Origin of the sequence: Acetatifactor aquisgranensis, from assembly GCF_943193215.1 — a bacterium.
GTDB lineage: Bacteria > Bacillota > Clostridia > Lachnospirales > Lachnospiraceae > Acetatifactor > Acetatifactor aquisgranensis.
Window position 1 is genome coordinate 112503 of record NZ_CALPDH010000005.1, and the last position, 57671, is coordinate 170173.

The 57671-nt window shown below is 55.5% G+C and carries 50 protein-coding genes and 1 riboswitch (2 of these 51 cut by a window edge); of the genes, 43 read left to right on the forward strand and 7 right to left on the reverse strand.

All coding sequences use genetic code 11. The annotated features are described in order from the left end of the window. The 27 genes from NFS35_RS06155 to greA all read left to right on the forward strand — a co-directional run. A protein-coding gene (locus NFS35_RS06155) for a flavin reductase family protein (RefSeq protein ID WP_251206259.1) crosses the window boundary here: on the forward strand, positions 1-34 show its end. Its footprint begins 539 nt before the window's first position; 34 of the gene's 573 nt are visible here — the last part of the coding sequence; its start codon lies off the left edge, out of view; the stop codon is at positions 32-34. Between the two features lie 131 nt (positions 35-165). Continuing rightward, a complete protein-coding gene (locus NFS35_RS06160) occupies positions 166-1749 on the forward strand; it encodes an O-antigen ligase family protein (protein WP_251206260.1) in 1584 nt (527 codons plus the stop codon). Positions 1750-1816: 67 nt separating this feature from the next. Further along, positions 1817-3394, forward strand: a complete 1578-nt coding sequence (locus NFS35_RS06165) for a M23 family metallopeptidase (protein WP_251206261.1) — start codon at positions 1817-1819, stop codon at positions 3392-3394. A 127-nt stretch (positions 3395-3521) separates the two neighbouring features. Then, positions 3522-4817 carry a UDP-N-acetylglucosamine 1-carboxyvinyltransferase gene (locus tag NFS35_RS06170; RefSeq protein ID WP_251206262.1) on the forward strand — a complete coding sequence of 432 codons (1296 nt, stop codon included), beginning with the start codon at positions 3522-3524 and terminating at the stop codon, positions 4815-4817. A gap of 149 nt (positions 4818-4966) precedes the next feature. After that, the gene (locus NFS35_RS06175; RefSeq protein ID WP_251206263.1) at positions 4967-5974 is read left to right on the forward strand and encodes a transglutaminase-like domain-containing protein; all 1008 of its coding nucleotides are present in this window, start codon (positions 4967-4969) and stop codon (positions 5972-5974) included. 53 nt (positions 5975-6027) lie between these two features. After that, positions 6028-7071 (forward strand): type II secretion system F family protein, encoded by a 1044-nt coding sequence (locus tag NFS35_RS06180; RefSeq protein ID WP_251206264.1) that lies wholly within the window; start codon positions 6028-6030, stop codon positions 7069-7071. 30 nt (positions 7072-7101) lie between these two features. Next, positions 7102-7419 (forward strand): hypothetical protein, encoded by a 318-nt coding sequence (locus NFS35_RS06185; RefSeq protein ID WP_251206265.1) that lies wholly within the window; start codon positions 7102-7104, stop codon positions 7417-7419. Positions 7420-7479: 60 nt separating this feature from the next. Continuing rightward, complete coding sequence (locus NFS35_RS06190) at positions 7480-7968, forward strand: DUF4860 domain-containing protein (RefSeq protein WP_251206266.1); 489 nt, start codon at positions 7480-7482, stop codon at positions 7966-7968. Next, complete coding sequence (locus NFS35_RS06195) at positions 7943-8446, forward strand: hypothetical protein (RefSeq protein WP_251206267.1); 504 nt, start codon at positions 7943-7945, stop codon at positions 8444-8446. The genes NFS35_RS06190 and NFS35_RS06195 overlap by 26 nt, the downstream gene beginning before the upstream one ends. Before the next feature lie 3 nt (positions 8447-8449). Further along, positions 8450-8854 carry a hypothetical protein gene (locus tag NFS35_RS06200; RefSeq protein ID WP_251206268.1) on the forward strand — a complete coding sequence of 135 codons (405 nt, stop codon included), beginning with the start codon at positions 8450-8452 and terminating at the stop codon, positions 8852-8854. A gap of 37 nt (positions 8855-8891) precedes the next feature. Next, positions 8892-10004 carry a type IV pilus twitching motility protein PilT gene (locus NFS35_RS06205; RefSeq protein ID WP_251206269.1) on the forward strand — a complete coding sequence of 371 codons (1113 nt, stop codon included), beginning with the start codon at positions 8892-8894 and terminating at the stop codon, positions 10002-10004. Between the two features lie 74 nt (positions 10005-10078). After that, a riboswitch (SAM riboswitch) is annotated at positions 10079-10180 on the forward strand. Between the two features lie 207 nt (positions 10181-10387). After that, on the forward strand, positions 10388-11020 hold the full coding sequence (locus NFS35_RS06210; RefSeq protein ID WP_251206270.1) for a hypothetical protein: 633 nt from the start codon (positions 10388-10390) through the stop codon (positions 11018-11020). Positions 11021-11148: 128 nt separating this feature from the next. Further along, on the forward strand, positions 11149-12336 hold the full coding sequence (gene metK, locus NFS35_RS06215) for a methionine adenosyltransferase (protein WP_251206271.1): 1188 nt from the start codon (positions 11149-11151) through the stop codon (positions 12334-12336). Positions 12337-12405: 69 nt separating this feature from the next. After that, entirely contained in the window at positions 12406-13356 is a 951-nt protein-coding gene (locus NFS35_RS06220; protein ID WP_251206272.1) for an acyltransferase, read from the forward strand. 106 nt (positions 13357-13462) lie between these two features. Continuing rightward, positions 13463-17134, forward strand: coding sequence for a DNA polymerase III subunit alpha (locus NFS35_RS06225; RefSeq protein ID WP_251206273.1), 3672 nt, complete (start codon positions 13463-13465; stop codon positions 17132-17134). A gap of 79 nt (positions 17135-17213) precedes the next feature. Continuing rightward, complete coding sequence (gene pfkA, locus NFS35_RS06230) at positions 17214-18188, forward strand: 6-phosphofructokinase (RefSeq protein ID WP_251206274.1); 975 nt, start codon at positions 17214-17216, stop codon at positions 18186-18188. 89 nt (positions 18189-18277) lie between these two features. After that, positions 18278-19066 (forward strand): TrmH family RNA methyltransferase, encoded by a 789-nt coding sequence (locus tag NFS35_RS06235; RefSeq protein WP_251206275.1) that lies wholly within the window; start codon positions 18278-18280, stop codon positions 19064-19066. A 133-nt stretch (positions 19067-19199) separates the two neighbouring features. Beyond that, positions 19200-20303: a cell wall hydrolase gene (locus NFS35_RS06240; protein ID WP_251206276.1), complete on the forward strand. Its 1104-nt coding sequence runs from the start codon at positions 19200-19202 to the stop codon at positions 20301-20303. 174 nt (positions 20304-20477) lie between these two features. Further along, entirely contained in the window at positions 20478-21131 is a 654-nt protein-coding gene (locus tag NFS35_RS06245) for an NfeD family protein (protein WP_330640049.1), read from the forward strand. A 69-nt stretch (positions 21132-21200) separates the two neighbouring features. Then, entirely contained in the window at positions 21201-22118 is a 918-nt protein-coding gene (locus NFS35_RS06250; protein ID WP_408629630.1) for an SPFH domain-containing protein, read from the forward strand. Positions 22119-22343: 225 nt separating this feature from the next. Further along, positions 22344-23327: an ornithine carbamoyltransferase gene (gene argF / locus NFS35_RS06255; RefSeq protein WP_251206364.1), complete on the forward strand. Its 984-nt coding sequence runs from the start codon at positions 22344-22346 to the stop codon at positions 23325-23327. Positions 23328-23449: 122 nt separating this feature from the next. Then, positions 23450-24430 carry a biotin--[acetyl-CoA-carboxylase] ligase gene (locus tag NFS35_RS06260; protein ID WP_251206278.1) on the forward strand — a complete coding sequence of 327 codons (981 nt, stop codon included), beginning with the start codon at positions 23450-23452 and terminating at the stop codon, positions 24428-24430. A gap of 119 nt (positions 24431-24549) precedes the next feature. Then, positions 24550-24897 (forward strand): DUF6145 family protein, encoded by a 348-nt coding sequence (locus tag NFS35_RS06265; RefSeq protein ID WP_251206279.1) that lies wholly within the window; start codon positions 24550-24552, stop codon positions 24895-24897. A 55-nt stretch (positions 24898-24952) separates the two neighbouring features. After that, positions 24953-25732, forward strand: a complete 780-nt coding sequence (locus tag NFS35_RS06270) for a type III pantothenate kinase (RefSeq protein WP_251206280.1) — start codon at positions 24953-24955, stop codon at positions 25730-25732. A 63-nt stretch (positions 25733-25795) separates the two neighbouring features. Then, positions 25796-26761: a tRNA dihydrouridine synthase DusB gene (gene dusB, locus NFS35_RS06275; protein WP_251206281.1), complete on the forward strand. Its 966-nt coding sequence runs from the start codon at positions 25796-25798 to the stop codon at positions 26759-26761. 18 nt (positions 26762-26779) lie between these two features. Continuing rightward, complete coding sequence (locus tag NFS35_RS06280; RefSeq protein WP_251206282.1) at positions 26780-27766, forward strand: hypothetical protein; 987 nt, start codon at positions 26780-26782, stop codon at positions 27764-27766. A gap of 120 nt (positions 27767-27886) precedes the next feature. Continuing rightward, positions 27887-28369, forward strand: a complete 483-nt coding sequence (gene greA, locus NFS35_RS06285; protein ID WP_251206283.1) for a transcription elongation factor GreA — start codon at positions 27887-27889, stop codon at positions 28367-28369. A 143-nt stretch (positions 28370-28512) separates the two neighbouring features. Here greA and NFS35_RS06290 read toward each other — a convergent pair whose 3' ends face one another. After that, positions 28513-29349 (reverse strand): zf-HC2 domain-containing protein, encoded by an 837-nt coding sequence (locus NFS35_RS06290; protein ID WP_251206284.1) that lies wholly within the window; start codon positions 29347-29349, stop codon positions 28513-28515. Between the two features lie 167 nt (positions 29350-29516). After that, positions 29517-29981 carry an RNA polymerase sigma factor gene (locus NFS35_RS06295; protein ID WP_251206285.1) on the reverse strand — a complete coding sequence of 155 codons (465 nt, stop codon included), beginning with the start codon at positions 29979-29981 and terminating at the stop codon, positions 29517-29519. 373 nt (positions 29982-30354) lie between these two features. On the opposite strand from NFS35_RS06295, the gene NFS35_RS06300 reads away from it, so the two are divergent. Both NFS35_RS06300 and NFS35_RS06305 read left to right on the forward strand, forming a co-directional pair. Continuing rightward, entirely contained in the window at positions 30355-32172 is a 1818-nt protein-coding gene (locus NFS35_RS06300; RefSeq protein ID WP_251206286.1) for a M3 family oligoendopeptidase, read from the forward strand. A gap of 153 nt (positions 32173-32325) precedes the next feature. Beyond that, positions 32326-33657, forward strand: a complete 1332-nt coding sequence (locus NFS35_RS06305) for an MFS transporter (RefSeq protein WP_251206287.1) — start codon at positions 32326-32328, stop codon at positions 33655-33657. 239 nt (positions 33658-33896) lie between these two features. Here NFS35_RS06305 and NFS35_RS06310 read toward each other — a convergent pair whose 3' ends face one another. Further along, positions 33897-34865, reverse strand: a complete 969-nt coding sequence (locus tag NFS35_RS06310; protein WP_251206288.1) for a calcium/sodium antiporter — start codon at positions 34863-34865, stop codon at positions 33897-33899. A 410-nt stretch (positions 34866-35275) separates the two neighbouring features. Next, complete coding sequence (locus NFS35_RS06315; protein WP_251206289.1) at positions 35276-36028, reverse strand: AraC family transcriptional regulator; 753 nt, start codon at positions 36026-36028, stop codon at positions 35276-35278. Positions 36029-36538: 510 nt separating this feature from the next. Here NFS35_RS06315 and NFS35_RS06320 point away from each other — a divergent pair. From NFS35_RS06320 to NFS35_RS06335, 4 genes are all read left to right on the forward strand, one after another. After that, the gene (locus NFS35_RS06320) at positions 36539-37474 is read left to right on the forward strand and encodes an ABC transporter permease (protein ID WP_251206290.1); all 936 of its coding nucleotides are present in this window, start codon (positions 36539-36541) and stop codon (positions 37472-37474) included. A gap of 17 nt (positions 37475-37491) precedes the next feature. Beyond that, on the forward strand, positions 37492-38433 hold the full coding sequence (locus NFS35_RS06325; protein WP_330640056.1) for a carbohydrate ABC transporter permease: 942 nt from the start codon (positions 37492-37494) through the stop codon (positions 38431-38433). Between the two features lie 139 nt (positions 38434-38572). Then, entirely contained in the window at positions 38573-40345 is a 1773-nt protein-coding gene (locus NFS35_RS06330) for an extracellular solute-binding protein (protein ID WP_251206291.1), read from the forward strand. A gap of 223 nt (positions 40346-40568) precedes the next feature. After that, positions 40569-42893, forward strand: coding sequence for an alpha-L-rhamnosidase (locus NFS35_RS06335; RefSeq protein WP_251206292.1), 2325 nt, complete (start codon positions 40569-40571; stop codon positions 42891-42893). A 54-nt stretch (positions 42894-42947) separates the two neighbouring features. On the opposite strand, the gene NFS35_RS06340 is transcribed toward NFS35_RS06335, so the two are convergent. Genes NFS35_RS06340 through NFS35_RS06350 form a run of 3 tightly spaced genes read right to left on the reverse strand, consistent with a single transcriptional unit; the run spans position 42948 to position 48264 of the window. Further along, positions 42948-44987 (reverse strand): leucine-rich repeat domain-containing protein, encoded by a 2040-nt coding sequence (locus NFS35_RS06340; protein ID WP_251206293.1) that lies wholly within the window; start codon positions 44985-44987, stop codon positions 42948-42950. Positions 44988-45026: 39 nt separating this feature from the next. Further along, positions 45027-45500 (reverse strand): GAF domain-containing protein, encoded by a 474-nt coding sequence (locus NFS35_RS06345; protein ID WP_251206294.1) that lies wholly within the window; start codon positions 45498-45500, stop codon positions 45027-45029. 13 nt (positions 45501-45513) lie between these two features. Then, the gene (locus NFS35_RS06350; RefSeq protein WP_251206295.1) at positions 45514-48264 is read right to left on the reverse strand and encodes a glycoside hydrolase family 28 protein; all 2751 of its coding nucleotides are present in this window, start codon (positions 48262-48264) and stop codon (positions 45514-45516) included. A 284-nt stretch (positions 48265-48548) separates the two neighbouring features. On the opposite strand from NFS35_RS06350, the gene acpP reads away from it, so the two are divergent. From acpP to cls, 10 genes are all read left to right on the forward strand, one after another. Continuing rightward, positions 48549-48782, forward strand: coding sequence for an acyl carrier protein (gene acpP, locus NFS35_RS06355; RefSeq protein ID WP_251206296.1), 234 nt, complete (start codon positions 48549-48551; stop codon positions 48780-48782). Between the two features lie 24 nt (positions 48783-48806). Next, positions 48807-49739, forward strand: coding sequence for an enoyl-[acyl-carrier-protein] reductase FabK (gene fabK / locus NFS35_RS06360; RefSeq protein WP_251206297.1), 933 nt, complete (start codon positions 48807-48809; stop codon positions 49737-49739). A gap of 28 nt (positions 49740-49767) precedes the next feature. After that, positions 49768-50688, forward strand: coding sequence for an ACP S-malonyltransferase (gene fabD, locus NFS35_RS06365; protein WP_251206366.1), 921 nt, complete (start codon positions 49768-49770; stop codon positions 50686-50688). A 199-nt stretch (positions 50689-50887) separates the two neighbouring features. Next, positions 50888-51658 carry a 3-oxoacyl-[acyl-carrier-protein] reductase gene (fabG, locus tag NFS35_RS06370; RefSeq protein WP_251206367.1) on the forward strand — a complete coding sequence of 257 codons (771 nt, stop codon included), beginning with the start codon at positions 50888-50890 and terminating at the stop codon, positions 51656-51658. 25 nt (positions 51659-51683) lie between these two features. Next, positions 51684-52919 (forward strand): beta-ketoacyl-ACP synthase II, encoded by a 1236-nt coding sequence (fabF, locus tag NFS35_RS06375; RefSeq protein WP_251206298.1) that lies wholly within the window; start codon positions 51684-51686, stop codon positions 52917-52919. Positions 52920-52959: 40 nt separating this feature from the next. Continuing rightward, positions 52960-53394 (forward strand): 3-hydroxyacyl-ACP dehydratase FabZ, encoded by a 435-nt coding sequence (fabZ, locus tag NFS35_RS06380; protein ID WP_251206299.1) that lies wholly within the window; start codon positions 52960-52962, stop codon positions 53392-53394. A 41-nt stretch (positions 53395-53435) separates the two neighbouring features. Further along, positions 53436-55289 (forward strand): acetyl-CoA carboxylase carboxyl transferase subunit alpha, encoded by a 1854-nt coding sequence (gene accA, locus NFS35_RS06385; RefSeq protein ID WP_251206300.1) that lies wholly within the window; start codon positions 53436-53438, stop codon positions 55287-55289. 56 nt (positions 55290-55345) lie between these two features. Continuing rightward, positions 55346-56311, forward strand: a complete 966-nt coding sequence (locus NFS35_RS06390) for a beta-ketoacyl-ACP synthase III (RefSeq protein ID WP_251206301.1) — start codon at positions 55346-55348, stop codon at positions 56309-56311. Between the two features lie 98 nt (positions 56312-56409). After that, positions 56410-56862 (forward strand): MarR family winged helix-turn-helix transcriptional regulator, encoded by a 453-nt coding sequence (locus NFS35_RS06395; RefSeq protein ID WP_251206302.1) that lies wholly within the window; start codon positions 56410-56412, stop codon positions 56860-56862. A gap of 21 nt (positions 56863-56883) precedes the next feature. Next, positions 56884-57671: the 5' portion of a cardiolipin synthase gene (gene cls / locus NFS35_RS06400; protein ID WP_251206303.1), read on the forward strand. The gene runs 772 nt beyond the window's last position; only the first 788 of its 1560 coding nucleotides appear in the window; it begins with the start codon at positions 56884-56886; its stop codon lies beyond the right edge, outside the window.

Below are 57671 nucleotides of genomic sequence, written 5' to 3' on the forward strand. Positions count from 1 at the left end.
CGGATACAGCGTAAAACGGAAATATACTGCATAACGCTGAATACTGCCTGATGCAATCATGCCATGAAACCAGTCAGCGTTATGCAGTCTGGTTTCATGGCAAGTGAAATCGTTATGCAGTATAAATCACAGAGACGGCCGCGTGGAAGCGGAACAGGGGGACAGATGAGACAGATTGCGGGAGAGCTGTTTACGAAAAGAAGATTGTATCTGGTATGCTTTATGGCGCTTGGCCTGATAGAGTTCCTGCGGGCCACTCAGGCCGGAAACGTCTGGAAAGCCGCGGCTAACTGCACGGGGCTGGTGATGATGGCGCTGATATTCAGCGCAGTGCCCCTGAAAGAACTGACAGACCGTTTCAATGTCATCTATGTGCTGCTGTGCGCGGCGGCCATGATTACGGTGCACTTTTACTGGCTGTCCCATCGGGGGGAAATCCTGTGGGGACAGGCCCAGACAGCTGTGCTGAACATCTGCTGGATGGGGATTGCCCTGAGGTATTTTTTTCGTAAAGTAATCGCGGAAAAAAAGATATCCCTCCGGCCGGGGCTTACAGGCTGGCTGTGGATCGCCCTCTCTGTGTCGATGATTGCCTCTGTCAGTGAAAGATGGTGGCCGCTGTGGTTCTTTCTGATGTTCGGCTGCTTTTATCTCACGGAGTTTTCAGGGGAAGACAGAGAGGCTCTCTGGGATGGCATGATAGACGGGACGATTCTGGCTTTCTTCGCGGTGCAGATCTACGCCTATGGCTTCAGGCCCTATGATGAACTGCGATACAAAGGCGCTTTCAGCAATTCCAATATGATGGCGCTCTATTACTTGATTGTCTATCTGATGTGCCTTTTCCGCCTCCATCTTCTGGAGATGAAAAAGGAGGGATGGGGATGGAAATCATTTTTCCTGCTGGGCGCGGGAGGGATGCTTTCTTTTCAGCTGTTCACGATGTGCAGGACGGCGTGGATCGCGTCTTTTGTGGTGACGGTGCTGTACGGCATCTTTGTGATGCGGGGAATCTGGAGGATGAGATGGCGCGGCATTTTGTGCAGGGGATGCGCTCTTGTGCTGGCAGCGGCAGTGACGTTTCTGCCTGTGTACGGCACGATACGCTGGCTTCCCACAATCCTGCACCATCCGGTCTGGTACGAGGGGGAATACGCGGTGGACAAGGTGCATTCCTTTGACCCGCCCACCTCGGAAAAGTACGTGAAGCTGGAAGATTTTATGGATGCCCTGTTCGGCCGGATTCTCCGCACATTGGACATTGTGCAGCGCGGCGGCCCGTTTGTGCTGCGGGTCCATGCGGCTGAAGATATGGATAAGATGGAGCGGGTGGAACTTGTGGAGGCTTCCTGGACGGAAGACACTGCCCTGCGGATACGCCTGACAATCTATAAGGCGTACTGGGATAATCTGAACTGGTTCGGGCATGGGCTGTCGGAGGGCTATTTCATCATCGGGGACGAGGATTATTTTTCAAGGCATGCCCAGAACCTTTGGCTGCAGATGGCATACACCCACGGAATTCCCGCGGGAATCCTGTCGGTAGCTCTGTCGATTGTCCTGCTGTATGCTCAGGGAAGAAACATGATGCGCAGGAAAGACAATCCCTATGCCGTCATCCCCTTTTTTGTCTGTGTGGTATTTATGGTATTCGGCTTGATGGAAATCGTGTGGAATCCCGGACAGCTGATCATGTTCCTCGTTTTCTTCGTGCAGCATCCTCAAATAATGGAACAGCAGAAGAAATGAATATTTTTTCATAAACTGTACATGCTAGATAGAAATAAAAACCAAAAGTGAAAGATTCAGGAAAACTATGGAAAAGAAGAAAAGCAATCATAAAAAGTACAAATTTACATATATTAAAGCTACGGCGGGCACCTTGTTCCTGTGCCTGTTCTTTCTGAAAGGGTATACGCCCTACGAGGAGACAGGGGAGAATTTCTTCCATATTCAGGTAAACGGCCGGGATGTGGGCACCCTGGGAGATAAGGAGCGGATTGACGAACTCCTGCTCCAGGCCAGAAAGAATGTGGTCGCGGACAGCGATGAACTGGTATTCATGACGGCGGACATGGTGGTAGTGGGAGAGCAGGTCCTCTGGGGCAAGGTGGATACGGAAGAGGATGTGCTCAATCGGATGGAGGAGACCCTGCGGGCCAGCATCCGGGAGACCCTGCACCGTTCTTACACCCTGAAGATAGACGAGTACATCATCAATCTGTCCAGCATGGAGGATGTGCAGACGCTGCTTCTGGCCGCCATCGACAAGTACGGCAACGACGGGAAGTTCGCGGTGGAGATCAGGAATGACGGGGACAGGGAGTTCGGCGTGCTGACCGCGGATGTGGTGGCGACCTCGGCTTTAGAGGACGAGGGATGGCAATCCAATACGGAGGCGGGCGTCCAGAATCTGATCGCGGGCATCCAGGGGGAACAGATCCAGGAACAGCGGGAGGACTTCGAGGATTTCGAACTGGGAATCCGGACCATGAATTTCGCGGACAGCGTGGAAATCGTGGAGTCGTATCTTCCGGAGAGCCAGCTGACGGATCTGGAGCAGGCTATCGGCCTGGTGATCATGGAGCAGGAGACCCCCAGCGTATATGAAGTAGTGGCCGGGGATACCCTGTCGGAGATTGCCATCAAAGTAAACATTCCCATGGACACTATCGTGGAGATGAACGACCAGCTGGAGGATGTGACATCCACCCTGCAGATAGGCGACGAGCTGCTGATTACAGTGCCGGAGCCGGAACTGTCCGTGGCCAGGGTGGAGGAGGAATATTACGAGGAGATATATGACGCGGATATCGTCTATATCGAGAATGACAACTGGTACACGAATCAGACGGTAGTACACCAGCAGCCGTCGGCGGGATTCCGTAAAGTAGTAGCCGATGTATCGTACCTCAACGACAAGGAAATCAGCCGGGAAATCCTGAAAGAAGAGATTGTCATGGAGGCTGTGCCGAAGATTGTGGAGAGGGGGACCAAGATACCTCCTACCTATGTGAGGCCCATTTCCGGCGGCGTCCAGACCTCAGGATTCGGGAGAAGGTCCGCGCCCACTAAAGGAGCCAGCTCCTACCACAAGGGAATCGACTGGGCCACGCCCACCGGAACGCCTGTCTATGCCTCCTGCGGCGGCACCGTTGTCAAGGCCGGCTGGGGAAGCGGCTACGGATATGTAGTCTATATCAACCACGAGGACGGCAGGCAGACCAGGTACGGGCATCTGAGCAAGGTGCTGGTAAGCGAGGGACAGAGCGTGAAACAGGGAGACAGGATTGCCTTAAGCGGCAGCACCGGCATCAGCACGGGCCCTCATCTGCACTTCGAGATATTGATAAACGGTACCCAGGTGAACCCTCTGGACTACCTGAACAGATGACATGGAATATATGTTCGGTTTACAAACCGGGGAAAATGTGGTAAGATAGTCCCTATGTGAAAAGCCATGGCCGAAACCTGGCAGATGGCCGGATAAATATACTTGACCCTAAGCAGAGGAAAATCATATGGAAGAATATGTAATAAAAGGCGGGAATCCGCTGGTGGGCGACGTGGAGATAGCCGGCGCAAAGAACGCGGCGCTCCCGGTTTTCGCCGCCGCCACCATGACGGACGAGACTGTATATATAGACAATATTCCGGATGTGCGCGATATGGATGTGATGCTGGAAGCGATAGCCAGCACGGGAGCCACGGTGAAACGTGTCAGCCGCCACAAGGTTCTGATCAATGCGGGCAACATCAACAATCTGACCGTAGAACATGAGGGATGCAAGAAAATCAGAGGCTCCTATTACCTCCTGGGAGCGTTTCTGGGAAAATATAAGCAGGCGGAGGTAGTCCTGCCCGGGGGCTGCGATATCGGAAGCCGGGCTGTAGACCAGCATATCAAGGGATTTCGTGCGCTGGGCGCGGAGGTGATGATTGAGCATGGCCTGATCAAGGCCAGGGCTGAGCGGCTGCGGGGCAGCCATATCTATATGGATAAAGTCAGCGTGGGGGCCACGATCAATGTGATGATGGCCGCTACCATGGCGGAGGGGATGACTATCATCGAGAACTGCGCCAAGGAGCCCCATGTAGTGGATGTGGCCAGCTTCCTGAACAGCTGCGGAGCCAACATCAGGGGAGCGGGGACCGATGTCATCAAGATTCGGGGCGTGGAAAGGCTCCACGGCACGGATTATACCATCATACCGGATCAGATTGAGGCGGGCACTTTCATGTTCGCCGCCGCGGTCACCAAGGGGGACGTGACTGTGAAGAATGTAATCCCCAAGCATCTGGAGTCTATTACGGCCAAACTTCTGGAGATAGGCTGCGAGGTGGAGGAAGCGGATGACTGTATCCGTGTGGTGGCCTCCAAGCCTCTGGCCCATACCCAGGTAAGGACCCTGCCTTATCCGGGCTTTCCCACGGATATGCAGCCTCAGATGACGGTGGCACTGGCCCTGGCCAAAGGCACCAGCATCGTGACGGAGAGCGTATTTGAAAACCGGTTCAAATATGTGGACGAATTGATACGTATGGGAGCCGATGTGAAAGTGGAAGGCGGAGACACGGCCATCATCGACGGGGTGGATAAATATACAGGAGCCAGCATTACGGTGCCGGATCTGCGGGCGGGAGCCGCGCTGGTGATTGCCGCGCTGGCCGCGGAGGGATACAGTACCGTTGACGATATCAAGTATATCGAGAGGGGCTATGAGGATTTCCATATCAAGCTTCAGAATCTGGGGGCGCAGATTGAAATGGTGGAGACAGATAAGGATGTTCAGAAATTCAAGCTTAAAGTCGGCTGAGTACCATCTGCCCGGCGGATTTCTTGGAAAGTTATATTTATAATGAGGATAGGAAAGGGTCTTGTCATCTGGTGATAAGGCCTTTTTGGCCATAGCCAAAGTATGGAGAGGCGGTGAAATCTATGCGGCGCAGCGCGGGACGATGTCTTATGCCGATAATGCTATTGCCACTGTTTATAAGCGGATGCGGCAGCCCTGCCGCACCGGGACAAATATCCACAGAGGGTGCGCTGCAGGAGGGCACTTCCCAGGTCTCCATGGTGGTGGAGAATCCGGAATATGATGCTGCGCCCAATCCGTCCAACAAGTCGGAAAAGGATGAGAAGAATGCGGATTTCACTCCGTACCAGGCGCCGGAATTCGCGGATTCCGCTTTTCATGCCGAGCATGATACCCAGGGCAATGAGAAGGTGCAGATCGACCTGGAGCATGTAAACGAGGGCTACATAGGTGTTTCGGGCCATTCCGACACCCGGTTGAAACTCCAGGTGCTGGTGGGGGAGATGGATTACCGGTATGATGTTCCGTCGGACGGGACGCCGGTGATTTTCCCGCTTCAGGAAGGAGACGGCATCTATACCCTGAAAGCCATGGAGAATGTGGAAGATACAAAATACAGGCCTCTTTTTTCAGTGGACTGCGAAGTAAAGCTGGACGATGAGTTCCAGCCTTTCCTGCGGCCCAGCGCATACGTGGACTATGACAGGGATTCGGAATGCGTGAAGCTGGCTGCTGAACTGGCGGCGGGGGAGGAGGACGCGCTGGGAGTGGTGGGCGCTGTGTTTGAATATATCTGCGACAACATCGTGTACGACAGAGAAAAAGCGGAGATGGTGCAGAAGACCACAGGCTATATGCCGGTGCTGGACGAGACGCTGAGAACGGGAAAGGGTATCTGTTTCGACTATGCCTCCCTTGTGGCCGGGATGCTGCGCAGCCAGGGCATTCCCACCAAGATGGTCTTCGGCGATGTGTCCCCGGACGACATCTATCATGCCTGGAATATGTTCTATACCGAGGAGACCGGATGGGTGACGGTCAAGTACGAGGTGAAAGCGGGCAGCTGGAACCGGCTGGATCTGACCTTTTCGGCCAATGGGGCGGATACATCGTTTATCGGAGACGGCAGTAATTACCTGGATGAAAAATATTATTAGAAACTGACAGATTGTAATCGACAGAAAGTGATCAACATATAAGGAGGGGCGCTATGAGACGTGGGAAACTGGACAGTCTGGGGGTCAGCGCGTTCTGCGAGAGCATGGCGATGATGGTGCAGTCCGGAATCCAGATGGACGAGGCTGTGGCGTTGTTGAGATCCGGCAGCGGACAGGGAGGCCCTTTGGAAGAAGGACTTGCAATCATGCAGGCGGAGACGGAGGCCGGAAAAGGACTTTCCGCCGCCATGGAGGCTACCGGGCTTTTTCCGGAATATGCCATACGGATGGTCCTGGCGGGAGAGAAAGCGGGCAGACTGGAGGATGTACTGTTCCAGCTGGCGCGCTATTATGGGGATCTGAAGACCATGACGGCAAAGCTGAGGAATGCCGTCATTTATCCGGTGGCCATGCTGGGCATCATCATCATCGTGCTGATCGTCATGCTGACAACGGTGCTGCCGGCCTTTACGGATGTGTACGACAGTCTGACAGGAAGTCTGACGTCTTCTTCTTACGCCTATGTGAACGGAGCTTATCTGCTCTGCCGGGCGGCGCTGATCGTGATGGTGGCGCTGGCTGCGGCGCTGGCCATAGGGTATGCTTTATGGAATAGTAAAAAACGAAATATCGTAGAAAATATACTACATAAGATTCCGTTCTGTGCAGCAATACTGGAGAGCCTGGGGATGTTCCGCTTTACGGCGGCGCTGTCCACTTTCCTTGCCAGCGGCGCGATTCAGGACATGGCCGTGGCGGAGAGCAGGAAGATGGCCTCCTGCAGGCCGGTGGAAGAAAGAATAGACCGCTGTGTGGGACGCATGGGCGAGGGGCACGGCATCGCCCAGGCTGCCTACGATGAAGGCCTCTTTGAACCTGTCTATGGGAGGATGCTCCTGGCGGGGGAGCGCAGCGGCAGCCTGGAGTCAGTGCTGCGCAAGCTCACGGGGCTGCTGGCGGATCACTGTACGGAGCTGGTGGACCGGCTGGTGGGCATTGTGGATCCGGTGCTCTCAGGCGTTCTGATGGCTGCGGTGGGATTGTCTCTTTTGAGCGTCATGCTGCCTTTGATCGGCATGATGAATTCCATCGGATAAGCAGCTGGATAAGCCTGGGAGGTGCGGCGGATGTATGTGGATAAGAAAAGAAAGAAATGGCCCGGCCTGGCCCTTGCGGCGGCCGTGCTCCTCATAGCCGCGGGATTGTGGTGCCTGATTGTGCCCGCATCCGGCAGGGACATGGACGAGGAGAGCGAGAAGGCAATCAAGGCGGCAGTGGAGCGCTGCGCGATGCAGTGCTATGTGGTGGAAGGAGCCTATCCGCCCAGCCTGGCCTATCTGGAGGAGAATTATGGGCTCCAGATCAATAAAAAGGAATATTATGTCAGCTATGATATTTTTGCGTCAAACGTACCGCCCGCGGTGAAAGTAATCAGCAGGGACTAACCGCCAGCGGCATGGGGGCAGCGGCGTGTCCGGGTATCTGGGGAGAGGAGGAAAAAGCCTGTGAAACGGAATAATGGTTGGTCGGGAATCTATACAATGGCAGTGGCCGGGATTTTTCTGGCCGGATTTTTCCTGACCGTCATTTTCGGCGCGCAGACCTATCGCGATATCGTGGCCGGTCAGACCCGGAACAATGCGGAAAGAGCGCTGCTCTCCTATATCTCTACCTGCGTGCGTATGAACGACAGAGAGGGCGCGGTGTCCGTATCGGAAGCGGACGGGGAGCCGGTGCTGGTAATCGCGGACGGCAGCGGCGATTACGCCCTTCGGATTTACAGGTATGGCGGCAGTCTTGTGGAGGATTATGGGGAAAAAGACGGTGAGCTGTACCCGGATATGGCCCAGGTGATTGGGGAGACGGAAGTCTTCCAGGTGGAAGAACTGGGGAATGGTACCTATGTGGTAATTACAGACGCAGGCAGGGTGGTGTTTGGGGTAAGGAGTGAGAAAGGGGTGGCCGCGGATGATGGAAGAGAAGCATTCCACTGAGAATGGCGGCAGAGCCGAAAGCAGGAATGGGGGACGCAGGGTGACGGCGTTCTACATAGAAGCCCTGATTCTGGTGGCCTTGCTGACGATGGTGGTTCTGGTGCTGACCTGGATTTTCGCCTGGTCCGGGCAGAGGAGCAAAAAAGCGGCGCTCCTGACAGCGGCGGTGCATCTGGCGGAGAATGGCGCGGAGGCAGTGGCGTCGTCGGAGAGCATCGAGGAAGTGCGGGAGCTTCTGGAGGAAAACGGAAACGCCGAGATTTCAGGGCAGGCCACAGAGGATGGAAGTTCCCTGCGGCTGTATTATGACAATGACTTAAAACCTGCGCCGGAGGGCAGCATCTGGCTGGATATCCTGTGGATGCCGGAAGACGGAGGATTTGTGAAAAGCATTCTCACCGTGGAGCAGGCGGGAGGGTCAGAGCCGATTTATACACTGGAGACAGGGGTTTTCATCGGAAAAGAAGAGGATGAGTAAGATATGAGGCATGTACCAATTAAACTGGGGCCGCTGGCGGTGCTGCTTACAGTGATCAGCATCTGCATGACGACGCTGGGCGTCCTTGCGTTCACCACAGCGCGGGCAGACTGGAGTCTGGCGGAAGAATATGCCGACACGGTCCGGGTCAGGTATGAACTGGAGGCGGAGGGGCAGCGCTTTCTTTGGGCCGCCGCAAAATCCCGGCAGGAGGGAATAGGGCCGGGGGCGCTTGAAAATACGGAAGTGGATGAGGATGGCGTCATCTGGCGGAGCTTTGAAAAGGGCGAATTCGGACTGAAGGTAGGCGTTAGGGAAGAGAGCGGAACTCTCCGTGTGGTGAGCTGGCGGATGCGGAAAGAATGGGAGCTGGATGAAGACATGAACCTCTGGTCCGGCGAAGAGTGAGTGATTCCAGGGCAAAAACGAAAGGGTGGACGAAAATATGAAATTACAGGAAATTCTGGAACAGGCAGTGAGAGATGAGGATGTGTCGGACGTCTTCCTGGTTGCCGGATTGCCGGTTACAATGAAACGGAATGGCGTACAGACGCGGCTGGATATGCCGGCTCTGATGCCGAAAGACATCGGAGAGCTGGTAGAGCAGATATACACGGAGGGCAGGCGGACCAGAACCAGGCTGGAAACGGGGGAGGACGACGATTTCTCGCTTTCCATGTCCAGGCGGGATAATTTCCCCGGCGGGCGCTTCCGTGTCAATGTGTTCCGGCAGAGAGGGTCTCTGGCGGCTGTCATCCGTGTGATTCGTTTTGAGCTGCCGGATCCTGAGAAACTGGGGATTCCCATGGACATTCTGGCCCTGACGGAAGACTCCGGGGGCAGAAGCAACAAAAACGGCGGTCTCGTACTGGTGACAGGGGCTGCCGGCACGGGCAAGACCACTACCCTTGCCTGTATGATCGACCGCATCAACAGCAGCCGGGACTGCCATATCATCACCATGGAAGACCCCATCGAATATATCCACAGGCACAAGAGGGCAATCGTGACCCAGCGGGAGATTTCCATCGATACCCCGGGCTATTTGAGCGCCCTGCGCTCTGCCCTGCGGGAGAGCCCGGACGTGATCCTACTGGGGGAAATGCGTGACTATGATACGATTTCCGCGGCCCTGATCGCCGCCGAGACCGGCGTACTGGTGTTCAGCACCCTGCATACCAACAGCGCGGCGGACACCATCAACCGCATCGTGGACGTATTCCCGGAAAAGGAACAGGCCAGGACCCAGCTGGCCCAGGTGCTGAAAGCAGTGGTCTGCCAGCAGCTGGTGCCCTCCACAGCGGAGGATGAAGACGGCGATCTGATACGGATTCCGGTCTTCGAGGTGCTGAAATCCACTGATGCCATCCAGAACATGATTCGGGAGAACAAGGTGAACCAGCTGAACGCAGCCATGCAGTCCGGCGCAAGCGAGGGCATGTGCACCATGGACGGCAATCTCCTGCGGCTGTGCCAGGAGGGGAAGATTACCAAGTCCACGGCGCTGAAATACCGCACTCACTATGGGGACGAATATATGGAAAAGAGGCTTGGCTGAAAATTCCTGTTGACAGCCCTGTGCTTTTGTAGTAATGTAGTGAGTGAGGATATCCGAACAATTTAATATGATTTCTCTTATTCAGAGTCGGTGGAGATACATAGGATCGATGAAGCCGCGGCAACCCCATTTGAGGAAGGTGCCCACCTGAGCGAGTGCTATTCGAACAATAAGAGGATTTGATATCGACAGATTAGAGTCCGCTTATTATGGAAGAAAAGCATTCCATGGTAAGCGGACTTTTTATGCACAGACTCGTGCAAAAGTGTCATAGACACTTGAAATATGCCGTCGTGGCGGCGCACGGGCCGCGATTATTCAGATATCTTGACAGGCTTTCGCACAGACTGCAGCTGTGCTATGGAGGCAGAAAGGAGAGGATTTTGGAGCACAGGATTATTTCCGGACAGTACGAGTTGGGTACTGAAGAACAGCAGGCGGGATACCGTCAACTGTTTGGGGAAGAGGACATACAGTATAAATTCGACCTGTACTTTCACTGGTACAATATCGTCCATGAACTGGGGCACTGCCTCCTGGAGGATTGGGGGATAGAAATGCCCGATGTGCAGGAAGAAATGTATGTGAACGAGTTCGCTGTGGCATATTGGATGCAGGCGGACGGAGGAGAGCGAATGGGGGAACTGCGCAGACTTCTGGAGACCGTGACAGATGCCCTGCCGCCGATTGTGCCGGCGGATATGGGCTTTGAAGAGTATTTTGAAAAGATATGGGGCACGGATCAGCTGAACAATGCCGTGACATATGGGTATTTTCAGCTGAACAGTGTGCGGAAGGCCATGGAGAAGTGTGCGGATCTGTCCGCCGTGCTGGAGAAGTCAGGGATTGAGGCGGATCTGACGGCCTCCGTGGAGGCCTACCGGGGAGAGGTAAGCGCAGCCCATGCGCAGGATGTCCTGGAATGCGCAGTGGCCAACTTAAAACGGCTGAATCTTTCTGTGCCTCAAATCAGGGTTGAATTGGTGGAGAATCCATTGATTCAATGCTGCAGATAACTGCCCTGTTATATCTGCTTTCCTTTCCTGCGGGTAAGGGCGCCCGGCCCATTGCCTGAAGGAATCCATTGTGTACAAATTGTTTACATAATTCGCTGTTTGCGTGAAAGAAAGGAAGAGACAGAAGAATGGAAAAACATTTATTTACATCGGAATCCGTAACAGAAGGACATCCCGACAAGGTCTGCGATGCCGTATCGGATGCCATCCTGGATGCCTGCATGGAGCAGGATCCCATGAGCCGCGTGGCCTGCGAGACCGCAAGCTGCACCGGATTTGTATTAGTGACAGGTGAAATCACCACCGCTGCCAACCTCGACATTCCCGCCATCGTGAGGAAAACCGTGAATGAGATTGGATACAATGATTCCAAAGTGGGATTTGACGGCAATACCTGCGCTGTCATGGTGGCATTGGATAAGCAGTCCCCGGACATCGCCATGGGCGTTGACAAGGCCCTGGAGGCCAGGGAGGCCCAGATGACCGATGAGCAGCTGGAGGCCATCGGCGCAGGAGACCAGGGCATGATGTTCGGCTATGCCACCAATGAGACCCCGGAGCTGATGCCCTACCCTGTCTCCCTGGCCCACAAGCTGGCCAGACAGCTGACGAAGGTCCGCAAGGACGGTACCCTCTCTTACTTACGTCCCGACGGCAAGAGCCAGGTGTCCGTGGAGTACGATGAGAACGGAAAGCCCATCCGTCTGGAGGCCGTGGTGCTCTCCACCCAGCATGACGAGGAGGTATCCCAGGAACAGATTCATGCTGACATCAAAAAATATGTTTTCGATCCTATCCTGCCGGCAGAACTGGTGGATGAGGAGACCAAATTCTTCATCAATCCCACCGGGCGTTTCGTCATCGGCGGCCCTCAGGGAGACGCAGGGCTCACCGGCCGCAAGATTATCGTGGACACCTACGGCGGATACGCCCGCCACGGCGGCGGCGCTTTCTCCGGCAAGGACTGCACCAAGGTGGACAGGAGCGCCGCCTATGCCGCCCGCTATGTGGCAAAGAACATCGTGGCCGCGGGGCTGGCCGAGAAGTGCGAGATTCAGCTGTCTTACGCCATCGGCGTGGCCCGGCCCACTTCCGTCATGGTGGATACGTTCGGCACAGGACGCGTCAGCGATGAGAAATTGGTGGAGATCATCCGCGAGAACTTCGATTTGCGCCCCGCGGGCATCATCAAGATGCTGGATCTGCGCAGGCCCATCTACCGTCCCACCGCGGCTTACGGCCATTTTGGGCGGGATGACGTGTCTCTTCCCTGGGAGGCCACGGACAGGGCGGAGGTTCTGAAGAAATATTTGTAATACTGGGAGGCGGAAAATGGGCAGAAAGAGACAGCTTTACCTGGACTGGATTAAGGCGGGGGGGCAGGAATGATCGTGATGCTCCACACCATGAGCAGTACGATGAATGCAGGCGGATTTTATGTTTCGGATTTCCGCATACAGGTGTGGTATGTCCTGCACCAGTTTCTGTTTACGGCTGTCCCCCTGTTCATCATGGCTACCGGAGCCGGCTTTTTATCCACAGGGCGTTCCTGCGGCTACAGGGACATGGGGAGGCATATTGCCAGAATCATTTGCTGTATCCTGTTTTTCGGAACTCTGTTTTATGTGGTACGGATGTTGGTAGAGAGGAATCCGTTCGGGCCCGCGGATCTGGTTCTGGCAATCTTTCAGGACAATACATGGTCACATATGTGGTACCTGTACCGTTTGCTGGGTCTCTACTTTTTCATACCGTTATTGTGGGCTTTCATGAAGGTCTCGAAGCTGTGGGAACAGGCTGTTTTTGCAGGGTTGTTATTGTTTTTTGCCTCTGTCTATCCTTATGTCTGCGGGATGATCGGATTTATTCCGGCCAGGATTCTGCCTGTTTCCGGCACATGGCTTTTCTGTGCTGTGGCGGGGGGAATCCTGGGCAGGCTTCCCGTTGAAAAAAAGAGAAAATACCGGGGCCTGATTCTGGCAGGGATTCTGGCAGGCCTTGGAGGAGTCGTCTGGGAAGGGATGCGGCAGACGGTGATGTCGGAGGAACATCCTTTCTTGCTGCTTCTGGCGATGAGCCTGTTTGCCTGGATGAGGCTTTGGTGCGATGAAAAGGAAAGCTTCCCGGGGATGGGGAAACTGGCCGGAAATATGCTGGGCGTGTACATTATCCATCCCGTGTTCATTCATATATGCGTGAAAGTGCTGCGGTTTAACCCCCAGCTTTATCTGCCGGTGCTGACCGTCCCGCTTACCGCGGCGGCGATTTATGCCCTGTCAGTGGCAACGGTGTGTTTTTTGCGCAAAATTCCGATTGTCAGAAGATATCTTCTGTAAGATTCTGCCGTAATCTTTTTCTCCCAAACCTTTACAAACCTCCTGAATTTCAGTATAGTATATCATAGGTAAATTTGTTTGCAGAAGACAAAAGGAGGTTCCTCATATGGCATTCGTACATCTCCACGTCCACACGGAGTATTCCCTCCTGGACGGTTCCAATAAAATCAAAGAATACGTCGCCCGGGTGAAAGAGCTGGGGATGGACAGCGCCGCCATCACGGACCACGGTGTCATGTACGGCATCATCGACTTCTACCGGGCGGCAAAGGAGGCTGGCATCAACCCCGTTATCGGCTGTGAAGTCTACGTGGCGCCAAATTCCCGCTTCGACAAGGAACTCACCGGAGGGGAGGACAGATACTACCATCTGGTGCTGCTGGCGGAGAACAACGCAGGCTACGCCAATCTGATGAAAATCGTCAGCAAGGGCTTCACGGAAGGATACTATTACAAGCCCAGGGTGGATATGGAGGTCCTGAATCGCTATCATGAGGGTATCATCGCCCTGTCTGCCTGCCTTGCAGGCGAAGTGCAACGGAATATCGTTAAAAACTTGCCGGAGGAAGCCAGGAAGTCCGCCAGAAAATACGAGGAATGCTTCGGCAAGGGCAATTTTTTCCTGGAACTGCAGGACCATGGGATTCCCAGCCAGCGCCTGGTGAACACAGAACTGTTGAAAATGAGCAAAGAATTGGACATCCCTCTGGTGGCCACCAACGACGTCCACTACACCTACGAAAAGGACGCGGACTCCCACGACATCCTGTTGTGTCTCCAGACCAACAAGAAGCTGGCGGATGAGGACAGGATGCGCTACGAGGGAGGCCAGTATTTCGTCAAGAGCGAGGAGGAGATGAAAGGCCTGTTCCCCTATGCATGGGAGGCCCTGGAGAATACCCAGCGCATAGCGGACCGCTGCCATGTGGAAATCGAATTCGGCGTCACGAAGCTGCCCAGGTTCGAGGTGCCGGAGGGCTATGATTCCTGGAGCTATCTGAACAAGCTGTGCGATGACGGCCTGGCGGAACGCTACGGCGATGGCAGCCAGCCTGCGGGAAGCACGGGGCAGACTCTGCGGGAGCGACTTGACTACGAACTTTCTGTCATCAGGCGGATGGGATATGTGGACTATTTCCTGATTGTATGGGATTTCATCAACTATGCCAGGAGTAACGGCATTCCCGTAGGCCCGGGCAGAGGCTCCGGCGCGGGGAGCATTGTTGCCTACTGCCTGAAGATTACCAATATCGAGCCCATCCGCTATAACCTGCTCTTCGAGCGGTTTCTGAACCCGGAGCGTGTATCCATGCCCGATATCGACATTGACTTCTGCTACAACCGCAGGCAGGAGGTCATCGACTATGTGAACAGGAAGTACGGCTCCGACAAGGTGGTGCAGATCGTCACTTTCGGTACTTTGGCGGCAAAAGGCGTCATCCGGGACGTGGGCCGGGTCATGGATCTGCCCTATGCCTTTGTGGACTCCATGGCCAGGATGATACCGGGTGAACCGAATATCACCATTGAAAAAGCGCTGGAAAAGAACCCGGAGCTGCATAAGGCATATCAGGAGGATGAGCAGGCCCGCCACCTGATCGACATGTGCAAGCGCTTAGAGGGTCTGCCCAGACATACTTCCATGCATGCGGCGGGAGTGGTCATCTGCCCGGAGGCGGCGGATGAATTCGTGCCCCTGTCCAGAGGCAGCGACGGCTCCATCACCACCCAGTTCACCATGACCACGCTGGAGGAGCTGGGGCTTTTAAAGATAGATTTCCTTGGCTTACGGACGCTGACGGTGATTTCGGACGCGGTAAAATTCGTGCAAGAGACAAAGCATGAGCACATTGATATCGACAATATCGACTACGAAGACCCGCAGGTCCTTGCGGCCATCGGCACCGGGAAAACGGACGGCGTGTTCCAGCTGGAAAGCGGAGGGATGAGGGGCTTCATGAAAGAGCTGCGGCCCCAGAACCTGGAGGACATCATCGCCGGGATTTCCCTGTACCGCCCGGGCCCCATGGACTTCATCCCCAAATACATCAAGGGAAAGAATAACCATAAAGATGTAGTCTATTCCTGCCCCCAGCTGGAGCCCATCCTGGCGCCCACCTACGGCTGCATCGTCTACCAGGAGCAGGTGATGCAGATCGTCCGCGACCTTGGCGGCTACACCTTAGGGCGCAGCGACCTGGTGCGCCGTGCCATGAGCAAGAAGAAGCAGTCCGTCATGGAGAAGGAGCGGGCCAATTTCATCTATGGAAACGAAGAGGAGGGGGTGCCGGGCTGCGTGTCCAGAGGCATCAGCGAGCAGGTGGCCAGCGGCATATTTGACGACATGACTGACTTCGCTAAATATGCCTTCAACAAGTCCCACGCGGCCTGCTACGCGGTGGTGGCCTACCAGACGGCCTGGCTGAAGTTCTATTATCCCGTGGAATTCATGGCGGCCCTGATGACCTCCGTCATCGACAATTCCAAGAAGGTGTCCGAGTACATCCTGACCTGCCGGAATATGGGCATCCAGCTGCTGCCGCCCGACATCAACCAGGGACAGAGCGGGTTCTCCGTAGACGGCGGAAGCATCCGCTACGCCCTGACTGCCATCAAGGGCGTGGGACAGTCCTCCATCGATGACCTGGTGGAGGAGCGGAAAATCAGGGGGCCTTTTACCAATCTGAAAGATTTCATCACCCGCATCGCGGACAGGGACGTCAATAAGCGCGCCGTGGAGAACTTCATAAAGGCCGGGGCCCTGGACGGGCTGGGCGGGACCAGGAAACAGTTCATGAGCGTCTACATGCAGATGATGGACCACATCGCTAAGGAGAGGAAGAGCAACCTGGCGGGGCAGATTTCCCTTTTCGACATCGCGGAGGAGTCCCAGAAGGAGGAATTCGATATCCGCCTGCCGGATGTGGGAGAGTATCCCAAAGAGATGCTCCTGAGCTTTGAAAAAGAGGTGCTGGGCATTTATCTGAGCGGCCATCCCCTGGAATCCGACCAGGAACTGTGGCAGAAGCATATTACCAGCACCACCAATGATTTCGCCCTGGACGAGGAAACCGGCAGCGCGCTGGTGACGGACCAGGCCCGCGTGGTGGTAGGCGGCATGATTGCCGACAGGAGCATCAAATACACCAAAAACGACAAGGTGATGGCTTTCCTGAATCTGGAGGATCTGGTGGGGAATATGGAAGTGGTGGTATTTCCCAGGGATTATGAGAAATATGGCAGCCTGCTGGTGGAAGACGCCAGAGTCTTTATCAGGGGCCGGGCAAATGTAGAGGAAGAAAAGGACGGCAAGCTGATCTGCGAGCAGGTGGTCACCTTTGAGGAGGCGGCCCGGGCCAATGGAGCCCCGCTGTTCCGGAACCAATATGGGAATGGCGGAAACGGCAGGGGAAGCTACAGCGGCAGGCAGAACGGCTACAGTAACGGACAAGGCGGCTGGGGCCGGTCAGGCGGCTCCGCAGGCACGGGCCGGGCAGAGCCGGGAAACGCCGCTGCGGGCCAGGGCGGCAGAGCGCCCAAAAAAGTGCCGGACGGCATCTGGATCCAGTTTCCGGACGCGGACAGCTATTTCGCCAGAGAGAAAGAGCTGCTCGCCTCCATTGAGGATTCCGACGGGAATGATGATGTGGTCATCTTTTTAAAGGATACCAGGGCCATCAAACTCCTGCCGCCGAACCGCAGAGTGAAAGCGGACGTGGAACTGCAGCAGAGGCTGGGAGGTCTGTTTGGCCGGGAAAATGTAAAAATACGCCAATAGGTATTGAAAACCGTTTTTAAATGGATTAAAATAAAGCCGGAGAGTACAAGAAACAAGCTGAAACAGGAGGGCTGAATATATGGCTAAGGAAATAAAGACGATAGCGGTTCTGACCAGCGGCGGAGACGCGCCGGGCATGAACGCTGCCATCCGCGCGGTGGTCCGTACCGCTATTTACAGAGGCGTGAAGGTAAAGGGAGTCAAAAAGGGGTACAACGGACTCCTGAATGAGGATATCATCGATATGGAGCCCCGCAACGTATCGGATATCATCCAGAGAGGCGGCACGGTTCTGGGAACGGCCAGATGTCTGGAGTTCAAAAAGAAAGAGTACCAGGAAAAGGCGGCGGAAATCTGCAGAAAGCATGGCATAGACGGCATCGTGGTCATCGGCGGCGACGGTTCCTACCGCGGAGCCCAGGCGCTGAGCAGGCAGGGTATCAATGCTATCGGTATTCCGGGCACGATTGACCTGGATATCGCATGTACCGAATACACTATAGGCTTTGACACGGCTGTGAACACGGCCATGGAAGCCATCGACAAGGTAAAGGATACTTCATCCTCCCATGAGCGCTGCAGCATCATCGAGGTCATGGGGCGGCATGCGGGATATATCGCTCTGTGGTGCGGCGTTGCCAACGGCGCCGAGGACATCCTGCTGCCGGAGAACTATGATTACAATGAGCAGGAAATCATCAACCATATCATCGAGAGCCGTAAGAAGGGCAAGATTCATCACCTGATTATCAATGCGGAGGGTATCGGCCATTCCACTTCCATGGCGAAGCGTATCGAGGCGGCTACCGGCATCGAGACCAGGGCCACTATCCTGGGATACATGCAGAGGGGCGGAAGCCCTACTGCCAGAGACCGCTACTATGCCTCCATCATGGGTTCCTATGCGGTGGACATCCTGCTGGAGGGCAAGACCAACCGCGTGGTGGGTTACAGATATGGGGAATTCACGGACTTTGGCATTGAAGAGGCGCTGCAGATGCAGAAAGATATCGACAGGTACCAGTATGATGTGGCGAGGATATTGACAATCTGATTCCGTAAGGGAATTGAGACAGGACGGCGGCCGTTTTATGGAAATGGCCGCCGTCATGCGTTGAGATGCCAAAGGCAGAGGGAGGGTATATGATCAGCAGTCATTCCAATCCGAAAGTGAAGCAGGTGGCACAGTGGCAGACGAACTCTGGCAAACGGCGCGAAGAGGGCGTTTTTCTGGCAGAGGGCTTCAAGATGTGCGAGGAAGCCCCGGAAAGGGATGTGAGGGAGATTTACATCACGCAGGAGGCTTTGGAGAAAGCCGGGACACAGCCGGCCCTGCGGGAGAAGCTGGAACGAATCGGATACGAGACGGTATCTTCCGAAGTGTTCCGAAAGATGTCCGACACCCGGACGCCCCAGGGAATCTTGTGCGTGGTGAAAAGGCAGGAAACGGATCTGGAGAGGCTACTTGCGGCGGAGAATCCCCTGCTTATCGTGCTGGAGGATTTACAGGACCCCGGCAATCTGGGGACGATCGTCAGGACAGGGGAGGGCGCGGGAGTCACGGGAATCGTCATGAGCACCAGGACCGTGGATATCTATAACCCGAAAACGATACGGGCCACCATGGGCTCCATTTACAGGGTGCCCTTTGTGTGCGCCGAAAATCTGTGCGGGGCAGTGGAGCGGATGCGGGAAAAAGGAATCCGCGTCTACGCCGCCCATCTCGCGGGAGAAAATTATTACGATAATCTTAACTTCCGGCAGGGCACGGCATTCCTCATCGGAAACGAGGGGAACGGCCTGAGCAGAGAGCTGACGGAACGCGCGGACAGCCTTTTGAAGATTCCCATGGAGGGCAGTGTGGAGTCCCTGAATGCCGCTGTCAGTGCGGCTTTGATGATGTATGAGGCCCGTCGTCAAAGGAAATTATGAAAAACTTGACATTTTCCTTAACATCTGATATGATACTCCTGTAACAAATTTAATAACTTTGTAATAAAGTTATGAACAAAACGGAATAACTTAAAACAAAGTCTTAAGAATTTGTTTATGGAGGTAAAAAATCATGACAAAATACAGAAAACTGTTCACTACAGTGAGAAGGAACTGTTCCAGGTTCCTTGGGCTATTATTGTCATTGTGTCTGCTCTTTGAGGCGGGCATATCCGCACAGGCGAACGGGGACTCCCAGGTGGAGAATACATGCGGCGGTGTGGCCGCGGTGTTCAATCCGGGTTCCGGAAATTCGGTGGATGTGGTGAACGCAACGGCAAAGGAGCTGAACCTCGACCTTACAGCGGAAGAGGAAGAGCCAGAGGAAAGCAGATTGGTGATGGCCAATGTGCAGAATGCTTTAAATGTAAGAAGCGATGCCAGCGAGGAATCCGACAAGGTTGGAATGCTGTACAAGGATTGCGGAGGCACGATTCTGGAGCGCAGGGACGGATGGACGAAGCTGCAGTCAGGCAATATCATCGGCTGGGCCTCAGACGAGTATCTGCTGTTTGATGAGGAAGCCCGTGCTTTGGCCAACAGTGTGGGCAAGATGGTGGCCACGGTGAATACGGAGACCCTGCGGGTGAGAATGGAGCCCGGCACGGACTCAGGCATCTGGGGACTGTTGCCCAAGGGCGAGGTAGTGGAGGTGCTGAACCAGTACGATGACGGCTGGGTGTGCATCGATTTCGAGGGCGAGGACGGCTATGTGTCCACGGAATTCCTGGTGCTGGATTTCGTCATCGACGCCGGTGAGACCATGGAGGAAATCGACGCCCGCATAGCGGCGGAGAAAGAGGCATCCCGCCACAAGAATTACGGCGAGTATACCACGGACGCAGACACTACTCTTCTGCTGGCTGCCCTGATTTACTGCGAGGCAGGCTCCGAGAGCTATGAAGGAAAGCTGGCGGTAGGCGCAGTGGTCATGAACCGTGTCAGGAGCGGGGCATATCCCAATTCCATCCACGGCGTGATTTACGCTTCCGGTCAGTTCACCCCGGCCATGAACGGCAAGCTGAACAGTGTATATGCATCAGGCAATATCAGCTCCAGCTGTATCCAGGCGGCGCAGGAAGCGCTGGCCGGTGCATCCAATGTAGGTGACCTGACCCATTTCCGCCGGAACAACGGACGCGAGGGCCTGGTAATCGGAAACCATGTGTTCTATTGATGTACAAAGTCTGATAAAGGATGAAAATGAGGGCGGCAGACAGATATATGTCTGCCGCTTCTCTTGTACGTTAGGCACTCGTATCGTGCAAAGAAATCTATTGCTTTACGGCTGTTTTTATAGTAAACTAATTATAGATTCCGGGATAGAAGAAAGCAAGGGGAGGTATATTGTATGGATGTGATGCTGATTTTCTGGATGGTTCTGTTGATTTTATGCATCGGAATCGAAGTGCTGACCCTGGGGCTGACTACGATATGGTTCGCGGCAGGCGCTCTGGTAGCAATCTTCGCGGCTTTGCTGTATATGCCGATTTTCGTGCAGGTGATTCTGTTCCTGGTGGTTTCGCTGGTGCTGCTGTTCTTTACGAGGCCCATCGCGGTGAAATACTTCAACCGGGACCGGGTGAAGACCAATGTGGAGAGCATAGTGGGCCGTCAGGCCATCGTCACAGGCGAGATTGACAATATTCAGGCCATGGGCCAGGTGACGGTGAGCGGCCAGGCGTGGAGCGCCAGGAGCTGGGACGACAGAGTGCGGATTCCCGAGGGGACGGTGGTGATAGTGGCCGCCATCAGCGGCGTCAAGCTGATCGTGCGGATGGAGCAGAAACCCGAGAATGCCGCCCCGGTGATGCCGGAGGAGAAGAGACCTGAGAATGCCGCCCCGGTGATGCCGGAGGATAAGCCTGAGAATGCCGCGCCAGTGGCGCAGGAGGCACAGAAGCCCAAAGAGGCTGAGCCGGTCATGGAGGAAGTACAGGAGCCGGAGGTTTCCACAGGCGAAGCGCCGGAGGAAAAGGCCGATGGGGCAGAGCCGCAGGAGTAGTGATTTTTTTAAAATCATATAAAATTAGCGCTTAAGTCACAGCGCGGAAAGAGGTAAATTATGATAGTGATGGGTTGGATTATGGGGTTGCTGATTGTGGTGGTTCTCGCGATACTGGTATCCTGTCTGAAGATTGTTCCTCAGGCACAGGCCTATGTCATCGAGCGCCTGGGCGCATATCAGGGCACCTGGTCAGTGGGCTTCCATGTAAAGGTCCCTTTCTTGGATAAAGTGGCCAGAAAGGTGAACCTGAAAGAGCAGGTGGCGGATTTCCCGCCTCAGCCGGTTATCACCAAGGACAATGTCACCATGCGGATCGACACGGTAGTCTTCTATCAGATTACGGATCCCAAGCTGTTTACCTACGGCGTGGAGAATCCCATGATGGCTATCGAGAACCTGACCGCTACCACATTGCGTAACATCATCGGCGACCTGGAGCTGGATCAGACATTGACCAGCCGCGAGACCATCAACACCAAGATGCGCGCGGCGCTGGATATTGCCACGGATCCCTGGGGCATCAAGGTGAACCGGGTGGAGCTGAAGAACATCATTCCTCCCGCTGAAATCCAGAACGCCATGGAGAAGCAGATGAAAGCCGAGCGTGAGAGACGTGAGGCCGTGACTCGTGCGGAAGGCGAAAAGAAAGCGAAGATTCTGGAGGCGGAGGGCGCCAAGGAATCCGCGATTCTGCGCGCAGAGGCCGACAAGCAGTCCGCGATTCTGCGTGCGGAGGCAGAGAAAGAGAAGATGATACGCGAGGCAGAAGGTGAAGCGGAGGCGATCCTCAAGGTACAGCAGGCCAACGCGGACGGTATCCGGATGCTGAAAGAGGCCAACGCGGATGCGGCAGTGCTGAAGATCAAGAGTCTGGAAGCCTTTGAGAAAGTCGCGGACGGACAGGCCACGACAATTCTTCTTCCCTCAGAGCTGCAGGGCATCGCCAGCATCGCCGCTGCATGGAAAGAGGGCGGAAAGGCCTGATGTCCCTGACAGCAGTATAGCTTTTTCGATGTGACGGATAATGGCAGCCGGCCCTTCGGGAATTCCCGAGGGGCTGGCTGCCTGCGTTTTTATACTGCAGGCAGGATTCGCGGCAGGTTTTACGGGCGCGCAGCATAGAATCCCATTGCAAAATTGGCATTTTTGAAGTATCATAAATGATAATGAATCGGCAGAAAGGCAGGTTGCGGAACCATGGAAAATAAGATAGATTTAAAGGGACGGGATTTTTTGAAGCTGTTGGATTTCACCACGGAGGAAATTGCGTATCTGGTGGATTTGGCGGCGGTTTTAAAGGAGAAAAAGAAGAAAGGGATTCTGGTGGACACCCTGCGGGGCAAGAATGTGGCGCTGATTTTTGAGAAGACTAGCACCCGTACCAGGTGCGCTTTCGAGGTGGCGGCCCATGACCTTGGGATGGGGACCACTTACTTAGATCCCGCAGGCTCCCAAATCGGCAAGAAAGAGAGCATAGCGGACACGGCCAGGGTTCTTTCCGGCATGTTCGAGGGAATCGAATACCGGGGTTTTGGACAGGATATCGTGGAGGAGCTGGCGAAATACGCAAAGGTGCCGGTTTGGAACGGGCTCACCAATGAGTTCCACCCCACCCAGATGCTGGCTGACCTTTTGACCATCAGAGAGCGCTTCGGGCATCTGGAGGGCATCAGGCTGACCTACATGGGGGACGCCCGCTACAACATGGGCAATTCCCTGATGGTGGCCTGCGCCAAGATGGGGATGCATTTTGTGGCCTGTACCACGGCAAAGTATTTCCCGGAGGAGAAGCTGACAGAGCAGTGCAGGGAAATCGCGGCCCAAAACGGCGGCAGCATTACCCTGACGGAGGATGTGACAGCCGGGACAAAGGGCGCGGACGTAATCTATACCGATGTGTGGGTGTCCATGGGAGAGCCGGACGAGGTGTGGGAGGAGCGGATCAGAGAGCTCTCACCCTATCAGGTGAACCGCACGGCCATGGGGAACGCGGGGGAGCATGCCATTTTCATGCATTGCCTGCCTGCATTCCATGACCTGAAGACCGTCATCGGGGCCAAGATGGGAGAGCGCTTCGGCATCACAGAGATGGAGGTCACCGACGAGGTGTTCGAGTCTCCGCAGTCGCTGGTGTTCGAGGAGGCGGAGAACCGGATGCACACCATCAAGGCCGTGATGCTGGCCACTCTGTAAAGCGGAGAAAGAAAAGGGACAGTTTCAGGTTGACAGATGAGCCGGATTGCCGGGTCATGCTTTGGAAAGGAAAAGGCGCCGGAAGGTGGACTGACTTTGTGTGAGGACTGGGCATAGAATAGATGAAAGCTAAGATTTTGGCGCTTTTGCGGAAGCGAAAGGACTATGTGTCGGGGCAGGAGCTGTGCGAGAGCTTCGGCGTCTCCCGCACGGCGGTGTGGAAAGCGATAGGACAACTGAAAAAAGAGGGATACCGCATCGAGGCGGTGAAGAACCGGGGATATCTCCTGGCGCCGGAGGAGGAAGTATACGGACAGCATGAACTGGAGAGCCGCATGACCACGGAATGGGCCGGGCATCCGGTCTGTTATTATGACCAGCTGGCCTCCACCAATCTCCAGGCGAAGCTGGACGCGGAGAACGGCGCGGAGCAGGGTGCCCTGATTGTGGCGGACATGCAGACGGCAGGGCGGGGGCGCAGAGGCCGCGCCTGGAGCAGTCCGGCGGGGAGGAACGTGTACTTTACTTTGATATTGAAGCCGGCGTTTCCTGTGGAGACGGCCTCCATGGTGACGCTGGTCATGGGGCTTGCCGTGGCGGAGGGCATCCGGGAGACCTGCGGCCTGGAGGCCCGCATCAAGTGGCCCAACGATATTGTGATAAAGGGCAGGAAAGTCTGCGGCATGCTGGCGGAGATGAGCACGGAGCGGGATTTCATCCACTATATCGTCATGGGCGTGGGTATCAATGTGAAGCGGCAGGAATTCGCGCCGGAGATTGCGGACATGGCTACCTGTCTGGAGCGGGAACGTGGAAAATCTGTGTCAAGGGCGGAACTGATTGTCAATGTGCTGAAATTATTTGAACGGTATTACGATATCTTTCAAAAGGACGGAAACCTTGGGGGCTTTTTGGAGACCTATAATGGTCTGGTGGCAGGCAAGGATAAGGAAGTGCGCGTCCTTGACCCCAAGGGGGAATTTCAGGGCGTATCCAGAGGCATCAGCAGCACCGGGGAATTGCTGGTGGAGCGGGAGGACGGAACTGTGGAGACTGTGTATGCCGGAGAGGTGTCCGTGCGGGGGATTTACGGGTATGTCTGACAGAGGATGCAGGACCGGCCGCTTTGCTGAGGGCGGTTTTGGCCCGAAAGGGAAATCCGGCAGCGATACGATAGGCCGCGGAAAATAGGAATCAGGAGTTCCGGAGAAAGGAAAGGCGGATGGAGAGTAAGAATACGGTGCTATGCGGTGCCAACGCTTATGAGCAGAAATACTATTTTAACGAGCAGTTCAAAGGCATTCCGGAATCTATCAGGGATGAGCTGCATATACTGTGCGTGCTGTTCACGGAGGAGGTAGGCGGCGTGTTCGTCATAGCCTTTGAGGAGGACGGGAGCATCGTGCTCGAGACCAATGCCGATGAAGACGACATTACCTATGACGAGGTCAGCAGCGGGCTGATGGTGTCTGAAGTGCGCAGGAACAGGCAGGAGCTGTTTGAAGCCTTGCGGCTCTATTACAAGGTATTTGTCCTGAAAGAGGACGTGTCAGGATATCTGGATGAGTAAGCTTTAAAGAAGTTGCAGCAGTTGTTTTTCGGCAGTTCCTAAGAGGAAGCGATATATGATTTTAGTGATAGATGTAGGAAATACGAATATGGTGCTGGGGGTGTACGAGAAAGAGGAGCTGCGGGCCACTTTCCGCATCATGACCAAGATGCCCAGGACCTCGGACGAATACGGCGTTCTGATTACGCAGATACTGCTGAACCGGGGGATAGAAGCCGAGAGCCTGGAGGGGGCCATTGTAGCCAGCGTGGTGCCGGATGTGATGCACGCCCTGATGGGAGCGCTGGTGCGCTATACGAAGACCAGGCCCATGAGCGTGGGGCCCGGCATGAAGACAGGCATCCGCATCATTACGGAGGATCCCAGGGCTATAGGAGCGGACCGCGTCGTGGACGCGGTGGCCGCCTATGAAAAGTACGGCGGACCCGTATTGGTCCTGGACTTTGGAACGGCCACCACATATGACCTGATTACGGAGAAAGGGGAGTTCGCCGCGGGCATTACGGCGCCGGGGATGGGCATCAGCTCGGAGGCGCTCTGGACTCAGGCGGCCAAGCTGCCCAAGATTGAGATCCGCAAGCCAAAGACTATCCTTGCCCAGGAGACCATCAGCAGCATGCAGGCAGGGCTGGTGTACGGCCAGATAGGACAGACGGAGTATATTGTCAGGAAAGTAAAGGAAGAGAGCGGCATCAGGAAGCTGAAAGTAGTGGCTACCGGAGGCTTGGGCAGGCTGATAGCCCAGGAGACGGACGCCATCGATATCTATGACAGCCATCTGACCATGGAGGGCCTGCGCATCCTGTATGAAAAAAACAAAAAGCCCGCCATCTGATTGCGGGCGGTGAGAGCCTGGCATTCTCAGCATCGAACGGCAGGCGCAGCAGAGGACAAAACAATGGGAAAGCTTACAATCGGCGATGTGACGCTGGACAATAACGTGATACTGGCCCCCATGGCAGGGGTGACGGACCTGCCCTTCCGCCTGCTGTGCCGCAGGATGGGAGCAGGGCTGGTGTGCATGGAGATGGTCAGCGCCAAGGCTATTTTTTATAACAACAAAAATACGGAGGAGCTTCTGGAAATCCATCCGGAGGAAGTCCCGGCCTCTCTGCAGCTCTTCGGCTCGGATCCGGAGATTTTGGCGGATATGGCAAAGCGCATCGAGGAGCGCCCCTTTTCCATTTTGGACTTCAACATGGGCTGTCCGGTGCCAAAGGTGGTGAACAATGGGGAGGGCTCGGCTCTGATGAAGGAGCCGAAGCTGGTGGAGGAGATCCTGTCGGCGCTGGTGAAGGCCGTGGACAAGCCTGTTACGGTGAAGATTCGGAAAGGCTTTGACGAGGCGAACTGCAATGCGGTGGAGATTGCCAGAATCGCGGAGAGCTGCGGCGTGGCGGCCATTGCGGTGCACGGGCGCACCAGGGAGCAGTACTACAGCGGTCGGGCGGACTGGGATATCATCAGGCAGGTAAAGCAGGCGGTGAAGATTCCCGTCATCGGCAACGGGGATGTGGACAGCCCGGAGAGGGCCGGGGCCATGCTGGATTCCACCGGCTGCGACGGTGTCATGATCGGCAGGGCGGCTCAGGGGAATCCGTGGATTTTCCGGGATACGGTGAGTTTCCTGGAGACCGGGACGGTGCCCCCGCCGCCGGATGGGCAGGAGAAGAAGCGGATGATTCTGGAGCATGCGGATTTCCAGCTGCAGATTAAGGGAGAGTACACCGCGGTGCGGGAGATGAGAAAGCATCTGGCCTGGTATACCACAGGGATGCCCCATTCTGCCAGGTTCCGCCAGACTATCAATTCCATGGAATCTTTTGCGGAACTGACCAGGGGCGTGGAGTCTATTTTTCAGTGATGCCGCATATATTGTGGCATGGACACCATTTTATTTTTTTATAGAAAAAAGGGCCTGCGGGAGCCGGAAATCGAGCCTGTGGGGCTGAAGACCTATCTGCTGATACGGATAGGGCTGGACGTGGACGCCGGAATCAGGAAAACGGAAAGCGCGGATGGGGATGCCCCGGAGGAGGGCCGTCCGTCTTTGGGGACAGAAAGGCAGAGGCACGGACCGGACGGAAACCCATACAGGCTGGGGGCTGTTCTGTGTCATCCGTGGAGGACATTTCAGCAGAATCGGGAGAAAAGGGAGCAGCAGCGCAGGGAGCGGGCATACAGACGTAAAATGGAGCAGGAAGAGGCCCGGCGGCTCGCCGAGAGGGAGCGGCTGCTGGCAGAAACAGAAGCGGCGATCCGGAAGCTGGCCTCCGAATTGGAAGAACTTGCAGACGGCTGGCGGGACTGCTATTGCGTGTATGAAGACAGCGTAAGGAAAGCGGTCATGGAAGAAGTGCTCTGGAGAAAGTATTTTCCGATAGAGGAATTTTCCGGCTATCGGCAGCAGTTTTGGGTGGAACAGCTGTTTCCAAAGGCCATTTGGCCGCATTTCATCATACTTGGAAGGGCGGACGGTGTCCTGCCCGTGATAGAAGCCTGTGCCCGGAGGATGAAAAGCCTGCGGTGGATTCTGACGGAGGCAGAGTATGACGAAGAGCTGGCTGCCTTTGTGGAGGATTTCTATACGGAATATGGACTGGCTGTGGAACTGCAGCTTCTGGAGGACGCCGCGGCCCTGAAGCGCCTGCGTTTTTTCTGCAAGGAGGCCGTGAATATCGTGGATTTCACGGGAGAGGCCTACATGGCGGTGTCGGCAGTGCCGGAGGGGAGTATCTGGCTGGATATGCTCTCTGTGGAGGAAAAAAGGCGCAGAATCATGGCCAGGGGAAAGAAAATCACATATTTTTCCATGAAAGAGATATGGAAAAGCGCACAAAAACGATGTAACTGTCCCAGATTGCCTTGACACTGCCCAAAAACGAAGGTATACTATGGTAGGATTTGCAAGATAGCAGAAATAGATGAAGACGGAAAAGCTGGAAATCCGAAAAAATTGAAAGAATAGAGCAGGAAGGATGTAAGTAAAATGCAGGAGAAGAAAAATATTCTGACCTACGAGGGGCTCAGAAAATATGAGGATGAATTACATGAGCTGAAAGTAGTGAAGCGCCAGGAAGTGGCCCAGAAAATCAAGGAGGCCAGGGAGCAGGGCGACTTGTCCGAGAACGCCGAGTACGATGCCGCCAAGGATGAGCAGCGGGACATCGAGGCCAGGATCGAGGAGCTGGAGAAGATTCTGAAGAACGCCGAGGTGGTGGTAGAGGACGAGGTAGACCTGGACAAAATCAACATCGGCTGCGTGGTGAAGCTCTTGGACATCGAGTACAGCGAGGAGCTGGAGTACAAAATCGTGGGCTCCACCGAGGCGGACAGCTTAAAGGGTAAGATTTCCAACGAAAGCCCCGTGGGCAAGGCGCTGATCGGCTGCAGGGTGGGGGACAACGTGGAGGTGGAGACCGCCGCTGGCACGTTCACCTACAAGGTGCTGGAGATTCAGAGGAGCAGATAGAGAAAAGGCTGGGATAAGGGCCGCTGCAAAGGCAGATGATCTGCCAAAGCAGCGGCCCTGTTTTTGGATTCAGCGGTTTCCGCCAAGCTTTTTGCCTGCCGGAGCCAGAGGGCTCACGGCAGCATCAGGAACCGATGGCATGCCTATTGTCCATCCGCCATGAGGCCGGCATCCTTTTTCCGAAGGATTCTGGCGAGGACGAGGCTGGCGGCAATCCCCAGGACGCCGGCGGCAAGGGGGGCGAAGGTGCTCTTGAAGATGGCAGGCAGCAAGGTCTCAATGGAATCCATACGTTTCATCCACAAATCATAATTGATCATGAGGAAGATGCCCGTCATGTTCAGGTTCAGCAGCCAGCCGCAGTTCTTATCCTGCTTGATGACGGCCCACAGATTACAGCCGAAGAACACCAGCTGGGCCGCAAAGGCTGCGATGAGCTGCCGCTCCAGGAAAGGGCCTGTGTTCATCAGCTCTCGCCCGAACAGCCTTTCAGCGCCCGAGGTGATGCTGGAGGCGGCATAAATGAACACAAAGACGAAGTACACATCCAGCACAAGGGAGGCAGCCCCCAGCAGATACTGGATTTTGCCTGGCCTGTTCCTGGCCTTATAGCCGAAAGAGGCCAGAAGGTTCGCCAGGATGCAGATGACCAACAGCAGCGTAGTATTGCCGAATATGATATAGTTCGTATGGTTGGCAAAGAACACCTGGACGCCGCAGTAGACCAAAAACACCAGCACCAGATAGCACACAAGGTTCTGATACTTCATCTTTGTCCTTATTTTCTTCAATCCGTCCATTCCCCGCTGCTCCAGCTTTTCGCCGGAGAGCACATTATCCTTGTAGGTTTCCAGCATCTGGCGGCAGCTTTCGCACTTCTGCGTATGTCCTTCCACATATTCTTTCGTGGCATCGGAGCATATTCCGTCCACATAGGATGGTATCAGGTCATTTACGATATCACAATCTTTGTTTTTCATATTAGCCTCCTTTGTCTCCGCTCGGACTGTGCCCTGGAATGTCCGGCGGGCGTGTTTGTTTTTTTCAGGCAGTGGATTCGTGGCGTGACTGTACGCGCAGATAATAACGTTCCGGCATATGCCACAGGAGCGATACGCTTCCTCAGCGGGCTTTGCGGCAGCAGGCTTCAGGAATCCTGGATCAGGGTCAGCTTCGCCCGGTAGAATGTGACCCGGGCCCAGTTCTCGGTCTTTCCCAGCAAATCCCCGATCTCCCGGAAGGAAAGGTCTCCCAGCACCCGCAGCTCCACGGTCTTCCTGGCATCGGGGGACAGGGCCTGCAGTCTGTCCCACACATCCGCCAGCTCCACTTTTGCCATGGCTGTCTGCTCCGTATCCTGGCGGGACTGCATGGACTCGTCCAGCTCTTCCAGCTGTACCCGGCGGCTTTTGTCCCAGTGCTGGTAGAGCAGGTGTTTGGCAATCTGGCACAGCCAGGTGGAGAGCTTGCAGCTGTGGTCGTAGCTGTCCAGGCGCTCCAGGGCCTTCAGGAAGGCCTCCTGCATCAGATCCTCCGCAAGGGCGGGGTCATTGCATCTTTTGTACAGAAAATGGAATACAATCTGTGAATATTGTCGGTAAAGCTCTTCCATGCCTCGCCTCCTTTCCGGCTTGCAGCAGTTTCCCGGGAACTGCCAAGCATAGCTTTTTTTGCGCGCTCACTTTATATATCCGTTTTGGAGCCGGTTCGTTACAGACATTTTATGGGCAAGAAGGAAAAATTGCAAGTTTTCCGGAGCCTTTCTGCCCTGACGAGGACAGGGTATCCGAAAAACTTAGATATGCTATTGAAAATGTACCACATTTATGTATAATGTAGGGAGACTGGGGACATTTCTGGAAAAGGGGCGGAAAGGCCTTTCTTTTCATATCAGAAAAGTTCTGCGCAAAAGTACCGTTGGGTTTGGACGCTGCCGTGGAAAACAAGCCGGGTTCGGTGGACGGTTGGAGAAAATGGAGGTCGTGATGATACATTTTAAGGAAATGCCCTATGAGAGGGTGAGCTATGAGGAGCTGGAAGGCCGCTACAGGCCGCTGATGGAGGAGCTTCGGAAGGCGGCAGGCGCAGAGGCATGCATGGCAGTCCTGAAGAAACGCTATGAGCTGACAGCGGACATGACGGCCATGGATCTGTGCTATGTCCGGCACGATATGGACGTGAACGATGCCTTTTACGCGGCAGAGCAGGATTACTACGATGAAATAGGGCCGAAGCTGAACGACCTGTCTAATCAGTTAGACCGGCTGATTCTGGATTCGCCCTATCGAAAGGAGTTGGAGAAGCTTCTGGGGCCTTATGTATTCGCCGTCATGGAGGCCGGGCAGAGCGGGTTCGACAGCCGCCTGATTGAGCTGGCCCAGGAGGAGAATAAGCTCCTTGCCAGGTACAACCAGCTGACGTCCAACGGGACGGTGGAGTGGGAGGGAGAGAAACGCAAGCGGAACCTCATGACGCCTCTCGCCCAGTCCCCTGACAGGGACGTGAGGCGGAGGGTCTCCCTGGCCATCGCCGATTCCTGGGAGGCCCAGAGGCAGGAGCTGGAGGAAATTTTCGACAAGCTGCTGGACAACCGGCGCAGACAGGCCAAAGCCATGGGCTTTTCCGATTATGTGGAGTTAAGCTATTTCCGCATGATGCGCATCGGCTATGGGCCGAAGGAGGTGGCGGCGTTCCGGGAGCTGGTGAAGAAATATCTGGTGCCCCTGTCCCGGAAACTGGAGGAGCGCCGCAGAGACCGGCTGGGCCTGGAGCATCTCTGCATATATGATTCCGGGGTGCATTTCCCCCAGGGGAATCCTGTGCCTGTGTGCGTGGAGTCTGCATCGGCCAGCGGACCTGGCGCCGATAGGGCCTGGGAAACAGCGCCAGATGACGGGGCCGATGAGACGCAGGCCGGGAGGAAAGCGGACAGCGCCGGAGCAAAGAGAGGAGCCCGGCCCGGCAGCACCGCAGCCTGCCTGGAGGCCACCCGCAGGATGTACACCGAAATGTCGCCGGAGACGGCGGAATTCATCGCTTTTCTGTTGGACAACGGTCTGGCGGACGTGGAAATCCGGGAGGGGAAACGGGACGGCGGCTATATGACTATATTTGAGAAATACAGAGCCCCTTTCATCTTCGCCAATTTTGACGGCACCATTGAGAATGCCTACATCATGTGCCATGAGGGGGGCCATGCTTTTCAGGGGTATCTGAAGCGGGATGAGGAGATCAGGGAGCACTGCCGGAACACCTCGGAGATGGCGGAGACCCATGCCATGGCCATGGAGTTCTTCGCCATGCCCTATATGGAGCTGTTCTTTGGGGAACGGGCCGGGGATTACCGGGCCATGCATCTGGAGGACGCGGTACGGCTGATCATCAACCAGTGCCTGCAGGACGAGTTCCAGCAGCTGGTCTATGAGAGTCCTGACATGACGGCGGCAGAGTGCAATAGGCTCTGGGCCAGACTGGACAGGGAATACTTCCCGGACAAGGATTATGACGGCAATGTGAACCTGCGGGAGGGCCGGGGCTGGCAGCGCATCCCCCATATCTACCACTGGCCCTTCTATGCCATCGACTATGCCCTGGCGGAAATCTGCGCTCTGGGGTACTACCGCTGGATGCAGGAGGATAAGGCGGCCAGCTGGGAGAGCTATCTGCGCCTGTGCAGGGAGAGCGGCACCATGGACTTCCCTGACCTGGTGGAGAGCGCGGGACTGGGCAGCCCTTTTGAGGAGGAGACCATGATCAGGCTGGCGGACTGGATGGAGAGGAAACTGGCCGGGCCGGAAGGCTGACAGTGGCCTGACGGGACAGCGGCCGGCCCGGGACAGCTGTGACGGAAGAGCCGCGGAATCTCCTGCCCAGGGGCAGGGGTTCGACGGCATTGCAGGTTTCCGGTGGGAGACCAGAGGGCAGACGGGGGAGGTTCCTCCAGAGAAGGGAGACAAATGAGCGACAAAGTCACGATGAAAGAAAAAATCAGCTTCGGGCTGACGAACCTGGGAAATATCCCGATACAGACCATACTGGGGTCTTATCTTCTGATTTTCTACACTAATGTAATCGGCCTGAATCCGGCGGCCTGTGCCACCCTGTTTTTGATCGCCCGGGTGATGGACGCCCTGAAGGATCCCTTTATGGGATTTTTCATCGACCGGCTGCCCACCACGAAATACGGGCATTTCCGGCCCACCCTGATTGTGGGAACGGTGCTGTGTTCCCTGAACTTCCTGCTGATCTGGTTCGCGCCCCTGATGGCCACTTCCGGGAAGCTGGCCATCGCCTATGTGACCTATCTGCTGATTGGAGTGCTGTTCCCGGTGATGGACATCTCCCTGAACAGCATGCTGCCGGTGATGACCACAGACATGGAGGAGCGCAGCGCCCTGAGCGCCCAGAAGGGCTTCGTCTATACCCTGGGCTCCTTTCTGGTGAACTTAAGCGCCCCTGTGATCATCGGCAATGTGTCCGAGAAGGAGGGCTATATCACCTTGATATTGATCGCCACGGCGGTGATCGCGGGCTGCTCCATCCTGGGCGCGCTGGGGCTAAAGGAGCGGGTGCAGGCCCGGCCGGGGAAGGACAGCTATAGGATAAAGGATCTGTTCCGCATTCTGGGTCAGAAGCCGGTGGCAATCACCTTTTTGGCTGCCCTGATCTACATGATTGGGAAATACGTGATGAACACCACCCTGGCCTATTTCTTCACCTATGTGATTGGGAACCTGAAGCTGTTGAGCGTGGTGAGCGTGGTGCAGCTGTGCGCGCTGCTGCCGGCTACGCTGCTGGTAGGCGCTTTGATTCGAAAGATTGGGCGAAAGAAAGCCTATATGCTGAGCCTGACCCTGATCGGCACGGCGCCGCTGCTGCGCCTGATCGACGTCACCAGCATCCCGATTCTGCTTGTGGCCATGGCCATCGCCGGGTTCGCGGACGGACTGTGCATGCCCCTGACCTATGGCATCCAGGCGGACAACACAGACTACGTGGAGCTGAAGCTGGGCTACCGGGCGGATGCGGCCATTGCGGCACTGTCCGGCTTCATCACCAAGTGCGGCATGGGGGTGGGCGGCGCCATCCCGGGCTACATCCTGGAGGCGGCAGGTTTCCAGGGGGAGGCCCGGTCCCAGCCGCCCCAGGTGCGCACGGCCCTGATTGTCTGCACCATCGCCGTGCCCGCCGTCATGTGCGTGGCCGGGGCCCTGCTCTTCGGCGCGTACCCGCTGACCAAGGAGAGGCTGGCGGAGCAGGCGGCGCAGATGAATGCGAGGATGGATTGACATATCCGGTAAGCTATACTAATCCAGGATTTACGGACGGGTAGATTGCAGAGATAGTTGGCCGTGATTCCGATGATGTGAAGAGCGACAGGCATATTTCGGCCCGCTTGCTTTTCCGCTCACTCGGCAAATATGATATCAGAGTACATGTGAGAATCATAGAAAGAAATCCCGCCTGGGCGACATGGGATAGAACTGCCGGGGCGGGATTTTTTGATGATTTTACGCTGCCACGGCTCCTAGGCCGCCACGGCAGAGCATGTCAGGTACAGATACCCCGCGTACACACACAGTAGCAGGATGCCCTGCCACTTCTGGAACTTCAGGAAGACCATGGCGGGGATCAGGGCGATGCAGCCTACCAAAAGACAGGCGGGAAGGTCATACCTTGCGGAGGTGGCCGCGATGGGAAGGGCTTTCCCGGACACCAGGGAGCACAGGGGCAGAATCAAAGTCAGGTCGATGATATTGGCCCCCAGGATATTGCCCACAGAGAGGGAGGACTGCTTCTTGATGATGGCGGTGATGGTGGTGACCAGTTCCGGCAGGGAGGTTCCCACAGCGATGATAGTCACGCCGATGACCCGCTCCGGCACACCTACCATGGCGGCCAGGGCGCTGCCATTGTCCACCAGCAGGTCCGCCCCCCATACGATGCCGATGGCGCCCACCATGAACCTCACCACGTTCACGGCCACTTCCTTTTTCCCTTCGATTTTCCTGCGTCCCGCCGCGTCTGCGCCGGCTTTCATGGAGCGCTTCGCGGAGCTCACGTTCTCACACAGGAAGATGCAGAAGATGGCAATCATGACCACAGCTATGGGGATGCCCAGCTGGCCGGATGCGCCGCACACTACAATCAGGATGGCGGCGGCCAGCATGAGAATCGACTTCATGAGATAATCCGCCCGCCTGATGACGCTGGGGATACAGATCACTGATATGGCCATAATCAGCCCGATGTTGGCGGTGACGCTGCCCACGGCATTGCCGATGGCCATGTCCACGCTGCCCTTTGCCGCAGCCATGACGGAGACCAGCATCTCCGGCAGGGTGGTGGCCAGGCTGACGATTGTGGCGCCCACAATCAGCTTGGGGATGCCGCTGACCTCCGCCATCCAGGAGGCGGCGTCCACGAAGAAGTCCCCGCCCTTTATGATGAATACGATGCCTACGAGAAACAAGAAGATTACCGTTGCCAATTCCATTTTTCCTACCCCTTTCTTTCGTTTTTTAAAACAGCGCCTGCTTTTCCTTACGAAGAAAAGACCCATGCATAGCGGCGAAAACTTCTGGCAGGGCAATCCCACCGTTTCCACAGCTATGTATGAGTCTCGTTATTTAAGACAAGCCAGACCTATAAGGCCGCGTTTGTTGACTTGCCACGCGAATCGCGCTGACTACTCCCTCATATAGGTATTTCCATCGTTCTGGATAGTGTAGCACAGGACAGGGTGGCTGTCAATACTCAATTTCATTTTCCTGCCAATTCAATCCACCGTAGGATTCCTCGGCGCAGGACACCCTGCTGCGGGAGCAGATGGTGGCGCTTTTGCCCCGGAGCGCCCTGACGATACTTGCGGCTCCCGGCAAGATGCTTTGAGGGATGTCATCCGGCTTACTGCTTGCTCCTGCGATACTCCGCCGGAGTCATGTCCTCCAATTTCTTGAAATGCACCAGAAAATTCCCATAATGCGCATACCCCACCTTGGCGGAGATGGCGTTCACGGGCAGCTCCGTATCCGCTAAAAGAAGCTTGGCCGCGTCGATCCGGTGCCTGGTCAGATACTGATAGGGAGATTCCCCGCAGGCATTCTTGAACTGGCGCAGGAAATAATACTTGGACAGGCAGCACTCCCTGGCCAGATCCTCCACGGTCAATGGGCTGGCATAGTTCTTGCGGATATACTCATAGGCAGGGGCCAGGATATCCGGATCCTCCGGCTGACCCGCGGGGGCGGGCTTGTACCGGCTTTCCAGCAGCATGTCTAACAGCTCCGTGATCAGCAGGGAATTTCTGGAGCAGGCCAGGAGCGGGGAGAGAGAATCGCTTTTCTGTAATATACGGAGGATTTCCATCAGCCTCTTCGGCTTTCCGGGATAGAGGCAGCAGAGCCTGTCCAGAAGATATGGCGCATAAAGCTGCACCCCGATGCCGGTAAACCGGACATAATAATAGCTCCAGGGTTCATCTGGAGACAGGGAGCCGCAGTCGCTGCATGCCCCGGCCTGAACCAGGCAACAGCTCTGAGGGGGAAGCTGCAGGGGATCGCAGTCCTGACGGATTTGCCCTGTCCCGGAGACAGTATAGAGAAAGGATATGGCCGGCGCGCTGCCCCGCTGCGGGCTATGGCTGCGGACATCCCTCACATAGTCGGCATCCAGCAGCTGAAATGGAAATTCGGCTGCCCGGGGGGGTAAAATTCAAAGCCTAGAGCGCGGTCGGCACTATAGGCAGGATTGTTTTTCGGCATCTTTCACCTCTATTGTATCTATAGCATCGCTCTTGTTGTATAAATATCTTTTCTTCATTATACTATTTCTGATGGACTAAGTCAAATTTCTTTTCCAAGATAACGCAAATCAGAAGTTTTTTGCAGAGAAAACACGAGTTTCCCTTGTCTGAAAACTTTTTCTGTGGACAATCCATTAAAATGGCAATAATGAATACCTAAAAGGCAATTATAATAATTGTATATTTCGACGAAATATACTATTCTTTTTTGCAAGATATCATAGTATTTGAGCAGCTTATTTTTGTGAAGTGCGTTATTTCTGATAAAATGCTATAAAGTAAAATAATATTACGTACACAGAGCAGGCAACATGGGGCCAATATCCCCAGGCATAGCCTCTGTCTCTGGGAAACATGGAGGGAACATGGCACAGACAAAGCGAAGAGAACGAGAAGCGGCACCCAAGAAGAAAAGCGTAATGAGGAACTGGCGGTTGTATGTGATGTGCGCGCCTGCAGTGATTTATTTCATCCTGTTCGCGTACAAGCCCATGTACGGCATCCTGATCGCGTTCAAGAACTTCAGCATGCGGAAAGGAATCATGGGCAGCCCGTGGGTGGGATTCGACAACTTTACGCGCCTGTTCACTTCCTACTGGTTCCCGGTCATCCTGAAGAACACTCTGACGCTGAGCATCCTGTCGCTGATACTGGGATTCCCGATTCCCATCATTCTGGCGCTTTTGCTGAACGAAGTAAAGAACGACCGGTTCAGGAAGACATTCCAGACCATATCCTATGCGCCTCACTTCATATCTGTGGTGGTCCTGTGCGGTATGGTGACATTGTTCGTGAGCCCCTCCTCGGGCATCATCAATAAATTCATCACCATGGCGGGGGGAGAGCCGGTGGCTTTCCTACAGGAGCCGGGTCTGTTCAAATGGGTCTATGTGCTCAGCGGCGTATGGCAGGAGATGGGCTGGGGCAGCATCATCTACTTCGCCACCCTTTCCGGTGTGGACAAGTCCCTGATTGAGGCCGCGGAGATGGACGGCGCTTCCAGGCTCCAGAAGATTTGGTACATCAATATGCCCGTGCTGGTCCCCACTATCATCGTGCTCCTGATATTGAACTGCGGGTCCCTCCTGGGCGTTGGCTATGAGAAAGTGTATCTGCTGCAGAATGCCACGAATGTCAGCGCATCGGAGGTCATTTCCACCTATGTGTACAAGGTAGGCCTGGAGCAGTCGGATTTCGCCTTTGGTACGGCGGCAGGATTGTTCAACTCTGTCGTCAACTCGATTATCCTGATCATCGCCAACACCATATCTAACCGGGCGACCCAGACCAGCCTGTTCTGAGGAAAGGAGTACATAGAATGATGAAGAGTCAAAGAGGTAGCATAAAAGTAAAAAGAGATACTAGCATAGGGGACAGAACTTTTGTCATCGTCATGTATGTGGTGCTGATTCTGCTGCTGATAGTGATGCTGTATCCTCTGATATTCGTAATCAGCGCGTCTTTCAGCAACCCCAAGGCAGTGGCTGGCGGCCGTATGATCCTCTGGCCGGTGGAGCCGTCTCTGGACGGATATAAATACCTGATGCAGTACACGGAGATATGGAGCGGCTACGCGAATACGTTTTTCTATACCATCGTGGGGACTGTCCTCAATCTGGCAGCGACACTGCCCTGTGCCTACGCCATGTCCAGAAGGGATTTAAAGGGCAGGCAGTTCCTGATGGTGTTCTTCATGATTACCATGTACTTCAGCGGCGGCCTGATTCCGGGCTACCTGAACGTGAAGCAGCTGGGGCTGCTGGATACAAGGACTGTGATACTGATCAATGGTCTGGTCTCCACCTACAACCTGATTGTCTGCCGCACGTTCTTCATGACCTCGATTCCCATGGAAATCCAGGAGGCGGCCATCATAGACGGGTGCGACGACTTCCAGATTTTCAACAAGATTGTCTTCCCGCTTTCCAAGGCCATCACCGTGGTCATGGCGCTGTATTACGGTGTGGGACGCTGGAATTCCTACTTCACGGAGATGATCTACCTGAAAGACAGAGGCAAATATCCCCTGCAGCTGTTCCTGCGGGAGATTCTGACCAAGAGCACTTTCGCCCAGACGGCCATGGCAGAGGGCAAGACATTCTCGGTGGAGGAGATGATGGCCCTGATCAAGCAGGCGGACACGGCGAACATGCTGAAGTATGGCATTATCGTGATTTCCACGGCACCCATGCTGCTGATATACCCGTTCCTGCAGAAGTATTTCGAGAAAGGCGTCATGATTGGTTCCGTCAAGGGTTGAGGGCCAGTCAGGAGACACATGCGACACAAGGATAATTGCATATCGATGGAATCAATGGATTCCGCAGTGAAATGCGTCGGGGAGGAAAGGCATTCCGGGATATGTATATTATAAATATTATACTAGGGAGGTATAAAGAATGAGAAAATGTTCTAAAAAGCTGCTTGCGATTCTGATGGCAGCGGCAATGACCTGCGGCCTGGCAGCATGCGGCGGCAGTGACGGTGGCAAAGAGTCTTCCAGCGCTCCCGCGGAGGAAAGCAAAGCGGAAGAGAGCAGCGATGCGGGAGAAGAAAGCGACAGCGGCGCTGAAGGGGAAAGCGGCGAAGAGAGCGGCGGAAGCGACAGCAGCGCGGCTTCGGCATATGGCCGCATCTCCGAGGAGGAGATTACGTTAAAGCTGGTAGGCCCTCAGCCTTCCGGATTGGAGGACTGGAAGAACCTGGCTGTAGTCGAAGAGTATGCCAGCCGTCTGGGCATCCGCCTGGATTGTGAGTTTTATCAGACCGATTGGGCGACACAGCGTACCCTGGTCATCGCGGACGACAGAGTGCCGGATTTGATTTGGGATGTGGGCGGTATCGGCGATGTGAACAAGTGGGGAGCAGATGGATATTTCCTGAACCTGAAAGACTATATCGACCTGATGCCCAACATGCAGAAGACTTTTGAGGAGTTTCCGGATCTGGAAGCGTTCGTCACCGCATCGGACGGCAGCATCTATGGACTGGCCGGTGTCAGAGTCGACCTGACAGACCGTCTGTCCAGGACCTATATCAACAGGAACTGGCTGGAGAATCTAAACCTGCAGGTCCCCGCCACTCTCGATGAACTGTACGATATGCTGAAGGCTTTCAAGGAACAGGATGCTAACGGCAACGGCGACCCGAATGACGAGGTTCCCATGCTCTATGGAGCGGGCTATGAGGCGGTGGAGAACGCAATCATGAACGGCTTCGGCATCAATATGGGCGGCGTGGGAAGCCCTGGTCTGCTTTGGGAGGCGGACGACAACGGTAAGGTATATCTGGTCAATACCTCGGATACATACAAGGAGTACCTGAGATACATGAATAAGCTGTTCTCAGAGGGGCTGATAGAGCAGGAGGCTTACACCCTCACTTCCGATGAGGTCACCAACAAAGCGCAGGCAGATGCATACGGCATGATGGGCTGCGGTTCCGCTCCTTTCGTCATGGCCAATAAGGGCATCGAGTATGATGCCAACTGGGTCGGCGTAGCCGGTCTGACCTCCGAGTTCCACAGCGAGAAGACAGCTCCTATGTCCAGCGCGGTGGAAAACGGCATCAAGATTGCAATAGGTGCAGATACCGAGTATCCGGAAGAGGCAGTGAAGTTCCTGGATTACTTCTATACCGAGGAAGGAAAGCTGGCTTCCAACAGGGGATATGAAGGCGTGACATTCGATTTCGTACATGACGAAGACCTGGACTTTGAGAATCCTCAGATGCGTTGCCCGGAGGGGTATGCTTCCGACGAGGAGTTCCGCTATAAGGGAGCAGTGTTCAATGGCACATTCAACCTGTATGAAGTGACGGCCGTAAGGGGCGCTCTGTTCGACGTTCCTGTGGATACTCTGCTGAAGGACAGCGTCATCGAGACCTACGGATGGGCAGCTTTGACAGCCTATGCGAACCGTCAGGATGGCATCGAATTCATCGATATGTATCCGCGCATCGCTTATACCACCGAGGAAGCGGACGCAAGGCTGACCTTGTACAACGATATAAACAACTACCTGAGCACCACCAAGGCACAGTTCTTCACCGGCGAATTGGATGTAGATGCCGACTGGGACAATTATGTCAGCACAGTGGAGCAGATGAGGCTGGCTGACCTGATGGCAATCGAGCAGGGCGCATATGACAGATATCTGTCTGTGGTTCAGTAAGGATTGTAAAGTTCTATAGATTTTGAGAATGGATACCGCATAGGGGAATCGCCATACAGGGCTGACTGTTCGTATGAAGCTTCTGTGTTCTGCGGAGGCTTCCCCTGTGCGGTTTTTCTGTCTTTCATTTTAGTAAAAAGAATGGACAAATCCATCCGGTTGGTGTAATCTGGTGAAAAGAGGATAAGGCAGTAAGACAATAAATGGAAAGGAAATGTGGAAGATGGTGTTTTCAAAGAAGTTCGTCAGCGAATGCAGGGAGCATTCCACCTACCTGAAGCATGTGGCGGCCCCGCTCTTTCGGAAGAGCTTTGCGCTGTCCGCCGCCGAAGCGGAAGGGGAGGTCGTGATCTGCGGATTGGGATTCTACGATTTGTTCGTAAACGGCAGGAAGATTACGAAAGGGTTCCTGGCCCCCTATATCTCCAACACGGATCATATCACCTACTATGACCGGTACGACATCGCAACCTGGCTGCGCCAGGGCGAGAATGTCATTGCCGTCATGCTGGGGGACGGGTTCCAGAACGGCAAGACGAAAGTATGGGACTTCATGGACAATGTGTTCAATTCCGCGCCGAAGCTTGCGCTGAGCGTGGCCCTTAAGGACGGAGAGGAAGAACTGGCCTTTGACGCGGAGGATTTCAGGTGCAGGAAAGGCCCTGTCCTGTTCAACGATTTAAGGTCAGGGGTATTTTATGACAGGCGGCAGGAGCCGGCAGGATGGACAGAGCCCGGATTTGCGGAGGATGGGACATGGCATGATCCGATACCCGCGGAGAGGCCCCGGGGAAAGGCCAGACTCTGCCAGGCAGACCCTGTGGCGATCACAAAGGAATTGGAGCCGGTGAAAATCTGTCCGGGAAAGATGGTGCCCTACGCTCCCAGGCCGGATGTCCGTGAGGGCCTGCTCGGTCAGGAGACTCCTGAGAAAGCGCCGGTCAGGACGGGCGGCTACATCTATGACTTCGGGGAGAACAATGCCGGCATTTTCCGGCTGAAGATTAAGGGGAAGCCCGGCCAGCGCATCGACATCCAATGCAGCGAGGAGCTGATGGACGGCGCGGTGGATTATAACAATATCAATTTTTATCCGGACGGTTATGCCCAGAGGGATATCTATGTGGTGGGAAGTGAAGAGGAAGAGGTTTTCGAGCCCATGTTCACCTATCACGGGTTCCGCTATCTGTATGTGTCCGGCATCACCCCGGAGCAGGCCACAGAGGGGCTTCTGACCTATCTGGTCATGAGTTCCAATCTGGAACAGCGTGGTTCTTTTGGCTGCTCGGATGAGACGGCCAACCGTATTTTCGAGATGTGCAGGCGCAGCGATTTGTCCAATTTCTACTATTTCCCCACGGACTGCCCTCATCGGGAAAAGAACGGATGGACAGGGGATGCCGCAGCCTCCGCGGAGCATATCATGATGAACCTGGGGGCGGAGGAGAGCTACAGGGAGTGGCTTCGCAATATCCGCCTTGCCATGGCTGAGGACGGAATGCTTCCGGGAATCGTGCCCACGGATACCTGGGGCTACGAATGGGGGAACGGGCCTGCCTGGGATCTTGCTTTATTTGAAATTCCCTACCGTATTTATCAATATAGAGGAGACGTGGAAATTATACGGGAAAATGCCCACGCCATGCTGCGTTATCTGGAGTATGCAGGCAGGCGGAGGGACGAGAAGGGCATCATTGCCATCGGACTGGGAGACTGGGTTCCGGTGGACCGGGGCAGCAGTGACTACGAGGTGCCTCTCGGCTTCACGGACAGCGTCATGGTATACGATATGTGCTGTCTGGGGCGGGAGATGTTCCGGGCCGTGGGATTGTCCATCCACGCGGCGTTTGCGGAGCAGCTGGGCAGGGAAATCAGGGAAGCTGTCCGCAAACAGTACATCGATTTCGGCACAATGATGGTAAAGAGTTCCTGCCAGAGCGGCCAGGCCATGGGGATTTACTATAATATCTTTGACAGCGGCGAGAAACCGGAGGCGTTCCGCAGGCTGATGGAGCTGGTGCGCAGGGACGGCGAAAAAGCCACATGCGGTTTCCTGGGGATGCGGGTTCTGTTCCATGTGCTCTCCGCCTTTGGAGAGTCAGAGCTGGCCTACCGGATGATCACAAGTAAGGAATATCCCTCTTATGGATATTTTGCGGAGCGGGGGGACACGACGATACCGGAGCATTTCCTGCCGGATGAGACAAGGCATAAGATTTCCCAGAACCATCACTTCCTTGCAGATGTGTCCCAGTGGTACATGCGTTATCCCGGAGGAATCAATGTGGTGAACAGCAGGAAAGTGTCCGTCCGGCCGAAATTCATCCAAAGTCTCTCTCACGTAAGAGCAAGCCACATCCTGCCGGACGGCGAGATGGCAGTGTCCTGGAGAAGAGAGGGGGAGAAGATTTTCCTGGAAGTCTCCTGCCCTGACAATGTGGCCTGTGAAATCGTGCTGGACAACGGATACCTGTTTGAGGAAAGGCGCTTGAACTGTCTGGAACAGGGGACAGGGCGTTATTGGATTGTCCCGGTTACGGTCGGATAATTTTCCTTACAAAGAATATTTTAAAGGGGCTGTCTTGGGACAGCCCCTGATTGCTTAGTATTCAGTTGTGTACACCGTGATGCCGCTGCTTTCCGGCAGGGTTTCCAGAATGGTGTTCTGTCCGCACCATACAGCCTGGAAATCGCTCAGAGATTCCAGGGGTTTTAAGCTGGTGACATTGTTGTCCGTGATGTCCAGGTACTGGAGTTTCGGCAGTTTCGCCACGAACTCGATGCTGTCGATTTCCGTGGATTCTATGTACAGCTCTGTCAGATTCGGGAAACAGTCGAACATATCATAGTGATCCGACAGCTTTACCTTGTCCCCATTGTTGTAGGTGGGATCGTAAAGGATGGAGATATCGTTCAGGGACAGGACTTCCAGCGTCTCGTTGGAAGGGAGGCTGGCAAAGTCCATGCCCACCTGGCAGTCGTCCAGATACAGATAGCGCAAAGTGGGGATGCCGAATATCTCCTCGATGTTTCCGAAGACAGATGTATCTTCCAAATCCAGCATCATCAGATTCGGCAGATGGGTCAGCGGCTCCAGGGAGCTGGTATAGGAGGAGAAATCATTGATGTAAAGGCTCTGGATTTCCTGCAGGGAGGCAATTACGTCCAGGGAATCCCCGCTGCAGTCCTCCAGGGAGAGATAGGTCAGGTTCACCGCATCCTTGATGGGAGCCACATCCCGCGCGCCTTTCAGGGACAGGTACTGGAGGTTCGTCAGGTTTTCAAAGGAGGGCATGATGCCGTTATAGTTCCCGCTCATCTCCAGGGCCAGTTTGTTCAGGAGCGTCAGATTGCCGATGACGGAATAGTCGGTGATGGAATAGGAGCCGTCCAGATACAGGTACAGATACTCTAACTGGGGGCATTCCGCCAGCGCGTCAACGTTGGATACCTGGGTGCTCTCTATGCTCAGGCTGTTCAGGGCAGGCATGTTTTTGATGAAATCAATGCTTTTCAGCTGATCGGACTCGATTGTCAGCTCCTCCAGATTGATCATGGACATCAGCGGGGAGAAGTCCGTCAGCCGGTCGCAGCCTGAGAGATTCAGGCCAAGCAGGTCAGGGGACTGGGTAAGGGCGGAGATATCCGTCAATCCCGCATAGTCCACTTTTAAGTACATGAGGTTGGGGAAATCCTCCAGGCCGTTTAGACTTGAGGCCAGGAAAGTGTCCGCCACGCCCAAATCCGTGATATATTCCGGATAAGGAACAATGTCGGCTATCTCATCGAGACTGTTCTCCGAATAAAGGCCGTAAAGGTTCTCCAGCCCTTTCAGATCGCCCTTTTCAAAGGAAGCATCGATGGAGACCCACTCCAGTCCGGTAAAGCAGGACAGGTCGGAAAGTTCCATTCCCTCGTCGGATTCATAGGAGGCTGACAGGGTATCGCCGTACCCCAGCTGATAGGTGATGCTCTTCTCATCCCGGTCGATCTGGATGGCAGTGAGGTTGGCGAACTCCTCGTCCGTGATGGTGTCGCAGGGCTTATCCCAGATATATTCGGCCACAGAACAGAAAAAGTCTGACTGGGGCAGTCTGTAATAGGAGCTGACATCTCCCCGGGTGGTCTGGCCGGACTCTTCCGATGCCTGGTCGGAGGCTTTCCGGGGCTGGCTGGAAGAAGCGCTTGCAACGCTTTCCGCAGATTCCCTCTCGGGGAGCATATGTGTGAGAGCGCCGGATTTTGCCAGTACGATGACCGCGAACAGTATCAGGCAGATGACGCCGGTAACGATGGATACCACGATTGCCACGGTGGGATTGTGCTCGGCAGGCTGCTTGGGGGCGGAGGAAACGGAGGGGCCGTTCCGCCAGGAAGTACTGGTCTGTCCCATGGTGCCGGTCTGCCTTGTGGGGGCGGACCGGGAGGTCGTCTGGTACTGGCTGCCTGTACTGCCCGCTGTGCCGGTGCTGCTTTGAGGGTATGGGCTGCCTCCTGTGGAGGTCTGCTGCGCCGCTCCCGAGAAACTGTCCTGTCCCTCGCTGCCTCTGATATAGTAGCCGCATTCCTTGCAGGTCATCCTGCCGTTTATCATTTTCAGTTTTGTGCCGCACATCGGGCACTTTGTCACTTCGTTTGCCATATGAAACCTCATTTCTGTGTTGTGATGTATCAGGCTTTCTTATATCTGCCAGTCACAGGCTTTTTCCAGAACAGCGCAGAAGCGCTCCAGCCCTTCTCTGTCAGCCTGTGTAAATCGTTCATACAGGGGGCTGTCGATATCCAGCACAGCCGTCAGCTTTCCGGCGTGGTGGATGGGGATGACGATTTCCGAATTGGAGGCGCCGTCGCAGGCGATATGCCCCGCGAAAGCGTGCACGTTAGGGACTACAAGCGTAGTTCCGTCTGCCGCCGCGCTGCCGCAGACGCCTTTTCCGAAGTCGATGCGGATGCAGGCAGGCTTGCCCTGGAAAGGCCCCAGGACCAGCTGGCCCTCCCGCACCAGGTAAAAGCCCGCCCAGTTGATATCCTTTAAGCTCATGTACAGCAGGGCGGAGGCATTGGCCAGATTGGCGATGGTGTCCCGCTCGGATGCTTGTATGGATGCCAGCTGTTCCAGAAGCAGGGAAAAATCGGTCTGGTATACTGTATTCATGATCGCTTCCTCCTCATGCCTCAACGGTGAGCTTCATCTGCATCTTCTCCGGCATCAGGCCGTCGTCCACCGCGAAGACGATGCGATGCTCTCCTTGCTGCTCTTTCGTGGGAGTCCACCGGAACCGCATGGCCCCGGCATCGAACTCCGCGCCCTCAGGGAGGTTCTCACAGGATGCCCTTAGGGAGGAAATCATGCCCTTTACGCTGTAGTTGGGGCGGAGCAGCTCATTGTATATTCCCGCGGTGGAGGCCTCGTCCGAGATGTCGCTGGCGGGGCTGCCCACGCTCAGGATCACCTGGAAGAGCTCTCCCGCCCGAACCTTCGCAGGGGCAACCGGGCGGATATAAGGACGGTACACTGTCAGGGGCAGCGGATAATTGTCGGTATCCACTTCGTAATGATAGCCCGTCTCCTGACAGGGCACTGTGGGCAGGGAATAAAGGCTGTCCGTGGGGGTGCCCGGCGCGGGAGCGGTGATTTCCACTTCCCTGACGCAGGCTTCTTTCTCATGTACTGCTCTGGGCGGGCAGTTCTCTTTGCCCTCCGAGAGCAGCAATGGCCTGTGGATTTCCAGCCCTGTGACACTGGTGGTGAAATAGGGCTGCTCCGGTACGTTCTCCGCGTTGGTATGGCGTCTGTAGTGGTCCGTTACGGTGGCGATAGGGGCCAGGTCTTTTGCACAGCAGGCCTCCAGGCCGTCCACACAGACATCCTTCACGTCGTCGAAGACACAGACATGCCTGCCGTCGGGAACTTTGCAGGAAAAACGGATATTGCGCAGGGTCAGGCCGTCCACATGTTTCGCGAAAAGGCCGTAGGCGGGCAGTATCCCCCAGTTGCTGGGCTCCGGATAAGCGTCCGGGAGTTCCGGCACATTGTAGGGATTGTCCCTCCAGCATTCTTTCTGTGCGTCCCAGTCCGCCCGGGGCAGGAGCCCCTCGCCCTTGGAGAAGAAGCTGTTCACCAGCCAGGGCAGGTTCTGGACGCGCTCCTTTGCGTGGAACTGGGAGAATTTCCATTCTGTGTTCAGCTGTCGCTGCTCCACGGCGTGTTCCATGGTCAGCCCGCCTCTGTACTCTACCGAGATGTTCTCCAGGACGATATTTTTCATATGAGAATCCGTCAATCCCATCAGCAGGACAGGATAGCGGGGATCCGCGTTGGTAATGGTCACATTTCTGATCAGCACATTGGCCACTGTGGCCAGGGCCGAACATCCGATGGCATTCGCATATAAGGGCAGGTCTTTCTCCTGCAGTTCTCTGGACAAATCTGCCACATAGGTGCCATGGGCTTCCGGGTGCTGGGTGTTGTTATTCTGGCGGGAGCTTCCCCGGCTGGAAGTGTTCTTCTGCGCGTAGCTTTCGGACTGCCAGACCTTGAGATAATAATGTCCGTCTATCTCTTCGTAATTGGCCGGATTGCATGTCACAGGCCTCTCCGGGTCTACGATTTCAAAGGAGGAATGTCCGTCCACGGTCACCGTTTTGGTTCTGTTATAATGAGGGGCGTAGCGTCTGGCGGGATAGCAGTGGTAGGCTCTCTCGTTGGGCAGCACCCAGTTCCTGTCGTCCAGGCGTACATTGGTATCCGCGGCCGGGTAGGCGGAGGAGGAGACATTTCCCGTCACGGGGAACCTGGCCCTGTCGCCGGCCCGCAGGAAAATAGGCGAACTGGACACATTGTCCAGGACGCAGTCCTCAAAGATGACATCTGTCAGGGAGGAGCAGTCCACGGATTCCATACAGAAGCCTCTGGACCTGTCGAATTTCACCCGCCTGATGGTCACCAGATGATAGCCGCAGGTGGCCTCCGTGCCGAACTTCACCCGCCCGGTGGGGCCGCAGCGGTCCAGGGCAATCAGCTTGTCCCTGGTATATTCCCCGGCATAGACACTGCCCGCGTCATAGCCGCATACGGTGCAGTCCTCTATCAGGACATTGGTCAGAGGCTTAAAGACACCGGCTCCGAAAGAAGCTTTCAGGCACAGGCCGTCATCGGTCAGCGAGTTGCAGATGGTGTTCCGTACCGTCACATTCTGGCAGCAGTCGATGTCAAAGGCGTCTCTCATGGTATCTAAGAGCACATGGTTCGCATACAGATTCTCGCATCCCTGGGCAATGATGGCGAAATGACCGCCGATGGTGACGGAGAAATCCTCCAGGACCACGTTCTCGCAGCGGACCAGAGCGATTCCTTTATTGCCGAACCACTCCTCCTGATGGCCTTTCGCCTCCCGGGATATGGGCTCCTGGGGGTCTCCGCCCTGCAGCACATACTCCAGGATGCCGCTCTCTTCATCGAAGCGGCCCCCGGTAATCAGGCCCTTGCCGTAAATCATGATATTCTCCAGATCGGCTCCGTAGATTAGGCTGTTGGAGAAATAGGAATGGCCGTGATCCTGCAGCCCGACGTAGAGATTTACCTCGGGTTCTCTGTAATTGCCTCCCTCTCCGGACTGTTTCTCATAGGAATGGGAGATATCCGTCCTTGCGGCGGCCAGCACGGATCCTTCCGAGAGATAGAGGTTGACATTGCTCTTGAGAAGGATGGTATAAAGATGGAAAGTCCCTTTCGGGACGACTACGGTGCCGCCCTCCCTTGCGGCTGCGGAAATCGCATTGTTGACAGCCTCGGTATTCAGGGCCGGGGCTGCGTCTTCTCTGGCACCGAAATCGGTGATGGGGAAATACTTGTGCTTCAGCAGGTTCTTAGGGCGGATAGAGGCGCCGGTGGCCTCTGGTATTGTGTAGGATGACATTTTTGCTGCTCCTTTGAAAGTTGAACCTTGTGGGTAGTTGTCTATGTTCAATTATAAAACTTTGATAATAGAATCTTATTTTTGATTCTATTATACTATATTTTTCAAAAAATACTAGTAAAATTGCAGAATATTAAATTCCTTATTGACATTTCTGTTTGACTGAGTTATTATCCAAAATAGTTTGAATATCAAATAACTTGAACGTCAAACAAGTTGAATTTCAAACTATTATACATAGTTTTGAAAACCATAAAAAGCAGAATGGAAAAGGAGAAAAAGACATGTTCGAGAAATTAAAGGAAGTCATTGAGGAGAAGCTGAACGCGGAGGGCACCGTCATCACGGAGGATACCAGTTTCAAGGATGATTTGGATGCGGATTCCCTGGATCTGTTCGAGCTGGTGATGGCCCTGGAGGATGAGTTCGACGTGGAGATTCCCTCCGAGGATCTGGAGAAGCTGGTCACGGTGAAGGATGTGATGGAGTATCTGGCGGCCAAGGGCATCGACATGTAGGGGAAGAGAATTCGGGGACAGGAAATGAAGACAAGGATAACAGAACTTCTGGGGGTGGAATATCCCCTGATTCAGGGAGGCATGGCCTGGGTGGCCGAGTGCCGTCTGGCCGCCGCGGTGTCGGAGGCGGGAGGCTTCGGCATCATCGGCGCCGGCGCGGCGCCGGCCCGGGTGGTGCGGGAGCAGATCAGGCAGTGCAGGGCCCTGACGGATAAGCCTTTCGGTGTGAACATCATGCTGATGAATCCGGAAGCGGACATAATCGCCGAGGTGGTGGCGCAGGAGAATATAAAGGCAGTGACCACCGGCGCGGGGAATCCGGGCAAGTACATGGCCGGATGGAAAGCTGCCGGGGTGAGAGTGATTCCCGTGGTGGCCAGCGTGGCCATGGCAAAAATGATGGAGCGTGCCGGGGCGGATGCCGTGGTTGCGGAGGGCATGGAGTCCGGCGGCCATATCGGCTCTGCCACCACCATGGCGCTGGTGCCCCAGGTGGCGGATGCGGTGGGCATTCCCGTCATCGCCGCCGGGGGAATCGGGGACGGCAGAGGATTTGCGGCAGCTTTTATGCTGGGCGCGGAGGCGGTGCAGATGGGCACCCGTTTCGTGGTGGCGAAGGAGTCCATCGCCCACGAGAACTATAAGAAGAAAATTATCGCCGCAAAGGATATCGACTCCCAGGTCACGGGCATGAGCCACGGGCATCCGGTGCGCCAGCTGCGCAATCAGATGACCAGGGAGTACCTGAAAAAGGAAAAGGCCGGGGCTCCGTTTGAAGAGCTGGAGCAGCTGACCGTGGGTGCGCTGCGCAGGGCCGTGATGGAGGGCGATACCGTAAACGGCACCCTGATGGCAGGCCAGATCGCGGGCCTGGTGGACAGGGAGCAAAGCTGCGCTGAAATCATCCAGGAAATCATGGAGCAGGCAGGGAAGCTTCTGGGATTTGACCGGATGTGAGAAGTTGGAAGAAAGGATTGGGAGACAGATGGGCAAGACGGCATTTATCTTTCCGGGACAGGGCGCACAGTACAGCGGCATGGGAAAGGATTTTTTCGATAACTTTGAGACGGCCAGGCGTGTCTATGCGACGGCGGGGGAGGCCACGGGACTGGATGTGGCCGAACTGTGCTTTACGGAAAACGCCGATCTGGATGTGACGGAATATACCCAGATCGCCATGCTGGCTACTGAGGTGGCGATTCTGAAAGTGCTGGAGGAAAAGGGGCTTAAGGCGGACTGTGCCGCGGGACTGAGCCTTGGGGAATACGGCGCGCTGGCGGCTGCGGGGGTGATGGAGCTGCCGCAATTGTTCTGGCTGATTCGCTGCAGGGGCATTTTCATGCAGGAGGCTTATCCGTCGGGCGGCGCCATGTCGGCGGTGCTGGGACTGGATGCGGAGACCATTGGCCGTATCTGCCGGGAGACAGAAGGGATTGTGTCCATCGCCAATGACAACTGCCCGGGGCAGATCGTGATTACCGGGGAGGCACAGGCTGTGCAGGCCGCTTCGGAGAAGCTTGCGGGAGCCGGGGCGAAGCGCTGCATTCCCTTGAAGGTCAGCGGGCCCTTTCACTCTAAGCTGCTCGCGGGAGCCGGGGAGAAGCTTGCGGCAGAACTGGAGGGCATTTCGGTGCATGCGCCGAAGATTCCTTATCTGTGCAATGTGGAGGCGGATTATGTGACGGAGAGCGGCAAGATCAAGGAGCTTCTGGTCAGACAGGTATCCTCCACGGTAAGATGGCGGGAGACCATGGAGCGCATGCTGGCGGACGGCGTGGATACCTTTGTGGAAATCGGGCCCGGGCGGACGCTGGCAGGCTTTCTGAGGAAGATGAACCGCGACGTGAAAGTGCTGAATGTGGCGAAAGTGGAAGACATGGCGGCGGTGCCGGGACAGACACCCTGATTCCCGCAGGCCGTGCACGGTACGGTCAACTTTGTGCCGTAATCAGCCCGCAGGCTGTTCGGGGCATTTGGTCCATGGGGACCGAGAACCGGTCAGGCATGGATTTTGTACTGCTTAAAAGTTAAAATTTCCGAGTAACCTGACTGCATAACGCCAGCTGTAGCGGAGAGTGTGCGGCAGGAGAAATGGGGGAGTGAAAATGGAAGAGGAAAAGACAGTGACGGCAGATAAGGAATTAGCCGGAAAGGTGGCGCTGGTGACAGGAGCCAGCCGGGGCATCGGAAAGGCCATCGCCCTTGCGCTGGCTAAGCGGGGGGCCGCAGTGCTGGTGAACTACAACGGCTCCAGGGAGCGTGCCCTGGAAGTGGTGGCGCAGATAGAGGCGGCCGGCGGACAGGGAGAGGCTGTGGGCTGTGATGTGTCCGATTTCACGGGATGCGGCCGGATGGTGGAGGAAATCATCGCGAAATATGCCCATGTGGACATTCTGGTGAACAACGCGGGCGTGGCAAGGGATAATCTGGTGGCGCGCATGTCCGAGGAAGACTATGACTATGTCTTAAATACGAATCTGAAAGGCGCATTCCACACCATCCGCCACCTGACCAGGCAGTTCCTGAAGCAGAAAAGGGGCAAGATCATCAATATCTCGTCCGTGTCAGGCGTGGTCGGCAACGCGGGGCAGGCCAATTACGCCGCCTCCAAGGCCGGGCTGATCGGGCTGACGAAAAGCGTGGCAAAGGAGCTGGCGGGCAGGAATATCTGCGTCAATGCCGTAGCGCCGGGCTTCATCGAAACGGAGATGACTTTAGAGATGCCCGAGAAAGCCAGGGAGGGAGCCGTGGCATCGATTCCCATGGGCAGGATGGGCAGCCCTGCGGACGTGGCTGAGCTGGTGGCCTTTCTGGCAGGCGGCAGATCGGATTATATCACGGGACAGGTCATATGCGTGGACGGCGGCCTGGTGTGAGAAGAAGTTTTATGGAGGATGTGATATGAAGCGGAGAGTAGTAGTGACAGGCATGGGGGCCATTACCCCAATAGGTATCGGTGTAGAGGCGTTCTGGGAGGGAATTTTGCAGGAGCGGGTAGGCTTTGCTCCGATTTCGAAATTCGACGCGAAAGCCTATAAATGTAGTCTTGCGGCGGAAGTGAAGGACTTTGCGCCGGAGCGGTACATGGACAAAAAGGCGGCAAGGCGCATGGAGCTGTTCTGCCAGTACGCCGTGGCGGCGGCAGGGGAGGCTCTGGCGGACGCGGCGCTGGACATGGAAAAGGAAGACGCCTATCGGGTGGGCTGCTTTGTGGGCAGCGGCGTGGGCAGTCTGCAGGCCATGGAGCGGGAGTGCGGCAGACTTTCCGAAAAAGGCCCCTCCCGAGTGGGTCCTCTGTTCGTGCCGTTGATGATATCCAATATGGCGGCCGGAAATGTCAGCATCGCCTACGGCTTAAAGGGGAAGAGCCTGAATGTGGCCACTGCCTGCGCTACGGGCACGAACTCCATCGGGGAGGCATTCCGCTCCATCCAGTACGGGGAGACGGACGTATGCGTGGCAGGGGGAGCGGAGGCGGCTGTGAGCCCCATCGGAATTGCGGGCTTCGCCGCGCTTACGGCACTGTCCGACAGCACGGATCCCCACAGATGCTCCATCCCTTTTGACAAGGACAGGAGCGGCTTTGTCATGGGGGAGGGCTCCGGAATCGTCGTCCTGGAGGAACTGGAGCACGCGAGAGCCCGGGGAGCCCATATCTACGCGGAAGTGCTGGGCTACGGCTGTACCTCCGACGCCTATCACATCACCTCTCCTGCGGAGGACGGCGCGGGAGCGGCCGCAGCCATGCTTAATGCCCTGAAGGACGGCGGCGTGGAGCCGGAGGCGTTAAGCTACATCAATGCCCACGGCACGGCAACCCATCACAATGATCTCTTCGAGACCAGGGCCGTCAAGCTGGCTTTCGGCGACCATGCGAAAGAGATAAGAATCAATTCCACCAAGTCCATGATAGGCCATTTGCTGGGCGCTGCCGGAGCGGTGGAGTTCATCGACTGTGTGAAAGAGATACAGGAGGGCTTCATCCACAGGACAGTGGGACTTCAGGAGACAGAGGGGGAGATGGACCTGGATTACTGTAAGGAAAGCCACAGGGAGGAGGTTCCCTATGCCCTCAGCAACTCCCTCGGATTCGGAGGGCACAACGCCAGCATCCTGTTAGGCAGGACAGAATATTAAAATATATTATAAAACGTATTAAAAGAAAGGAAATTGCGTCATGTCGTTGTATACCGCAAAGGAGATTATGGAAATCATTCCCCACAGGTATCCTTTTCTGCTGATAGATACAATCGAGGAGCTGGAAGCGGGCAGGCGGGCCGTGGGGCGGAAATGCGTCAGCATGAACGAACCTTATTTTCAGGGACATTTTCCGGGAAACCCTGTGATGCCGGGGGTATTGATCCTGGAGGCCATGGCCCAGGTGGGAGCGGTTGCCATGCTCTCCGCAGAGGAGTGGAAAGGGCAGACCGCGTATTTCGCCGGAATCGACAAGGCGAAATTCCGAAAAAAGGTCATCCCCGGGGATGTGCTGACCATAGAGGCTAAATTGGTCAAGTGCAAGGGCCCCCTGGGCATAAGCGAGGCGGTGGCTGCTGTGGACGGCAAGGTGGTGGCCCGGGCCCAACTGACTTTTGCCATTGGGGCAGGCTGAAATCATAGGAATATTGCGGTAAAGGAATGGAGAGGACGGATATGAGCGGACTGTTCAGGAAAAAAGCATCTGGAAAAGCGGACCAGTTACGGGAAAAGCGGACTACATTTTTTACAAGACAATCAGACAAAAAAGCGGATTCTGAAATGCAGCGGGGGGATACTCCTCAGGGAGAGGACAGGGCTGCCGGGGAGGCCTCCCTTTCCGAGGCGAAAAAAGTACCGGCGGGGCAGAATCCCCAGGGGCAGGAAAAAGAAAACTACATGATACGCTGCCCCAAATGCGGGAAGATGGTGAATCGGGACAGAGTGGCCAGGCGGAAGTATATCTGCTATGAATGCGAGGGGTATTTCCGGGTCAGGACAGGCAATCGCATCCGCATGGTGGCAGACCCTCATACGTTTGAACCCTGGTTCACGGATATGCCTGTCAGAAACCCTCTTTCCTACCAGGGATATGAGGAAAAGCTGGCGGAGGCCAGGGAGAAGACAGGGCTGGAAGAAGCGTTCACAGTGGGACGGTGCAAGATTTTCGGCGCGGACGCCGTATTGGGCATCTGTGATTCCCGGTTCCTCATGGCCAGCATGGGCCAGGTGGTGGGGGAGAAAGTCACCGCGGCCGTGGAGCGGGCTGTGGAATTAAAGCTGCCGGTGTTCTTCTTCTGCTGCTCCGGAGGAGCCAGGATGCAGGAGGGCATCATCTCTTTGATGCAGATGGCCAAGACTTCCGCGGCGATTCGGAAGCTGGGAGAGGCCGGGCTTTTATACTGCACCATACTCACCGATCCGACTACGGGCGGCGTCACCGCCAGCTTTGCCATGCTGGGGGATGTGATTATGGCGGAGCCGGGAGCCCTCATCGGGTTCGCGGGGCCCAGGGTCATCCGGCAGACCATCGGGCAGGAGCTGCCGGAGGGGTTTCAGACAGCGGAGTTTCTGGTGGAGCACGGCATCATAGACGGAATCGTCAGGCGGGAAGTGCTGAAGAAGACTCTTTATTTCCTAATCAAATCCCATCAGGGCAAAGAGGGGGAATACGCGGACTTCACCGGGGGAAAGGACTTCCATTTCGTGCTGAACGAGGTGCTCAAAGAGCAGACCTGGACCACGAAGCCTGCGAATGTCTGGGATAAGGTGAAAGCAGTCCGCAGATTGGAGCGGGCAAGCGCCTGTGACTACATGAGCTGTATCTTTGACTATTTCGTGGAGGCCCATGGGGACAGATGCTTCCGGGACGATCCGGCCATCATCGCCGGTATCGGTTTCCTGGAGGGCCAGCCGGTGACGGTGATCGCGGAGCACAAGGGAAAGGACGGAAAGGAGTGCCAGCGGCGCAATTACGGCATGCCCATGCCGGAGGGCTACCGCAAGGCCCTGCGCCTGATGAAGCAGGCGGAGAAATTCCATCGCCCGATTGTAAGCTTCATCAATACTTCCGGCGCTTACTGCGGCATCGAGGCGGAGGAGAGAGGGCAGGGCGAAGCCATTGCCAAATGCCTGCTGGAGATGTCGGCTTTAAAAGTACCCGTGTTGTGCATTTTCATCGGCGAGGGCGGCAGCGGCGGCGCGCTGGCCACGGGAGTGGGGAACGAGGTGTGGATGCTGGAGAATGCCACCTATTCCATTCTTTCCCCGGAGGGATTTGCCTCGATTCTGTGGAAAGATTCCTCCAAGGCCAGGGAGGCCAGCGAAATCATGCGCATCACGGCACAGGATTTAAAACTCCTGCGGGTGGTGGATAAGATCGTTCCGGAGTTCGGAGGCGCGGACAGCACCACTGCCGGTGCCATCGGCGGATATCTGAAAGAGCAGATTATGGCGTTTCTGGAAGGGTACCGGGGAATGACCGGCGAGGAGATTGCCGCCCAGAGATATGAAAGATTCCGCAAATATTAAGGGAAGAGGATTGGCACTTCGGTGCCATCGCGCAGCGATTATAATAGGAGAAAAAGATGTCGATTAGAATTATGGGAACGGGAAGCGCCCTCCCCGGGCGGAGGGTGGAAAACAGAGAAATCGTGGAGCTGGTGGACACCTCGGATGAATGGATTCGGGAGCGCACCGGCATCGGCAGCAGGCATGTGTCCACAGGAGAGACCGTAGCGGCGCTTGCGGCGGACGCCTGCGGGCAGGCGCTTGCGGACGCGGGCAGGCAGGCGGAAGAGGTGGAGCTTCTGCTGGTGGCCACCTGCTCCCCGGAGGATGTGGCCCCCTGTATGGCCTGCCAGGTCCAGAGCAGGATTGGAGCCGGGAATGCCGTGGCATTTGACTTAAACGCGGCATGTGCCGGTTTTTTGTTTGCGCTGCACACGGCATGGGCTTATGTGGAGGCGGGAATCTACCGCAATGCCCTGATTGCCGGAAGCGAGGTGCTGTCAAAGCTGGTAGACTGGGAGGACAGGGGCACCTGTATCCTGTTCGGGGACGGCGCAGGAGCCGTCTATGTGGAGAAGTGCGAGACCGGCGGCATCCTAAGCTTCGTGCAGCACGCGGACGGCAGCCGGGGAGCAGTGTTGGCAGGCGGCAGCAGGCCTCTTGAAAATCCCTGGGCCGGCCAGAGAGATTTTCAGAAATTCCTGCGGATGGACGGAAGGGAAGTATTCGCTTTTGCGCTGCGCCAGGTGCCGCTGAATGTGGAGGAGGCTCTGGGAAAGGCTCATCTTACCGTAGGGGATGTGGAACTTTTCGTGCTCCACCAGGCCAACCGCCGCATCATTGAAGGAATCTCAAAACGGCTGGGGGCAGATATTTCCCTCTTTCCCATGAATCTGGATCAGGTGGGGAATACTTCCTCCGCGGCAATTCCCCTTTTGCTGGACCAGCTGAACCGGAAAGGGAAACTGAGGCGGGGGATGCGGCTGGTGCTGTCCGGATTCGGGGCCGGACTCACCTGCGGGGCCTGCGTGATGGAATGGTGACAGGGGAAATGCCTATTGACTTTTTCGCGGAAACGGGTACATTATTATTATACGGCCTGTTGCTGGGGCCGAGGGCCGGGAGAGGATAACGGGGAGAAATGGTACAGAATACAAAGCGTTCCATAAATGAATTGTTGGTCAGTCTGTTCAACCATGTGATGGACATGGAGGCAAAAGCGGTGATTACAGAGGAATACAGGGACATCTCCAACAACGATATGCACATCATAGAGGCAATCGGCGTGGAGGAGCCCAGGAATATGTCCGTGATAGCCCATCGCCTCTCCGTCACGGTGAGCACCCTGACTACGAACATGAACGGACTGGAACGGAAAGGCTATATCAAAAGGGAGCGCAGCGAGAAAGACAGGCGCGTGGTACACGTCCTTTTGACGGCCAAGGGGAAGAAAGCATTCTATCACCATCGTGACTTCCACAAGAAGATGATCAGGGCAATTGTGAAGGGTTTAGGCGAGGAGGAGATGGAGATTCTGTACCGCTGTCTTGTGAATTTGAATTCTTTCCTGGAGGATGGAACACAGGGGAACTGACGGGAAGAGAGCGTGATTTACATGGGTATAGGTGAAAAGGTCAATCAGATGCTGGGCAGGCTAAAGACGGCCATCTACGGCAGATTCGCGATGATACTGCTGGGTTTTCTGGCGCAGCTTATTCTGTTGGCGGTGGGATATTTTTTCCTGCGCAACTACAGCTATCTGTTCTATGTGCTGTTTCTGGCAATCAGCGCCATTGTGGTGATTTATATCTACAATGCGCCCGGCAATCCGGATCTGAAGCTGTCCTGGATGCTGCCTATTGCCATATTGCCTGTCTTTGGCGCTATCTTCTATATGACGATCGTCATGCAGCCGGGTACCACGGTTCTGTACGACAGACTCATGACTCTGTCTGAGAATACGAAGAAATATGTGGTCCCCAGAGGGGACACAAGGGATAAGCTGCGGACGGAGAGCCCCCACATGGGACAGCTGGCCCATTATCTGGAGAAATATGACAACAGCCCGGTCTATGACAATACACAGATGAAATATTATTCCCTGGGAGACAGCCAGTTCGTGGACATGGTGGAGGAGCTGAAGAAAGCGGAAAAGTATATCTTCATGGAGTTCTTCATCGTATCCGGGGGACAGATGCTGGGGACTGTTCTGGATATCCTGAAGGAGAAAGCGAAGCAGGGCGTGGAGGTGCGCTTCATGTACGACGGCACCAATGTGCTTTGGAACCTGCCCGGCTTCTTTCCGGACATGCTGGAGGCGGAAGGGATACGCTGCAAGATGTTCGCGCCAATCCGCCCCATTTTTTCCACCCATTACAACAACCGGGACCACCGCAAGATTCT

Bases quoted from the DNA above. Each gene is read 5' to 3' on its own strand.
- metK (WP_251206271.1), top strand. From the start codon at position 11,149: ATGGAAAAACATTTATTTACATCGGAATCCGTAACAGAAGGACATCCC.
- acpP (WP_251206296.1), top strand. From the start codon at position 48,549: ATGTTCGAGAAATTAAAGGAAGTCATTGAGGAGAAGCTGAACGCGGAG.
- NFS35_RS06175 (WP_251206263.1), top strand. From the start codon at position 4,967: ATGCCGATAATGCTATTGCCACTGTTTATAAGCGGATGCGGCAGCCCT.
- NFS35_RS06330 (WP_251206291.1), top strand. From the start codon at position 38,573: ATGAGAAAATGTTCTAAAAAGCTGCTTGCGATTCTGATGGCAGCGGCA.
- NFS35_RS06225 (WP_251206273.1), top strand. From the start codon at position 13,463: ATGGCATTCGTACATCTCCACGTCCACACGGAGTATTCCCTCCTGGAC.
- fabK (WP_251206297.1), top strand. From the start codon at position 48,807: ATGAAGACAAGGATAACAGAACTTCTGGGGGTGGAATATCCCCTGATT.
- NFS35_RS06320 (WP_251206290.1), top strand. From the start codon at position 36,539: ATGGCACAGACAAAGCGAAGAGAACGAGAAGCGGCACCCAAGAAGAAA.
- NFS35_RS06160 (WP_251206260.1), top strand. From the start codon at position 166: ATGAGACAGATTGCGGGAGAGCTGTTTACGAAAAGAAGATTGTATCTG.
- fabD (WP_251206366.1), top strand. From the start codon at position 49,768: ATGGGCAAGACGGCATTTATCTTTCCGGGACAGGGCGCACAGTACAGC.
- NFS35_RS06300 (WP_251206286.1), top strand. From the start codon at position 30,355: ATGATACATTTTAAGGAAATGCCCTATGAGAGGGTGAGCTATGAGGAG.
- NFS35_RS06200 (WP_251206268.1), top strand. From the start codon at position 8,450: ATGAGGCATGTACCAATTAAACTGGGGCCGCTGGCGGTGCTGCTTACA.
- NFS35_RS06390 (WP_251206301.1), top strand. From the start codon at position 55,346: ATGTCGATTAGAATTATGGGAACGGGAAGCGCCCTCCCCGGGCGGAGG.
- NFS35_RS06345 (WP_251206294.1), bottom strand. From the start codon at position 45,500: ATGAATACAGTATACCAGACCGATTTTTCCCTGCTTCTGGAACAGCTG.
- NFS35_RS06340 (WP_251206293.1), bottom strand. From the start codon at position 44,987: ATGGCAAACGAAGTGACAAAGTGCCCGATGTGCGGCACAAAACTGAAA.
- NFS35_RS06295 (WP_251206285.1), bottom strand. From the start codon at position 29,981: ATGGAAGAGCTTTACCGACAATATTCACAGATTGTATTCCATTTTCTG.
- NFS35_RS06180 (WP_251206264.1), top strand. From the start codon at position 6,028: ATGAGACGTGGGAAACTGGACAGTCTGGGGGTCAGCGCGTTCTGCGAG.
- NFS35_RS06245 (WP_330640049.1), top strand. From the start codon at position 20,478: ATGGATGTGATGCTGATTTTCTGGATGGTTCTGTTGATTTTATGCATC.
- NFS35_RS06185 (WP_251206265.1), top strand. From the start codon at position 7,102: ATGTATGTGGATAAGAAAAGAAAGAAATGGCCCGGCCTGGCCCTTGCG.
- NFS35_RS06335 (WP_251206292.1), top strand. From the start codon at position 40,569: ATGGTGTTTTCAAAGAAGTTCGTCAGCGAATGCAGGGAGCATTCCACC.
- NFS35_RS06165 (WP_251206261.1), top strand. From the start codon at position 1,817: ATGGAAAAGAAGAAAAGCAATCATAAAAAGTACAAATTTACATATATT.
- NFS35_RS06265 (WP_251206279.1), top strand. From the start codon at position 24,550: ATGGAGAGTAAGAATACGGTGCTATGCGGTGCCAACGCTTATGAGCAG.
- NFS35_RS06195 (WP_251206267.1), top strand. From the start codon at position 7,943: ATGATGGAAGAGAAGCATTCCACTGAGAATGGCGGCAGAGCCGAAAGC.
- fabG (WP_251206367.1), top strand. From the start codon at position 50,888: ATGGAAGAGGAAAAGACAGTGACGGCAGATAAGGAATTAGCCGGAAAG.
- NFS35_RS06325 (WP_330640056.1), top strand. From the start codon at position 37,492: ATGATGAAGAGTCAAAGAGGTAGCATAAAAGTAAAAAGAGATACTAGC.
- fabF (WP_251206298.1), top strand. From the start codon at position 51,684: ATGAAGCGGAGAGTAGTAGTGACAGGCATGGGGGCCATTACCCCAATA.
- NFS35_RS06280 (WP_251206282.1), top strand. From the start codon at position 26,780: ATGGACACCATTTTATTTTTTTATAGAAAAAAGGGCCTGCGGGAGCCG.
- dusB (WP_251206281.1), top strand. From the start codon at position 25,796: ATGGGAAAGCTTACAATCGGCGATGTGACGCTGGACAATAACGTGATA.
- NFS35_RS06260 (WP_251206278.1), top strand. From the start codon at position 23,450: ATGAAAGCTAAGATTTTGGCGCTTTTGCGGAAGCGAAAGGACTATGTG.
- NFS35_RS06170 (WP_251206262.1), top strand. From the start codon at position 3,522: ATGGAAGAATATGTAATAAAAGGCGGGAATCCGCTGGTGGGCGACGTG.
- NFS35_RS06395 (WP_251206302.1), top strand. From the start codon at position 56,410: ATGGTACAGAATACAAAGCGTTCCATAAATGAATTGTTGGTCAGTCTG.
- greA (WP_251206283.1), top strand. From the start codon at position 27,887: ATGCAGGAGAAGAAAAATATTCTGACCTACGAGGGGCTCAGAAAATAT.
- NFS35_RS06205 (WP_251206269.1), top strand. From the start codon at position 8,892: ATGAAATTACAGGAAATTCTGGAACAGGCAGTGAGAGATGAGGATGTG.
- NFS35_RS06235 (WP_251206275.1), top strand. From the start codon at position 18,278: ATGATCAGCAGTCATTCCAATCCGAAAGTGAAGCAGGTGGCACAGTGG.
- accA (WP_251206300.1), top strand. From the start codon at position 53,436: ATGAGCGGACTGTTCAGGAAAAAAGCATCTGGAAAAGCGGACCAGTTA.
- NFS35_RS06290 (WP_251206284.1), bottom strand. From the start codon at position 29,349: ATGAAAAACAAAGATTGTGATATCGTAAATGACCTGATACCATCCTAT.
- NFS35_RS06220 (WP_251206272.1), top strand. From the start codon at position 12,406: ATGATCGTGATGCTCCACACCATGAGCAGTACGATGAATGCAGGCGGA.
- NFS35_RS06310 (WP_251206288.1), bottom strand. From the start codon at position 34,865: ATGGAATTGGCAACGGTAATCTTCTTGTTTCTCGTAGGCATCGTATTC.
- NFS35_RS06250 (WP_408629630.1), top strand. From the start codon at position 21,201: ATGGGTTGGATTATGGGGTTGCTGATTGTGGTGGTTCTCGCGATACTG.
- NFS35_RS06350 (WP_251206295.1), bottom strand. From the start codon at position 48,264: ATGTCATCCTACACAATACCAGAGGCCACCGGCGCCTCTATCCGCCCT.
- NFS35_RS06240 (WP_251206276.1), top strand. From the start codon at position 19,200: ATGACAAAATACAGAAAACTGTTCACTACAGTGAGAAGGAACTGTTCC.
- NFS35_RS06305 (WP_251206287.1), top strand. From the start codon at position 32,326: ATGAGCGACAAAGTCACGATGAAAGAAAAAATCAGCTTCGGGCTGACG.
- pfkA (WP_251206274.1), top strand. From the start codon at position 17,214: ATGGCTAAGGAAATAAAGACGATAGCGGTTCTGACCAGCGGCGGAGAC.
- NFS35_RS06270 (WP_251206280.1), top strand. From the start codon at position 24,953: ATGATTTTAGTGATAGATGTAGGAAATACGAATATGGTGCTGGGGGTG.
- fabZ (WP_251206299.1), top strand. From the start codon at position 52,960: ATGTCGTTGTATACCGCAAAGGAGATTATGGAAATCATTCCCCACAGG.